At 71.9% G+C, this 55,790-nt stretch carries 51 protein-coding genes, 1 tRNA gene and 2 pseudogenes (2 of these 54 cut by a window edge); 26 read left to right on the top strand and 28 right to left on the bottom strand.

The window, feature by feature from the left end; all coding sequences use genetic code 11:
* From AC0VY3_RS08650 to AC0VY3_RS08640, 3 genes are all read left to right on the top strand, one after another.
* Nucleotides 1-171 carry the 3' portion of a condensation domain-containing protein gene (locus AC0VY3_RS08650; RefSeq protein WP_475549337.1) on the top strand. Its footprint begins 1,644 nt before the window's first position, so the window shows 171 of its 1,815 coding nt (coding positions 1,645-1,815); its start codon lies beyond the left edge, outside the window; it ends in the stop codon at nt 169-171.
* Nucleotides 161-1,435, top strand: a complete 1,275-nt coding sequence (locus tag AC0VY3_RS08645) for an MFS transporter (protein WP_103508315.1) — start codon at nt 161-163, stop codon at nt 1,433-1,435. Before AC0VY3_RS08650 ends, AC0VY3_RS08645 begins: the two co-directional genes overlap by 11 nt.
* Before the next feature lie 247 nt (nt 1,436-1,682).
* On the top strand, nt 1,683-1,940 hold the full coding sequence (locus AC0VY3_RS08640; RefSeq protein WP_475549336.1) for a hypothetical protein: 258 nt from the start codon (nt 1,683-1,685) through the stop codon (nt 1,938-1,940).
* A gap of 82 nt (nt 1,941-2,022) precedes the next feature.
* Here AC0VY3_RS08640 and AC0VY3_RS08635 read toward each other — a convergent pair whose 3' ends face one another.
* Nucleotides 2,023-2,256: a ferredoxin gene (locus tag AC0VY3_RS08635; protein ID WP_103508313.1), complete on the bottom strand. Its 234-nt coding sequence runs from the start codon at nt 2,254-2,256 to the stop codon at nt 2,023-2,025.
* Nucleotides 2,256-3,725, bottom strand: a complete 1,470-nt coding sequence (locus tag AC0VY3_RS08630; protein WP_475549335.1) for an aldehyde dehydrogenase — start codon at nt 3,723-3,725, stop codon at nt 2,256-2,258. The genes AC0VY3_RS08635 and AC0VY3_RS08630 overlap by 1 nt, the downstream gene beginning before the upstream one ends.
* 207 nt (nt 3,726-3,932) lie before the next feature.
* Between AC0VY3_RS08630 and AC0VY3_RS08625 the strand changes: the two genes are divergently transcribed.
* The 6 genes from AC0VY3_RS08625 to AC0VY3_RS08600 all read left to right on the top strand — a co-directional run bounded on the left by AC0VY3_RS08625 (nt 3,933) and on the right by AC0VY3_RS08600 (nt 11,140).
* Nucleotides 3,933-4,988 (top strand): MBL fold metallo-hydrolase, encoded by a 1,056-nt coding sequence (locus AC0VY3_RS08625; RefSeq protein WP_475549334.1) that lies wholly within the window; start codon nt 3,933-3,935, stop codon nt 4,986-4,988.
* 354 nt (nt 4,989-5,342) lie between these two features.
* Nucleotides 5,343-6,593, top strand: a complete 1,251-nt coding sequence (locus AC0VY3_RS08620; RefSeq protein WP_475549333.1) for a prenyltransferase/squalene oxidase repeat-containing protein — start codon at nt 5,343-5,345, stop codon at nt 6,591-6,593.
* Entirely contained in the window at nt 6,590-7,321 is a 732-nt protein-coding gene (locus AC0VY3_RS08615) for an SCO2322 family protein (protein ID WP_181010788.1), read from the top strand. Before AC0VY3_RS08620 ends, AC0VY3_RS08615 begins: the two co-directional genes overlap by 4 nt.
* The gene (locus AC0VY3_RS08610) at nt 7,318-8,487 is read left to right on the top strand and encodes an energy-coupling factor transporter transmembrane component T (RefSeq protein ID WP_475549332.1); all 1,170 of its coding nucleotides are present in this window, start codon (nt 7,318-7,320) and stop codon (nt 8,485-8,487) included. Before AC0VY3_RS08615 ends, AC0VY3_RS08610 begins: the two co-directional genes overlap by 4 nt.
* Nucleotides 8,484-10,307: an ABC transporter ATP-binding protein gene (locus AC0VY3_RS08605; protein WP_475549331.1), complete on the top strand. Its 1,824-nt coding sequence runs from the start codon at nt 8,484-8,486 to the stop codon at nt 10,305-10,307. The genes AC0VY3_RS08610 and AC0VY3_RS08605 overlap by 4 nt, the downstream gene beginning before the upstream one ends.
* A gap of 5 nt (nt 10,308-10,312) precedes the next feature.
* The gene (locus AC0VY3_RS08600) at nt 10,313-11,140 is read left to right on the top strand and encodes an ECF transporter S component (RefSeq protein WP_103511698.1); all 828 of its coding nucleotides are present in this window, start codon (nt 10,313-10,315) and stop codon (nt 11,138-11,140) included.
* A gap of 36 nt (nt 11,141-11,176) precedes the next feature.
* Here AC0VY3_RS08600 and AC0VY3_RS08595 read toward each other — a convergent pair whose 3' ends face one another.
* Entirely contained in the window at nt 11,177-12,355 is a 1,179-nt protein-coding gene (locus AC0VY3_RS08595; protein ID WP_103511656.1) for a steroid 3-ketoacyl-CoA thiolase, read from the bottom strand.
* A 329-nt stretch (nt 12,356-12,684) separates the two neighbouring features.
* On the opposite strand from AC0VY3_RS08595, the gene AC0VY3_RS08590 reads away from it, so the two are divergent.
* Nucleotides 12,685-13,938 carry a cytochrome P450 gene (locus AC0VY3_RS08590; RefSeq protein ID WP_475549330.1) on the top strand — a complete coding sequence of 418 codons (1,254 nt, stop codon included), beginning with the start codon at nt 12,685-12,687 and terminating at the stop codon, nt 13,936-13,938.
* A gap of 164 nt (nt 13,939-14,102) precedes the next feature.
* Here the strand turns inward: AC0VY3_RS08590 and AC0VY3_RS08585 are convergent, their stop codons facing one another.
* Complete coding sequence (locus AC0VY3_RS08585) at nt 14,103-16,211, bottom strand: bifunctional glycosyltransferase 87/phosphatase PAP2 family protein (RefSeq protein WP_475549329.1); 2,109 nt, start codon at nt 16,209-16,211, stop codon at nt 14,103-14,105.
* A gap of 146 nt (nt 16,212-16,357) precedes the next feature.
* On the bottom strand, nt 16,358-17,569 hold the full coding sequence (locus AC0VY3_RS08580; protein WP_475551653.1) for a serpin family protein: 1,212 nt from the start codon (nt 17,567-17,569) through the stop codon (nt 16,358-16,360).
* 46 nt (nt 17,570-17,615) lie between these two features.
* On the opposite strand from AC0VY3_RS08580, the gene AC0VY3_RS08575 reads away from it, so the two are divergent.
* A complete protein-coding gene (locus AC0VY3_RS08575; RefSeq protein ID WP_103511660.1) occupies nt 17,616-18,104 on the top strand; it encodes a GNAT family N-acetyltransferase in 489 nt (162 codons plus the stop codon).
* Between the two features lie 37 nt (nt 18,105-18,141).
* Here the strand turns inward: AC0VY3_RS08575 and AC0VY3_RS08570 are convergent, their stop codons facing one another.
* Nucleotides 18,142-20,265 (bottom strand): MDR family MFS transporter, encoded by a 2,124-nt coding sequence (locus AC0VY3_RS08570; protein ID WP_103511661.1) that lies wholly within the window; start codon nt 20,263-20,265, stop codon nt 18,142-18,144.
* Between the two features lie 191 nt (nt 20,266-20,456).
* On the opposite strand from AC0VY3_RS08570, the gene AC0VY3_RS08565 reads away from it, so the two are divergent.
* Complete coding sequence (locus AC0VY3_RS08565) at nt 20,457-21,554, top strand: peptidoglycan-binding domain-containing protein (protein ID WP_181011046.1); 1,098 nt, start codon at nt 20,457-20,459, stop codon at nt 21,552-21,554.
* A 242-nt stretch (nt 21,555-21,796) separates the two neighbouring features.
* Nucleotides 21,797-22,459, top strand: coding sequence for an HAD-IA family hydrolase (locus AC0VY3_RS08560; RefSeq protein ID WP_475549328.1), 663 nt, complete (start codon nt 21,797-21,799; stop codon nt 22,457-22,459).
* 42 nt (nt 22,460-22,501) lie between these two features.
* Here the strand turns inward: AC0VY3_RS08560 and AC0VY3_RS08555 are convergent.
* A pseudogene (locus AC0VY3_RS08555) lies at nt 22,502-23,238 on the bottom strand (ABC transporter permease).
* 437 nt (nt 23,239-23,675) lie between these two features.
* On the opposite strand from AC0VY3_RS08555, the gene AC0VY3_RS08550 reads away from it, so the two are divergent.
* The 3 genes from AC0VY3_RS08550 (at nt 23,676) to AC0VY3_RS08540 (ending at nt 26,772) form a co-directional block, all read left to right on the top strand.
* Entirely contained in the window at nt 23,676-24,320 is a 645-nt protein-coding gene (locus AC0VY3_RS08550) for an HNH endonuclease family protein (RefSeq protein WP_103511664.1), read from the top strand.
* 103 nt (nt 24,321-24,423) lie between these two features.
* The gene (locus AC0VY3_RS08545; protein ID WP_103511665.1) at nt 24,424-26,238 is read left to right on the top strand and encodes an alkaline phosphatase D family protein; all 1,815 of its coding nucleotides are present in this window, start codon (nt 24,424-24,426) and stop codon (nt 26,236-26,238) included.
* An 84-nt stretch (nt 26,239-26,322) separates the two neighbouring features.
* A complete protein-coding gene (locus AC0VY3_RS08540; RefSeq protein ID WP_103511666.1) occupies nt 26,323-26,772 on the top strand; it encodes a DoxX family protein in 450 nt (149 codons plus the stop codon).
* Nucleotides 26,773-26,965: 193 nt separating this feature from the next.
* Here AC0VY3_RS08540 and AC0VY3_RS08535 read toward each other — a convergent pair whose 3' ends face one another.
* Nucleotides 26,966-27,709 carry a superoxide dismutase family protein gene (locus AC0VY3_RS08535; protein ID WP_103511667.1) on the bottom strand — a complete coding sequence of 248 codons (744 nt, stop codon included), beginning with the start codon at nt 27,707-27,709 and terminating at the stop codon, nt 26,966-26,968.
* Between the two features lie 209 nt (nt 27,710-27,918).
* On the opposite strand from AC0VY3_RS08535, the gene AC0VY3_RS08530 reads away from it, so the two are divergent.
* The gene (locus AC0VY3_RS08530; RefSeq protein WP_103511668.1) at nt 27,919-28,716 is read left to right on the top strand and encodes a DedA family protein; all 798 of its coding nucleotides are present in this window, start codon (nt 27,919-27,921) and stop codon (nt 28,714-28,716) included.
* 28 nt (nt 28,717-28,744) lie between these two features.
* Here AC0VY3_RS08530 and AC0VY3_RS08525 read toward each other — a convergent pair whose 3' ends face one another.
* From AC0VY3_RS08525 to AC0VY3_RS08510, 4 genes are all read right to left on the bottom strand, one after another.
* Nucleotides 28,745-28,966: a DUF2277 domain-containing protein gene (locus AC0VY3_RS08525; RefSeq protein ID WP_103511669.1), complete on the bottom strand. Its 222-nt coding sequence runs from the start codon at nt 28,964-28,966 to the stop codon at nt 28,745-28,747.
* A 69-nt stretch (nt 28,967-29,035) separates the two neighbouring features.
* The gene (locus AC0VY3_RS08520; protein WP_103511670.1) at nt 29,036-29,491 is read right to left on the bottom strand and encodes a DUF7144 family membrane protein; all 456 of its coding nucleotides are present in this window, start codon (nt 29,489-29,491) and stop codon (nt 29,036-29,038) included.
* 133 nt (nt 29,492-29,624) lie between these two features.
* Nucleotides 29,625-29,969: a DUF8108 domain-containing protein gene (locus AC0VY3_RS08515; RefSeq protein ID WP_103511671.1), complete on the bottom strand. Its 345-nt coding sequence runs from the start codon at nt 29,967-29,969 to the stop codon at nt 29,625-29,627.
* Nucleotides 29,970-29,973: 4 nt separating this feature from the next.
* A complete protein-coding gene (locus AC0VY3_RS08510) occupies nt 29,974-30,192 on the bottom strand; it encodes a hypothetical protein (RefSeq protein ID WP_007459297.1) in 219 nt (72 codons plus the stop codon).
* 139 nt (nt 30,193-30,331) lie between these two features.
* Between AC0VY3_RS08510 and AC0VY3_RS08505 the strand changes: the two genes are divergently transcribed.
* Entirely contained in the window at nt 30,332-30,955 is a 624-nt protein-coding gene (locus AC0VY3_RS08505; RefSeq protein ID WP_103511673.1) for a histidine phosphatase family protein, read from the top strand.
* A gap of 45 nt (nt 30,956-31,000) precedes the next feature.
* Here AC0VY3_RS08505 and AC0VY3_RS08500 read toward each other — a convergent pair whose 3' ends face one another.
* The 4 genes and pseudogenes from AC0VY3_RS08500 to AC0VY3_RS08485 all read right to left on the bottom strand — a co-directional run bounded on the left by AC0VY3_RS08500 (nt 31,001) and on the right by AC0VY3_RS08485 (nt 33,386).
* Nucleotides 31,001-31,822, bottom strand: a complete 822-nt coding sequence (locus AC0VY3_RS08500) for an inositol monophosphatase family protein (protein WP_475549327.1) — start codon at nt 31,820-31,822, stop codon at nt 31,001-31,003.
* A pseudogene (locus AC0VY3_RS08495) lies at nt 31,819-32,470 on the bottom strand (GNAT family N-acetyltransferase). The gene AC0VY3_RS08500 and the pseudogene AC0VY3_RS08495 overlap by 4 nt, the downstream one beginning before the upstream one ends.
* A 52-nt stretch (nt 32,471-32,522) precedes the next feature.
* Complete coding sequence (locus AC0VY3_RS08490) at nt 32,523-33,302, bottom strand: nucleoside deaminase (RefSeq protein ID WP_475549326.1); 780 nt, start codon at nt 33,300-33,302, stop codon at nt 32,523-32,525.
* Nucleotides 33,303-33,311: 9 nt separating this feature from the next.
* A tRNA-Val gene (locus tag AC0VY3_RS08485) sits at nt 33,312-33,386 on the bottom strand.
* Between the two features lie 181 nt (nt 33,387-33,567).
* Here AC0VY3_RS08485 and AC0VY3_RS08480 point away from each other — a divergent pair.
* The 3 genes from AC0VY3_RS08480 (at nt 33,568) to AC0VY3_RS08470 (ending at nt 36,134) form a co-directional block, all read left to right on the top strand.
* Nucleotides 33,568-34,368: a DUF4097 family beta strand repeat-containing protein gene (locus tag AC0VY3_RS08480; RefSeq protein ID WP_103511675.1), complete on the top strand. Its 801-nt coding sequence runs from the start codon at nt 33,568-33,570 to the stop codon at nt 34,366-34,368.
* A 71-nt stretch (nt 34,369-34,439) separates the two neighbouring features.
* Nucleotides 34,440-35,864, top strand: a complete 1,425-nt coding sequence (locus tag AC0VY3_RS08475; protein ID WP_475549325.1) for a hypothetical protein — start codon at nt 34,440-34,442, stop codon at nt 35,862-35,864.
* Between the two features lie 57 nt (nt 35,865-35,921).
* Nucleotides 35,922-36,134, top strand: coding sequence for an FmdB family zinc ribbon protein (locus AC0VY3_RS08470; protein ID WP_137235271.1), 213 nt, complete (start codon nt 35,922-35,924; stop codon nt 36,132-36,134).
* Nucleotides 36,135-36,164: 30 nt separating this feature from the next.
* On the opposite strand, the gene AC0VY3_RS08465 is transcribed toward AC0VY3_RS08470, so the two are convergent.
* Genes AC0VY3_RS08465 through AC0VY3_RS08450 form a run of 4 tightly spaced genes read right to left on the bottom strand, consistent with a single transcriptional unit; the run spans nt 36,165 to nt 41,485 of the window.
* Nucleotides 36,165-36,824, bottom strand: a complete 660-nt coding sequence (locus tag AC0VY3_RS08465; protein WP_103511677.1) for an O-methyltransferase — start codon at nt 36,822-36,824, stop codon at nt 36,165-36,167.
* Nucleotides 36,825-36,865: 41 nt separating this feature from the next.
* Entirely contained in the window at nt 36,866-37,699 is an 834-nt protein-coding gene (locus tag AC0VY3_RS08460) for an HAD family hydrolase (protein ID WP_103511678.1), read from the bottom strand.
* Nucleotides 37,696-40,248 carry a phosphoribosyltransferase gene (locus AC0VY3_RS08455; protein WP_475549324.1) on the bottom strand — a complete coding sequence of 851 codons (2,553 nt, stop codon included), beginning with the start codon at nt 40,246-40,248 and terminating at the stop codon, nt 37,696-37,698. The genes AC0VY3_RS08460 and AC0VY3_RS08455 overlap by 4 nt, the downstream gene beginning before the upstream one ends.
* A gap of 10 nt (nt 40,249-40,258) precedes the next feature.
* Nucleotides 40,259-41,485 (bottom strand): HpcH/HpaI aldolase/citrate lyase family protein, encoded by a 1,227-nt coding sequence (locus tag AC0VY3_RS08450; RefSeq protein WP_475549323.1) that lies wholly within the window; start codon nt 41,483-41,485, stop codon nt 40,259-40,261.
* Nucleotides 41,486-41,697: 212 nt separating this feature from the next.
* Between AC0VY3_RS08450 and AC0VY3_RS08445 the strand changes: the two genes are divergently transcribed.
* Complete coding sequence (locus AC0VY3_RS08445) at nt 41,698-42,606, top strand: TerD family protein (protein WP_103511680.1); 909 nt, start codon at nt 41,698-41,700, stop codon at nt 42,604-42,606.
* A 31-nt stretch (nt 42,607-42,637) separates the two neighbouring features.
* Here AC0VY3_RS08445 and AC0VY3_RS08440 read toward each other — a convergent pair whose 3' ends face one another.
* The 6 genes from AC0VY3_RS08440 to AC0VY3_RS08415 form a co-directional block, all read right to left on the bottom strand.
* Nucleotides 42,638-43,372, bottom strand: coding sequence for a TerD family protein (locus AC0VY3_RS08440; RefSeq protein WP_103511681.1), 735 nt, complete (start codon nt 43,370-43,372; stop codon nt 42,638-42,640).
* 129 nt (nt 43,373-43,501) lie between these two features.
* A complete protein-coding gene (locus AC0VY3_RS08435; RefSeq protein ID WP_103511682.1) occupies nt 43,502-44,653 on the bottom strand; it encodes a DUF475 domain-containing protein in 1,152 nt (383 codons plus the stop codon).
* Nucleotides 44,654-44,721: 68 nt separating this feature from the next.
* Nucleotides 44,722-45,297, bottom strand: a complete 576-nt coding sequence (locus AC0VY3_RS08430; RefSeq protein ID WP_103511683.1) for a TerD family protein — start codon at nt 45,295-45,297, stop codon at nt 44,722-44,724.
* A 127-nt stretch (nt 45,298-45,424) separates the two neighbouring features.
* Entirely contained in the window at nt 45,425-46,000 is a 576-nt protein-coding gene (locus tag AC0VY3_RS08425) for a TerD family protein (RefSeq protein WP_030622260.1), read from the bottom strand.
* Between the two features lie 138 nt (nt 46,001-46,138).
* Nucleotides 46,139-46,597: a peroxiredoxin gene (locus tag AC0VY3_RS08420; RefSeq protein ID WP_475549322.1), complete on the bottom strand. Its 459-nt coding sequence runs from the start codon at nt 46,595-46,597 to the stop codon at nt 46,139-46,141.
* Nucleotides 46,598-46,747: 150 nt separating this feature from the next.
* Nucleotides 46,748-47,185 (bottom strand): DUF3052 domain-containing protein, encoded by a 438-nt coding sequence (locus tag AC0VY3_RS08415; RefSeq protein WP_030078202.1) that lies wholly within the window; start codon nt 47,183-47,185, stop codon nt 46,748-46,750.
* Nucleotides 47,186-47,691: 506 nt separating this feature from the next.
* Between AC0VY3_RS08415 and aceE the strand changes: the two genes are divergently transcribed.
* On the top strand, nt 47,692-50,424 hold the full coding sequence (gene aceE / locus AC0VY3_RS08410) for a pyruvate dehydrogenase (acetyl-transferring), homodimeric type (protein WP_103511685.1): 2,733 nt from the start codon (nt 47,692-47,694) through the stop codon (nt 50,422-50,424).
* A gap of 93 nt (nt 50,425-50,517) precedes the next feature.
* Here the strand turns inward: aceE and AC0VY3_RS08405 are convergent, their stop codons facing one another.
* Nucleotides 50,518-50,946, bottom strand: a complete 429-nt coding sequence (locus AC0VY3_RS08405) for a peptidase inhibitor family I36 protein (RefSeq protein ID WP_103511686.1) — start codon at nt 50,944-50,946, stop codon at nt 50,518-50,520.
* Nucleotides 50,947-51,186: 240 nt separating this feature from the next.
* Nucleotides 51,187-52,683 (bottom strand): MFS transporter, encoded by a 1,497-nt coding sequence (locus tag AC0VY3_RS08400; RefSeq protein ID WP_374935529.1) that lies wholly within the window; start codon nt 52,681-52,683, stop codon nt 51,187-51,189.
* Nucleotides 52,684-52,933: 250 nt separating this feature from the next.
* On the opposite strand from AC0VY3_RS08400, the gene AC0VY3_RS08395 reads away from it, so the two are divergent.
* The 3 genes from AC0VY3_RS08395 to AC0VY3_RS08385 all read left to right on the top strand — a co-directional run.
* Complete coding sequence (locus AC0VY3_RS08395; RefSeq protein WP_103511688.1) at nt 52,934-53,644, top strand: TetR/AcrR family transcriptional regulator; 711 nt, start codon at nt 52,934-52,936, stop codon at nt 53,642-53,644.
* Nucleotides 53,645-53,762: 118 nt separating this feature from the next.
* On the top strand, nt 53,763-54,971 hold the full coding sequence (locus AC0VY3_RS08390) for an alpha/beta hydrolase (protein ID WP_103511689.1): 1,209 nt from the start codon (nt 53,763-53,765) through the stop codon (nt 54,969-54,971).
* 86 nt (nt 54,972-55,057) lie between these two features.
* Nucleotides 55,058-55,790 carry the 5' portion of a DUF4429 domain-containing protein gene (locus tag AC0VY3_RS08385; protein WP_475549321.1) on the top strand. It continues 227 nt past the right edge of the window, so 733 of the gene's 960 nt are visible here — the first part of the coding sequence; its start codon is at nt 55,058-55,060; its stop codon lies off the right edge, out of view.

The following is a 55,790-nucleotide window of genomic DNA, read 5'->3' as shown; positions in this document are numbered from 1 at the left end:
CGGGCGCTGACCGCCCTCATCCCGGCCGCCGGTTCGGGGGTCCTGGCACCCCACCGCTACGTGCTCGTCGAGAACCCGCCCGCCGAGCCGGACCGGAGCGACGCCTGGCGTCGGCTGCAGATCATCGAGGAAGGGACCGGCAGGAGCCGGCAGGTGCGACATGAGCGTTGACGACACGACCCTCCAGAAGTCCGAACCGCTGCCCAGCCCCTGGCGGTCGGGCCGGTTCCGGCTGTTCTTCACGGCGCGCAGCGCGTCGCTGCTGGCCGACGGCATGCTGATGGTGTCCCTCACCACGGCGGTGCTGGGAGCGGGACACGGGGCGAGCGGCGTCGGGTACGCGCTGGCGGCGTGGATGACCCCGATCGTGCTGCTGGTGCTGTTCGGCGGGGTGCTGGCGGACCGGTTCACCCCCCAACTGATGATGATCTGCGCGGACCTGGCGCGCATGCTGGCGATGCTGACGCTGGCCGCTCTCCTCTTCTCCTCCGACAGCGTCCCGCTGTGGCAGATCATGGGTCTGATGGCGCTGAGCGGTGCCGCGACGGCGATGTTCCAGCCCGGTATGGCGAGCATGGTCCCGCGGGTCGCGGAGGACATCCAGAAGGCCAACGCGCTGCTGCGGATCTCCGAGGCCCTGAGCACGCTGCTGGGCCCGGGCCTGGCGGGCATCCTGGTGGCGTACTGGCAGGTCTCGGGCTCGTACCTGGTCATCGCGGCGGCGTACGCGCTCAGCGCCCTGGTCCTGCTCCCCCTGCGGAAGCTGCACACGGAACGCGACGAGGGCGACGCCCCGATGTGGCGCAGGCTGGCGACGGGCTGGCAGGAGTTCCGGTCGCGCCAGTGGCTGTGGGGCGTCATCGCGGTCTGGTCCGTCTACGGCCTGTTCGTGTTCGGCCCCGCGCTGCCGCTGGGTGCGACGCTGATGATCGAGCAGCACGGGGCGAACGGGTACGGCTGGATCGCCTCGGCGGACGGCGCGGGCACGATCATCGGCGGCCTGATCGGCATGCGGGTCCGCCCCCGCCGCCCCTTGGTCGCAGGCGCCCTGGCCATGCTCTGCTTCGCGCTCAACCCCTTGGCCCCGGCCCTGGAATGGTCCTTCGCGGCCACGGCGATCGCCCACGTCATCGCGGGCTACGGCTTCGCGTTCTGGGGCGTGATGTGGGCGACGAGCGTCCAGTCGCACATCCCGCTGACGGTCCTGAGCCGCGTCTCGGCGTACGACGTCGCAGGCTCCATCATGGTCATCCCCCTGGGCCGCGCCCTGGCGGGCCCGGCGGCGGACGCGTTCGGCGCGAACGAGGTGCTGATCTTCTCGTCGGTGATGTCGTTCGCCCTGCTGGCGGTCATGCTCAGCGTCCCGGCGATCCGCGCACTGCGCCGGGCCCCGGAGGACACGCTCCGAACGGCGGAGGCCGAACCGGCGGTCTGAGCTGCTGGCTGCACCGGGGCGGGCGCGGCGAGGCCCGGGAACGCCAGGTCGCGGCGCACGCGCTCGGCGAGGTTTCCTGAGCCTTCGCCGGCGATCCGGCGGAATAAGGAACTCGGCATGATCGGGCAGGCGTCGGCCGGCCGGGGATTCTCCGCTGGAGATCGATCCCGAAGGCGTCGTCTTCCTTTCCGACGACGGCCTGCTGCTGTCCGAACAGGTCTCGGGTTTCGATCTTTGGAGGTCCGGAATGACGTGGAAGAACGAAGAGGAAGTAGATGTCGTGATTACCGCTGTCGCGCCGGCCGGATCTCAAGTTTACGGCGTCGGCATCACGGGGTTTATCGACCAGGTCAAGCATCCTTCCTGGTGGTCGGGAGATGCAGCTCCCCCTCAGGTCGGTGACCAACTGCACGCAGTCGTACTCGATGAAACAAGGAATCCGCCTCGTCTCAGCGCACTCCAGAGGGACATCGAAGTCGCACGAGCACTGCGCGAACGGAAGTGATCTCGGATGTGTCGGGGCTCCCACCGCACCGGCGGACTGGCGCTGGCCTGATCCGAGTAGCCGCCCGTAGCAGCCGGACCCTTCACTCCTCCGGCGGAAACACCACCTCCCCCGACCCCGCCAGCGTCAGCGTGATCGCCTCCACCGGGCAGCCTTCCGCCGCCGCGAGGACGTGTTCGCCCGCGTCGCGGTTCTCCTCGGTCGGGTGGGACTGGCGGGCCGAGTCCAGGTGGAAGGCGTCGCCCGCGTGGTTGACGCACATGCCGGAGCCGATGCAGACGGAGCGGTCGACCTCCACGTGCCAGCGGTCGCCCATCACGCCTCCCGGTAGCCGGCGGGCAGGTGGATCATCTTGTGCTCGAAGAACTCGCCGTAGCCCTCGGGGCCGAACTCGCGGCCCAGGCCCGAGTTCTTGTAGCCGCCGAAGGGGCCGAGCATGTCGAGGCTGAAGGTGTTCACGCTGTACGTGCCCGTGCGGACGCGGCGGGCCACGTCGATGCCGCGTTCCGTGTCCGATGTCCAGACGCTGCCGCTGAGGCCGTACGGGGAGTCGTCGGCGATGCGGACGGCCTCGTCCTCGTCTCCGTACGGGATCAGGCAGATCACCGGGCCGAAGATCTCCTCGCGGGCGATGCGCATGGAGTTGTCGACCGAGCCGAAGAGTGTGGGTTCGACGTACCAGCCGCGTTCCTGGGAGGCGGGGCGGTTGCCGCCGGTGAGGATCTTGGCGCCTTCCTCCTGGCCCAACCGGATGTAGTCCAGGGAGCGTTGCTGTTGGCGTTGGGCCACCAAGGGGCCCAGTTCGGTGGCCGGGTCCAGGGGGTCGCCCACGCGGAGTGCGCCTGCCGCTGCCGCGAAGGCCTCCGCCATCTCGTCGTAGCGGCTGCGCGGGGCCAGGATGCGGGTCTGGGCCACGCACGCCTGGCCGTTGATCATCCAGGCGAACGGGACGATGCCCGCCACCGCCGCCTCCAGGTCCGCGTCCGGGAGGATGACCGCTGCCGACTTGCCGCCCAGCTCCAGGGTGACTCGGGTCAGGTTGCGCGACGCCACCTCCATCACCCGGCGGCCCGCCGCGACCGAGCCGGTGAAGGAGACCTTGTCCACGTCCCGGTGTGCCACCAGGTATTCGCTGACCTCCCTGTCGGCCGGGAGGATGGAGAGGACGCCGGGCGGCAGGCCCGCCTCTGCCGCTGTCTCCGCCAAGAGGTAAGCGTCCAGAGGGGTTTCCGGGGAGACCTTCAGGACCGCCGTGCAGCCGGCCAGGAGGGCAGGGGCCAGTTTCGCCGCTGCTGTGAACTGGGGGACGTTCCACGGGACGACCGCGGCGACCACGCCCACCGGTTCGCGGCGGACCAGGAGCGGGCCGAGGACTCCGTCGCGCCGCTCCTCGTACGGGAACGTGCGGGCCACCGTGATCGCCGAGTCCCAGACCATCATCGCGGCCAGCGCCTGCACCATGACGCTCGCGCTGTACGGGGTGCCGTTCTGGGCGCTGATGAGGCGGGCGAACTCCTCGTGGCGTACGGCGAAGGCGTCCTTGATCCGGGTGATCACCGCGATCCGCTCGTCCAGCGTCATGCGAGGCCAGGGGCCCTCGTCGAAGGCGTGGCGGGCGGCTGCGACCGCCCGGTCCACGTCGCCCTCGGAGGCGTGCGGCACGCGGCCGATGACCTGTTCGGTGTGCGGGGAGATCACCTCGATGACCTCGGTGGAGAGCGGATCGGTGAACTCCCCGCCGATGAACAGGTGTCCGTGTTCCACCAGCTCCGTACGTTCCGTCATGGCCGTCGCCTCCTGTGAACCCGTACATCCGTACACCCACGCACGCGCAACTGATTGCTCGTCAGAACTGATACCAGTTCCTGTTTCAGGAGTCCACGGTGCGGACCGCACCCGGGCGGCGAATATTTGGTAGACCTGGGCTACCACTGGAACGAGTTCTCGTTACAGTTGGCTCAGCGCACGCCGCCGAGCAGAGATGGGGAGCCCATGACGCAGGTGCCGCAGGTACCTCAGGTGACCGACCACGGCGGAGGCGTCCACAGCATCAAGGTCCCCATCCCGGACAACCCGCTGGGGCACACCCTCGTCCATCTCGTCGACACCGACCGGGGCCCGGTCCTCATCGACACCGGCTGGGACGATCCCGCCTCCTGGGACACCCTGGTCGCCGGGCTCGCCGCCCTCGGCACCGCCGTCACCGAGATCCACGGCGTCGTCATCACCCACCACCACCCCGACCACCACGGCCTCTCCGGCCAGGTCCGCGAGGCCTCCGGGGCCTGGATCGCGATGCACGAGGCCGACACCGCGATCGTCCGCCGCACCCGGGACTCCGAACCCGGCACCTGGCTCGACTACCTCACCCGCAAGCTCGCCGCCGTCGGCGCACCCGAGGAGCATCTCGCCCCGCTGCGCGCCGCCCGCAGCGGAGGGCGGCTGCGGACCCTGCCCGGGCTGCGTGCCGCCCTGCCCGACCGGGAGATCGTGCCCGGCGAGCTGCTCGACCTGGCCGGGCGGCGACTGCGCGCCGTCTGGACGCCCGGGCACACCCCGGGCCATGTCTGCCTCCATCTGGAGGAGCGGCATCCTGCCGGGCTCGCCGGGCACGGGCGGCTGTTCTCCGGCGACCATCTGCTGCCGGGAATCAGTCCGCACATCGGGCTGTACGAGGACCCGGACGACACCGCCGTCACCGACCCGCTCGGCGACTACCTCGCCTCACTGGAGCGGGTCGGCCGGCTCGGGGTGGCCGAGGTGCTGCCCGCGCACCAGCACGCGTTCACCGATGCGGGCGGGCGGGTGCGGGAGCTGCTGGACCATCACGAGGAGCGGCTGACCGGGCTCCTCGCCCTGCTCGCCGCGCCGCTCACCCCGTGGCAGCTGGCCGAGCGGATGGAGTGGAACCGGCCCTGGGCGCAGATCCCGCACGGTTCGCGGTCCATCGCCGTGTCGGAGGCCGAGTCCCATCTGCGGCGGCTGGTGAAGCTCGGCCGCGCGGAGGCCGTACCGGGCGGGCCCCCGGTGACGTACATCGCCGTCTGACACCCGGCACCCTCGGCGGCCCGCGCAGCCGGTGACGTACATCGCCGTCCGGGCCTCGCGCGGCCGGGCCCCGGTGACGTACATCGCCGTGCGAGCTCCCTGCCGCTCCCCTACGGACCGGTAGAGTGGGCAGGTCGTCATCATGCCCGTACAGGGGGAAGCCGGTGCGAATCCGGCGCTGTGCCCCAGCCGTGACCCGTCCGCCCGACGGCAGCCGGACCGCCCTCCGCGGAGCGTGACCGGCTCGGGCCACCGGAACCCCGGTGGCCGGCACCGTCGAGGCATACGGGGCCGGAGCCCGGTGCCCTCGTGCGCCCGGGGAGTCCGGCCCTCGCAGGAGAGGCCCAGCCAGCCATGACCGTACGCCGCAGCGCAGCCGCGCTCGCGACCACCGCCGTGCTTCTCGGCGCGGCCGCCCCCGTAGCGGTCGCCGCGCCGAGCCCTTCCCCGTCGGCGGAGCTGCCGGCCGGGCTCTACGGCACCGCGGACCCCACGTACGACGGGGTGTGGCGGCAGTCGCTGGCCTTCCTCGCGCAGAAGATCGAGTACGTCACGCCGTCGACGCAGGCGGTGGACTGGCTGGTGGGGCAGCAGTGCGACAGCGGGGCGTTCACCTCGTACCGCGATGCCTCCGATCCCTGTGACGCGTCCACGGTGATGGACACCAACGCCACCGCCGTCGCCGTCCAGGCGCTCGTCGAGGTGAACCTGCACCGGGACGCCGCGAACAACGGCGCCGACTGGCTGAAGTCCGTGCAGAACGAGGACGGCGGCTGGGGCTACAACCCCGGCAGCCCGAGCGACGCGAACTCCACCTCCATCGTGATCGGCGCGCTCGCCCGCACCGGCGTCCCGGTCGGCGAGCTCACCACCGCCGACGGCAGCACCCCGTACACCGCGCTCCAGACCCTGGCCATCCCCTGCGAGGACAAGGACGGCGGCGCGTTCGCCTACCAGCCGGGCAAGAAGGGCGAGCTCACCGCCAACCTGGACGCCACCGCGGCCTCCGTGCTCGGTCTGATGGGCAAGGGCATCGCCGCCGGCACGTCCAACGCGGTCAAGGACCCCTCCTGCACCACGGGCGACGACCTCAGCCCGGAGCAGACCGCCCAGAACGGCGCCTTCTTCCTCGCGGGCACGCTGAAGAAGCAGCCGTACCTGAAGCAGGCCCCGATGCCGGGCGCCGAGGACAGCACGCCGCAGCCCGACTACGGCAACACCGCGGACGCGGTCGTCGCGCTCGCCGCCTCCGGGCACAAGGACAAGGCCCAGGCCTCCGTCACCTGGCTGCAGAAGAACGCCACGGACTGGGCGAAGCAGGGCGGTCCGGCCGCCACCGCGCAGCTGATCCTCGCGGCGCACGCCACCGGCGCGGACGCCCGCAGCTTCGGCGGCGTCGACCTCGTCAAGCAGCTCAACTCGATGGGGCCCTCCCCCGCCGCCACCGCCCTCCCCTCGCCCACGCCGACCGGTCCGCAGCCCTCCAGCGGCACCGACAGCGACGACAGCGGGCTGAGCCTGGGGTGGCTGATCGGCATCGGTCTCGCCGCCGGCGCGGGCATCGGCTTCCTGCTCAGCATGCGCCGGAAGAAGCAGCAGCCGTGAGCCGTACGCCGGTCCCGGCGCGGCCGCTGAACCCTGTCGTCGCGCGGTTGCGCAATCCGCTCGTCGCACTGGTCGCCGCCCTGGTCGCCGCCTCGGCCGTGCTGCTCGGCGCGGGCAGCGCCGAGGCCGCCGGATACCGCTACTGGTCGTTCTGGCAGGGCAACGGCAAGAACTGGGAGTACGCCACCCAGGGGCCGTCGGTCCTGCGCCCGGACGACGGTACGGTCCAGGGCTTCCGGTTCGCCGTGAGCGAGGACTCGGGCGACGCCGACCAGCCGCGCCGCGCCCCCGACTTCGGGGCGATCTGCGCGGACACCCCGGCGGAGGACGGGAAGAAGCGGGTGGCGCTGGTGATCGATCCGGGTACGGCGGCGGACGCCCCGGACGGCGAGCAGCCGCCCGCCCCGCGCACGGCCTGCGCGCAGGTCGCGCCGGACGCCAGCAGTGCGGAGGCGCTCGCCGCGGTGGCGAAGCCGCTGCGGTACGACAGCAGCGCCATGCTCTGCGCGATCTCCGGCTATCCGAAGTCGGGCTGCGGCGAGCAGGTGTCCGGCGACACCGGCAGCGCGAAGCCGTCCGAGCCCGCGAAGACCGCGGAAGAAACGGGCAAGGACACGGGCGCGGGCGAGGACAGCGGTGGCGGTCCGTCCGTCGGGCTTCTCGTCGGCATCGGCGCCGTCCTGTTGCTGGGCATCGCCGCCGTGGTCCAGGCCCGCCGCCGCCGGTGACCGCCTCCCCGGCCCCGGCCCGGCTGCTGCGCCGCGCCCTGCACGCCCCCGCGGCGGACCGCGGCAACGCGCTGCCCGCCGGGGCGTGGTGGCTGTGGGCGCTGGGGCTCGCCACCGCCGCGTCCCGGACGACGAACCCGCTGCTGCTGGGGCTGCTGGTCGGGGTGGCGGGGTATGTGGTGGTGGCGCGGCGCACGGATGCTCCGTGGGCCCGCTCCTACGGCGCGTTCGTCAAGCTCGGGCTGTTCGTCGTGGCGCTGCGGCTCGTCTTCTCCGTCTTCCTCGGCTCGCCGATCCCCGGTTCGCACACCGTCTTCGTCCTTCCCGAACTGCCCCTGCCGGACTGGGCGCAGGGGGTGCGGATCGGTGGCCGGGTCACCGCCGAGCAGCTCGTCTTCTCCCTCTACGACGGGATGAAGCTGGCCACCCTGCTGATCTGTGTCGGCGCGGCGAACTCGCTGGCCAACCCGGCGCGGCTGCTGAAGTCGCTGCCCGGCGCACTGTACGAGGCGGGGGTCGCCGTCGTGGTCGCGATGACGTTCGCGCCGAACATGGTGGCCGACGTGGTCCGGCTGCGCACCGCGCGCCGGCTGCGGGGCCGGCCGACCGGTGGCGTCCGGGCCGTGGCGCAGATCGGGCTGCCGGTGCTGGAGGGCGCGCTGGAGCGGTCGGTGGCGGTGGCCGCGTCGATGGACGCGCGGGGTTACGGGCGTACCGCCCGGGTTCCGGCCGCTGTCCGGCACACCACGAACGTCCTGACCCTGGGCGGGCTGCTCGGGGTGTGCGCCGGCACGTACGGGCTGCTGGCCGCGCAGGGGGCGGTGTACGGGCTGCCGCTGCTGCTGGCCGGTCTGGTCACGGCGATGGCCGGGCTGCGGCTCGGCGGGCGGCGCTCGGTGCGCACCCGCTACCGGCCGGACCGGTGGGGTGTGCGGGCCTGGCTGGTGGCGTGCTCGGGTGTGGTGGTCGCGGCGGCGATGATCTGGGCGGGGGCGGTGGATCCGGACGCGCTGCACCCCGGGGTCGTGCCGCTGGCCGCGCCGGTGCTGCCGCTGTGGCCCGCCGCCGCGGTGCTGGTCGGGCTGGTGCCCGCGCTGGTCGCCCCCGTACCGCCGTCGACCCGGGCGCACGGACAACCGGCGCATCGCAGCAAGGAGCAGGCGTGATCAGGTTCGAGCGGGTCTCCGTGCGGTACGAGGGCACGGAGCGTCCCACGCTGTCGGGCGTCGACCTCACGGTGCCCGAGGGCGAGCTGGTCCTGCTCGTCGGCCCCTCCGGTGTCGGCAAGTCGACTTTGCTCGGTACGGTCTCCGGGCTCGTCCCGCACTTCACGGGCGGGCTGCTGTCGGGCCGGGTCACGGTGGGCGGTCGCGACACCCGTACGCACAAGCCGCGTGAACTGGCCGATCTGGTCGGGACCGTGGGCCAGGATCCGTTGGCGCACTTCGTCACGGACACGGTCGAGGACGAGCTCGCGTACGGCATGGAGTCGCTCGGTCTGGCCCCCGACGTGATGCGCCGCCGGGTGGAGGAGACGCTCGATCTGCTGGGCCTGGCCGAGCTGCGCGACCGGCCGATCGCGACCCTGTCGGGCGGCCAGCAGCAGCGGGTGGCGATCGGTTCGGTGCTCACCCCGCACCCGAAGGTGCTGGTGCTGGACGAGCCGACCTCCGCGCTGGACCCGGCGGCGGCCGAAGAGGTCCTCGCGGTGCTCCAGCGGCTGGTGCACGACCTGGGCACGACCGTGCTGATGGCCGAGCACCGGCTGGAGCGGGTGGTGCAGTACGCGGACCAGGTCGTCCTGCTGCCCGCCCCGGGCGCCGCCCCCGTGATGGGGCCGCCCGCCGGGATCATGAAGGTGTCGCCGGTCCGGCCGCCGGTGGCGGAGCTGGGGCTGCTGGCGGGCTGGGACCCGCTGCCCCTGTCGGTACGGGACGCCCGGCGCGCGGCGGGCGGGCTGCGGGAGCGGCTGGCGGGTTCGGTTCCGCCGGAGGCCGCCTCGGCCGCGGTGCCGGTGCGGACGGACGTTCCGCCAAGGTCGTTGGAGGTGCCCGTTCCGCCAGGAACGCCGGAGGTACCCGTTCCGCCGGGAACGCCGGAGGTACCCGTTCCGCCGGGAACGCCGGAGGTGCCCGCTCCGGTCGCGGTCGAGCGGCCGCGGGCCGGCCGGTTGGCCCGGCTCCTGGGACGGGGGCCCGCCGCCCCGGCCACCCCGACCGCCGCCGATCCGGTCACCCGGGTCGACGGGCTCGGGGTGCGGCGCGGCCGGGTCGAGGCGCTGCGGCGGGTGACGCTCACCGTGCACCCGGGCGAGACGGTGGCCCTGATGGGCCGTAACGGGGCCGGCAAGTCCACGCTGCTCGGCGCGCTCGTCGGCATGATCGAGCCCACCGCGGGCACCGTGCGCGTCGGCGGCCTGGCCCCGGCCCGGACGGACCCGCGGGCGATGGTGCGCCGGGTCGGCCTCGTACCGCAGGAGCCGCGCGATCTGCTGTACGCGGACACGGTGGCCGCCGAGTGCGCGGCAGCCGACCGGGACGCGGGCGCGGCGGAGGGTTCCTGCCGGGCACTGGTGTCGGAGCTGCTGCCGGGCGTCGGCGACGACACGCACCCCCGGGACCTCTCCGAGGGCCAGCGGCTGGCGCTCGCCCTGGCGCTGGTGCTGACGGGCCGGCCGCCGCTGTTGCTGCTGGACGAGCCGACGCGGGGCCTGGACTACGCGGCGAAGGCCCGGCTCGTCGGCGTACTGCGGGGGCTCGCGGCCGAGGGGCATGCGATCGTCCTGGCGACGCACGACGTGGAGCTGGCGGCGGAGCTGGCGCACCGGGTGGTGATCCTCGCCGACGGGGAGGTCGTCGCGGACGGCCCGACCGGGCGGGTGGTGGTCTCCTCCCCCGCCTTCGCCCCGCAGACGGCGAAGATCCTCGCCCCGCAGGAGTGGCTGACCGTGTCCCAGGTGCGCGGGGCGCTGGAGGCGGGAGCGTGAAGGAGATGACGGACGTCACCGAACGGGCTCCCCGGCCCGTGCGGCTCGGGCCGAAGTCCGTGGCCGTGCTGCTGCTGACCGGGGCCGTCGGGGTGGTCGCCTTCGGGTGGCCGCTGCTGGCGGACGCCGGGTCCGGGCTCGCGCACGCGCGGGACGCGCCCTGGCTGTTCGCCGCGCTGCTGCCGCTGCTGGTCGCGGTGGTGGTGGCGACGATCTCCGAGTCCGGGATGGACGCGAAGGCCGTCGCGATGCTCGGTGTGCTGGCGGCGGTCGGGGCGGCGCTGCGCCCGCTCGGGGCGGGCACGGCGGGCCTGGAGCCGATGTTCTTCCTGATGGTGCTGAGCGGTCGGGTGCTGGGCCCCGGGTTCGGGTTCGTCCTCGGCTCGGTGACCATGTTCGCCTCGGCGCTGCTGACCGGCGGGGTCGGGCCGTGGATGCCGTTCCAGATGCTGTCGATGGGCTGGTTCACCATGGGCGCGGGGCTGCTGCCGGGGCCGGACCGGCTGCGCGGGCGGGCCGAGTTGGCGATGCTGGCGGTGTACGGCTGCGTGGCGGCGTTCGCGTACGGCACGGTGATGAATCTGCAGGGCTGGACGCTGATCACCGGTCTGGGGTCGGGGATCTCGTTCGTCGCGGGCGACCCGCTGCACGAGAACCTGGTGCGGTTCCTCGCCTACTGCGCGGCGACCTCGCTGGGCTGGGACCTGGGGCGGGCGGTGCTGACCGTGGTCCTGACCCTCACGCTCGGTCCTACGCTGCTGAAGGCGCTGCGCCGGGCCACCCGCCGCGCCGCCTTCGACGCGCGCGCGGCGTTCGGGGAGCCCGGGGCGTGAGGCCCCCGGCGTCCCCGGACGGGGCCGCCGCCGGAGTCACAGCCGCTGGATGATCGTGCCCGTCGCCAGGGCTCCTCCCGCGCACATCGTGATCAGCGCGAACTCCTTGTCGCGGCGTTCCAGTTCGTGCAGGGCCGTGGTGATCAGCCGGGCGCCCGTCGCGCCGACGGGGTGGCCCAGCGCGATCGCGCCGCCGTTGACGTTGACCTTCTCCAGGCCGTCGAGGTCCGCCTCGAACTCCTGCGCCCAGCTCAGGACCACGGACGCGAACGCCTCGTTGATCTCGACGAGGTCGATGTCCCGCAGCGACATGCCGGCCTTGCCGAGCACCGCCCGGGTCGCGTCGATCGGGCCGTCGAGGTGGAAGTGCGGGTCGGACCCGACCAGGGCCTGGGCCACGATCCGGGCCCGGGGCTTGAGCTTGAGGGCCCGTGCCATGCGCTTGGACGACCACATGATGGCGCAGGCCCCGTCCGAGATCTGCGAGGAGTTCCCAGCGGTGTGGATCGCGCTCGGCATGACGGCCTTCAGCCCGGCGAGCGCCTCCATCGAGGTGTCGCGCAGCCCTTCGTCCCGGTCGACGAGCCGCCACATGCCCTGGCCCGCCGTCTGCTCCTCCTCGGTGGTCGGGACCTGGACGGCGTACGTCTCGCGCTTGAAGCGCTCCTCCGCCCAGGCCGCGGCCGCCCGCTGCTGGGAGAGCAGGCCGAGCGCGTCGACCCGCTCCCGGGTCAGACCGCGTTTGCGGGCGATGCGCTCGGCGGCCTCGAACTGGTTGGGCAGGTCGACGTTCCACTCGTCGGGCCAGGGCTTGCCGGGGCCGTGTTTGGAACCGCTGCCCAGCGGCACCCGGGACATCGCCTCGACGCCGCAGCTGATGCCCACGTCGATGACCCCGGCGGCGACCATGTTGGCGACCATGTGGGAGGCCTGCTGCGAGGAGCCGCACTGGCAGTCCACGGTGGTCGCGGCGGTCTCGTACGGCAGGCCGACCGTCAGCCAGGCGTTGCGGGCCGGGTTCATCGACTGTTCGCCGGCGTGGGTGACGGTGCCGCCGACGATCTGTTCGACGCAGTCGGCCTGGATTCCGGTGCGGCCGAGAAGTTCACGGTAGGTCTCACCCAGCAGATAGGCGGGGTGCAGATTGGCGAGTGCGCCTCCGCGCCTGCCGATGGGGGTGCGTACGGCTTCGACGATGACGGGTTCCGCGGCCATGAGCTCGTCCTCTCCTCGCGCTTCCGCAGGGGGCGTCCCGGCGCCCACGGAAGGAACTAGTACGCGTTCTAGTTCTGCAAGCAGTCTCGTGACGGCGGCCCGGCTGCGCAAGGGGCGTGCACGCACCGCACGCACGCCCTCCGGCGAGGCGGCGGGCCGGGCGGCGGCACCGGGGGCAACAGATCCGGCCATGGCTCTTGCCACTTGTAGAACTCGTTACTACCTTGCGGGCACCTCCTGATGGCCCGTCAGGCAGCCGGCGAGACAGGCGAACCGGTCGGGCGGGGCGTCGGACGGTTCGCGATCAGATCCGGAGTGGAGAGGTGCCCATGCGCTGCCCCCATCTGCCCGACGGGTTCGACTTCACCGACCCCGATCTCCTCCAGGCCCGCGTGCCGCACCCGGAGTTCGCCCTGATGCGGGAGACCTCGCCGGTCTGGTGGTGCACCCAGCCGCCCAACATCTCCGGGTTCGGCGACGCGGGCTACTGGGTCGTCACCCGCCACGCGGACGTCAAGTACGTTTCCACGCACCCCGAGTTGTTCTCCTCGAACACCAACACCGCCGTCATCCGCTTCAACGAGACGATCAGCCGCGACCAGATCGACGTCCAGAAGCTCATCATGCTGAACATGGACCCGCCCGAACACACCCGGGTCCGCCAGATCGTCCAGCGCGGCTTCACCCCGCGCGCGGTGCGCTCGCTGGAGGCGGCCCTGCGCTCCCGGGCCCGCTCCATCGTCGAGACGGCCCTCGCGTCGGCGGACGCGGACGGCTCCTTCGACTTCGTGACCAACATCGCGGTGGAGCTGCCGCTCCAGGCCATCGCCGAGCTCATCGGCGTACCGCAGGAGGACCGTTCCAAGATCTTCGACTGGTCCAACAAGATGGCCGCGTACGACGATCCGGAGTACGCGATCACCGAGGAGGTCGGCGCCGAGGCGGCGATGGAGATCGTGGCGTACTCGATGAACCTGGCGGCGGCCCGCAAGGAGTGCCCGGCCAAGGACATCGTGAGCCGGTTGGTCGCGGCGGAGGGCGAAGGGAACCTGTCCTCCGACGAGTTCGGGTTCTTCGTGATCCTGCTCGCGGTGGCCGGCAACGAGACCACCCGTAACGCGATCAGCCACGGCATGCACGCCTTCCTCACCCACCCCGAACAGTGGGAGCTCTACAAGCGGGAGCGCCCGAAGACGACGGCCGAGGAAATCGTGCGCTGGGCGACCCCGGTGGTCTCCTTCCAGCGGACCGCCACCCAGGATCTGGAGCTGAGCGGTCAGCGGATCAGGAAGGGCGAGCGGGTGGGGCTGTTCTACTCCTCGGCCAACAACGACCCGGAGGTGTTCGACGCCCCGGAGGCCTTCGACATCACCCGGGACCCCAACCCGCACCTCGGGTTCGGCGGCGGCGGTCCGCACTTCTGCCTGGGCAAGTCGCTGGCCGTGATGGAGATCGACCTGATCTTCAACGCCATCGCCGACGTACTGCCGGATCTGCGGCTGCTGGAGGACCCACGACGGCTGCGTTCGGCGTGGCTCAACGGGATCAAGCAGCTTCAGGTGACCACGGCGGCGGAATCCTGACACCGGTACGCCGGTACACCGGTACACCGATCCCGAGTGGCGGCACCGGCCGCGCGGGCGGACGATGGACGCGCGGCGATCCGTGCCGAAGGGGTGCCGGGACGACGGACGTCGTCCCGGCACCCCTTCGGCCTGCTCTCCCCGCTGTCCTGCTTTCCCGCTGTCTATTCGCCGCCTGCGGCCTTCCCGGCCGGCACGGGCTCCGGATCGGCCTCGGGTTCCGCGCGTTCCGCAGGTTCCGCGGGTGGCTGCTCCACGGCTTCCGCTTCCGCCGCCGCATCCCGCTCCCCGGCCACCAGCCTGCGCGGCCCCGACAGCAGATACGTCAGCCCGAAGCCCAGCGATACGACCAGGGCGCCGCCGGCCGCGTCGAGTACCCAGTGGTTGGCCGTGGCCACGATCGCGGCGATCGTGAAGAGCGGGTGCAGCAGGCCCAGCGCCTTCATCCACAGCTTCGGGGCCAGCATCACGATCACCACACCGCACCACAGCGACCAGCCGAAGTGCAGTGACGGCATCGCCGCGTACTGGTTGGTGACCGTGGTCAGCGTCCCGTAGTCGGGCTTCGCGAAGTCCTGCACCCCGTGGACGGTGTCGATGAAGCCGAGGCCGGGCATGAGCCGGGGCGGGGCCAGCGGGTAGAGCCAGAAGCCGACGAGCGCGAGCAGGGTGGCGAAGCCGATGGACGAGCGGACCCAGCGGTAGTCGGCGGGGCGGCGCACATACAGCACGCCGAGGATCGTCAGCGGGACGATGAAGTGGAACGTGGAGTAGTAGTAGTCGAAGAACTCACGCAGCCAGGTGATCTGGACGACCGTGTGGTTGACCCAGTGCTCGATGTCGATGTGCAGCCACTGCTCGATGGCGTGGATCTGCCGGCCGTGCTCCTCGGCGAGCGGGCGGCCCGCCCGGGCGGCGAGGCGGACCTGGGCGTAGGCGTCGTAGACGACCCGGATGAGCAGGAGTTCCAGCAGCAGGTTGGGGCGGGTGAGGACCCGGCGCCAGAACGGCAGGAGCGGCACGCGTCTCCAGCGCGCGGCGACCGGTTTCGCGTAGTCGGTGGGGACCGGGTGCTGCCAGTACGGCGAGGTGCGGGGCAGGAACGGGGCGAGGCAGGCCGCGCCGAGCGCCACGAGGAGCAGCACGTTGTCGCGTACGGGGAAGAGCGGTTCGAGGTTCGGCAGCAGCATCGTGCCCGGCAGGGTGACGACCAGCAACACCACGGACGGCCAGACCAGCCGGTCGGAGGCCCGCTTGCCGACCCTGCCGACGACCGCGAGGAGCACCCAGAGCAGTTGGTGCTGCCAGGCGGTCGGCGAGACGGCGACCACGACGCAGCCGGTCACGGCGACCGCGAGGAGCAGCTGCCCGTCCTGGGCGTACCGCACCGCGCGCCGCAGGCCGACGGCCACGACGGCGGCGGCGAGCACCAGGAAGAGGACGATCTCCAGCGGCCCTTCGAGGCCGAGCCGGAGCAGCGCACCGTGCAGCGACTGGTTGGCCAGGCTGTCCGGCCGCTCGCCCAGCCCCGCGCCCGCGAGATGGTGCACCCAGTACGTCCATGAGTCCTTCGGCCCCGCGAGCCACGCGACGGCCGTGGCGAGGGCGAAGGCCGCACCCGCGCTCACCGACGCCTGCCGCCTGCCGGTCAGCCAGAGCAGGGCGGCGAACAGGAGCAGCACCGGCTGGAAGGCGGCGGCCAGGCCCACGAGGACACCCGCCGCACGGTGCTCCCGGACGACGAAACAGGCCAGCAGCACCAGCAGGACGGGCAGGATGCTGGTCTGGCCCAGGTGCAGGGCATTGCGGACCGGCAACGACAGCATGAACAGGCTGATCGCGACGGGGGCCGCGAGCAGGGCCGTCCGGCGGCCCACCGGTGCGGGCAGGGCGCGGGCCGCGACGATGCCGAGGGCGACGACGAGCAGCAGCGACCCGAACGTCCACACGACGCCCAGGGTCTGCTGGGCCGAGGAGGTGAGCGGTTTCAGGACCAGTCCGGCGAAGGGCGTCCCGGTGAACCGGCCGCCGTCGTACAGCGAGCCCGTCAGCTGCAGGACCCCGTTCTCCCCGATCCAGGCCTCCAGGTCGAGCAGCCGTTCCCCCGGTGGCTGCCGGAGCACCACCGCCACCTGCCGTACCGCCAGCGCGGCCGCGACCAGCCAGAGCAGGGCACGGGTCAGCCCGGTCCTCGCTCCCGCGTCCGCCGCCGCGTCACCGCGCACACTGTGATCCGCATTCACCACGCTGCGCCGACCCTCCCACCGTTCCATGCACCGCCCCTTCGATTGGAGGCGATGCCGGATGAAGCCTCGCATTGCCCTACGAGGTAGACACAATCAACCCCCTCTTTGCCTGACTGTCATCCTGCTGCGGTCCGGAAGAAGTCGTTCGCGGGGATGAGAAGGCGCCGAAGGCCTCAGGCGTTCGGGTCGGCGGCGGGGGCGTCCGCCTGCCAGGCGGTGAACAGCGGTACGTCCTCGGATCCGGCGAGCACGACGACGCCGAACGGGCGGTCGAAGGCGATGTGGTGCACCCGCTGCGGCCGGGGGGCGGCGCCCGCCGGCGCCATGGCGACCACCGTCACGGCGGCGGTCTCCACCCCTTCCTCGGCGATCTTCAGCACGGCCTCCTGGACCACGTCGGAGATGGTGAGCGGTTCGGGCGAGAGGCCGGAGAAGTCCGCGTCGTCGGAGGTGGCCAGCCGGACACCGAGGGCGGGCAGCTGCCGGGTGACGGCCACCCGGGTGCGCAGCGCGAGCCTCGGCAGCCCGATGGTCACCCGGTCGGTGTCCAGCGGAGCGCCCGCGGCCCGGGGCGCCCAGCCCGCGGGCAGCACCCGGCCGGCCCCGGCACCCGGCTCCCCGAGGACGAGGCGGACCCGGGCCCCGGGGCGGCCGTCCGGTTCCGGTGCGCAGCGGAGCTCGACGACGTACGCTCCGCCGACCGTCCAGGCGTCGGACAGCGGCACGTACGCGAACATGGTCGGCACCGAGGCGACCGCCCGGGCCGCATCCGTGAACGGCAGGTCCTGGGTCCGCCAGGCTTCGAACGGCTTCTCCCAGCGGGCCTTCAGCGCCAGCACGTTGACCAGTGCGAGGAGGATCTCGTCGGTGATCTCCAGCGGCAGCCGGTCGATCAGCCCTCCGGTGGCCTCGCGCACCCAGGCGTCGACGGCCGCCGGGTCCATCGGGCCGAAGCGGACGTCCGGCAGCGCCTCCCGGTACGCGCGCAGCACGGGCACCCGGCTCCAGACCCGGGTGGCCACGCCCAGCGCCCCGGTCTCCACCAGCTCGCGGGCCACCGCCGTGACGACCGGCGCGGCCTCCCGGTCCGCGGTGCCGAGGAGGGCCCGCAGCTCGGCGGCGGTCGCGCCGCGCGCACCGGCGGCCACGGCGGCCAGGGCGAGCCACAGCCCGGCGGGCGAGCACACGAAGCCGGTGCCCGGCTCCGTACGGTTGCGGTCGCCGCGGCCCTCTCCTGTCGTGGCGGCGGCCATGCCGTCACGTATCCAGCGCTCGGCCAGGTGCTGAATCGCTCCGGTGGTGGATCCCGTGGATGCCGTGGATCCCGTGGATGCCGTGGATCCCGTGGATCCCGTGGCCACATCCGTCACTGCTGCCCCCTGCATATGAATGGTGTCGTCATTCGGCCGTGCGGCGGCAAGAATGCCCCGCATGACCTGGACCGTGACCGCCGAACGATACGACTCCCCCGACGCGAGCGCACTGCGCCGGGACTACTACGACGAGGTGGCGAGCCGCTACTGGCAGCGGCCCGCCACCGCCGAGGAGATCGCCGACGGACTCGCCGACGACGGCGCCGACCTGCTCGCACCGCCGACCGGGCAGTTCGTCGTCGGCCGGTACGGGAGCAAGGCCGCGAGCTGTGCCGGGGTGGTGCTGACGGAGGCGGCCGGGCCGGGTACGGCGGAGCTGACGCGGGTGTACGTGCGGCCGGCGTTCCGGGGCACGGGCGGCGGCGGGCTGCTGCTGGCCGCGGTGGAGGAGGCGGCGAGGTCGTACGGCGTACGGCTGCTGCGGCTGGACACCCGCAACGACCTGGTCGAGGCGCGCGGGCTGTACACGAAGCACGGGTACCGGGAGGTGCCGGCGTTCCACCGCCGCACCCCGTACGCGGAGCACTGGTTCGCCAAGGAGCTGTGACCCGGCCCGCCGTGATGCCGGACCGTGCCGCCGCGGGTCAGGCGGGCGGGTGCGGGCGGCCGTGGTCGTCCTGGTCGTCGAGGGCCCGGCGGTGGGCCTCGCGCTCGTCGCGGCGCAGGTGGGCCTCGTGGTCGCGGGGAGGTGTCGGGGAGTGGGGGCGCTCCCTGGTCGAGCCGCTGACCTCGGCGGTCAGTTCGCTGACGAGTTTGACCAGGTCGGTGGGGCGTTCGGGGCCCCACCAGTCGCCGAGGAGCTCGGCGAGGGAGTCCTCGCGGGCCTGGGAGAGGTGGACGACGGCCTCGGCGCCCGCGTCGGTGAGGATCATCTGCAGGCCCTCCCGGCGGGCCAGTCCGCGTTCCTCGACCTGCCGGGCCGCATCGGTGATCACATGCAGCGGTACGGGAGCGGTCTCGGCGAGCCGGGCGGGTTCGACGGTGCCGTGCCTCTTGATCCGCAGGAGCAGCCAGCTGGCCGCGGGCAGCAGGTCGTACCCGGCCCGCGCGGTGATCTTCTCGTAGATCTCGCGGCGGCCCTCCCGGGTGGCGAGCACCGACAGCGCGCGGGCGCACTCGTCGTACGAGGAGCGCTCGACGGGGTTGGAGGCGAGGGTCTGGCCGGCGTCGGGGGCGGTCACCGAGCCCCGGAGCTTGTCCTCGCGGAGGAACCAGGCGAGGACGAAGGCCAGGAGGACGACCGGGGCGGCGTACAGGAAGACGTCCGTGATGGAGGTCGAGTACGCGCCGAGGACGCCGGGCCGCAGGTCGGCGGGGAGCTGTCCGATGGCCCGGGGGTCGGCGGCCAGCCGCCCCGCGTCGACGCCCGGCGGCAGCGACTGTCCGGCGAGCGCGTCCGTGAGCTGGCCGGTCAGCCGGTTGGCGAAGATGGTCCCGAAGATGGCCACGCCGAACGCGGAGCCGATGGACCGGAAGAACGTGGCGCCGGAGGTGGCGACGCCGAGGTCCTGGTACGACACGGAGTTCTGGGCGACCAGGACGAGAACCTGCATCACCAGGCCGAGACCGGCGCCGAAGACGAAGAAGTAGGCGCTCATCAGCCAGGTGGAGCTGTTCTGGTCGAGGTTGTGCAGCAGCAGGAGGCCGACGGCGGTGAGGGCCGTGCCCGCGATCGGGAAGACCTTCCAGCGGCCGGTCCGGCTGACGATCTGGCCGGAGCCGGTAGAGGTGATCAGCAGGCCGAACACCATCGGCAGCATGTGCACGCCGGACATCGTCGGGGTGATGTCGTGGACCACCTGGAGGAAGGTCGGCAGGTAGGTCATCGCGCCGAACATGGCGAAGCCGATGACGAAGCTGATCACGGCGACGAGGCTGAAGGTGCGGATCCGGAACAGTTTCAGGGGCAGGACGGGTTCGACCGCGCGCCGCTCGACGGCGACGAACGCCACGAGCAGGACGACGGCGAGCCCCGCGAGCGCGATGATCTGCGGGGAGCTCCAGGCCCAGGTCGTACCGCCGAGGGAGGCGACGAGCACCAGGGCGGTGGCGACGGACGCGATGAGGAAGGTGCCGAGGTAGTCGATGATGTGCTTCTCGCGGCGGACCGGGATGTGCAGGACGGCCGCGATGACGACCAGCGCGACGACGCCGATCGGCAGGTTGATGTAGAACACCCAGCGCCAGCTGAGGTGCTCGGTGAAGAAGCCGCCGAGGAGCGGTCCGAGGACGCTCGTCACACCGAAGACCGCGCCGAAGAGTCCTTGGTACTTGCCGCGTTCACGCGGCGTGACGAGGTCGCCGACGATCGCCATCGACAGCACCATGAGCCCGCCGCCGCCGAGCCCCTGGAGTGCGCGGAATCCGATCAGCTGGGGCATGTTCTGGGCGATTCCGCAGAGCGCGGAGCCGATCAGGAAGATCACGATCGCGGTCTGGAAGAGCTTCTTGCGGCCGTACTGGTCGCCGAGCTTGCCCCACAGCGGGGTCGCCGCGGTGGCCGCCAGCAGATAGGCGGTCACCACCCAGGACAGGTGGTCGAGTCCGCCCAGCTCACTGACGATCGTCGGGAGCGCCGTGGAGACGATGGTCTGGTCGAGTGCCGCGAGCAGCATGCCGAGGAGCAGCGCCCCGATCGCCACCAGGACGCTCCGGTGGGACTGTCCCTCACCGGGGGCCGGGGGTGGCGGGCTCGGCTGCTGGGCCATGGGCGTCGTCTCCTCGATCCGCTGGACGCACGGATCCGGTCCGGTCCGATCCGCTACACCCCCATCCTGGACGTTTCGTTCTGTTATGGCCTGTTATGTACTGCCGAGGGCGGGCCGAGCCCCGGCAGCCCGTTGGGCTTCCCCGGGGCGGGCTGCATAATCGCAGGCAGCTCAAGGGGAGGGGACCCACGATGACCGGACACGCATGCCCGGAGTGCGGAAGACGGACGGCCGGGGAGCCCGGCACGGAGCACCGGGTGCCGTGCCGGTGCGGCGCGAGCGCGGATCCCGCGCCGCTCACGGGGGACGAACAGCGGGCCGCCCGTACGGCGGAGATCGCCGCGGCCGAGGACTTCGACCCGCTGCGCATCCGGCCGTACGTGACGCTGACGGACCTCGACGCGAGGGCGGGCGGGGGTGGACCTGACGGCCTCGCGGAGTCCGGGGGTTCCGCCGCTTCCGGCGTTCCGGGGGCGGCGGCGTCTGCGGGCGTCCCGGGTTCTCCGGGGGCCGCGGAGACCACGATGCCGCTGTTCCTGGGCGACGACGGCCCGGGCGTAGGCACGGGCACGGGCACGAGTGCGAGAGCGGCTGCCGGGCCGGGGAGCCGCAGACGTTCCGCGGGCGCGGAGCCGGTCTTCGCTCCCGACCCCGTGCAGCCGCGCCGCAGGCGACCCTTCGGAGCTCTCGCCGTGGGGGCGGCCGTGGCCGCGGTGGTCGGTACGGCGGCCTTCGCCGGCGGGCTGTTCGGCGGCGACGACAGCCGGGACGAGGCGCTGCCGGAGGCCACCACGAGCGTCCCGGACGCCGAGGACGAACCGGCCGCGTCGGTCGCCCCGTCGCCCTCCGCGTCGGCCGCTCCGTCCCGCACCCCGTCCACCTCGGCCACTGAGTCCGCCTCACCGTCCGCGTCCGCCTCGCCGACGAGGAGCCAGGAGCCCACCCCGACCGCCACCGCGTCCGCCTCGCCGACGGCGAGCGCATCGGCCACCCCGGACGGCGGTGGCGGCGCGTCCCCGGCCCCGCCGTCCGAGGCCCCGCCCGCCGAACTGGCCGGCCCCTCACTGCGGCCCGGCGACCGGGGCCCGGAGGTCGCCGAGCTGCAGAACCGGCTCATGGAGGTGTGGCTCTACTCGGGCCCGTCCGACGCGAACTACAACGACCGGGTGGAGAACGCCGTGGTGATCTACCAGTCGTACAAGGCGATCCAGGGCGACCCGGCGGGCGTGTACGGGCCGAACACCCGGCGCGCGCTGGAGGCGGAGACGAGTGGACGCGGACGCCGCTGAGCGCGGACGCCGGGCGGGGGGATTGGCGTTCCGGGTGCGGTTTTTGTATCGTGGTGGAACAAAGTAGCTCCCGCCCGCACTCCCTGACCGGCGGGCGGGGGTTGCTCTGGTACGGGACACGCATGCGGAACACCTCGTACCGCACACCCACGTACCGCACCGCCTTCACGGCCCGCGCACGCCCCGCCCCACGGCACGGCACCCGGGCCGTTCGTACACCTCCCCGCGTTCTGGAGCAGCCGATGCCGGCCACCGTCCTCACCGCACAAGCCCTCCTTCTCGACATGGACGGCACCCTCGTGAACTCCGACGCGGTGGTGGAGCGCTGCTGGCGGCAATGGGCGGTCGAGCACGGGCTGGACCCCGAGGCCGCGTTCAAGGTGGTGCACGGCCGGCAGGGGTACGCCACGATGGCCGTGCTGCTCCCGGACCGCCCGGTGGAGGAGAACCACGCGGACAACCGGCGGATGCTCGCCCAGGAGACCGCCGACGTCGAGGGCGTCGTGCCGATCGGCGGCGCGCCCGCGTTCATGGCCGCGATCGCCGGGCTGCCGCACGCACTGGTGACCTCCGCCGACGCCGCGCTCGCCACGGCCCGGATGGGTGCGGCCGCGCTGCCGATGCCCGCCGTCCGCGTCACCGCCGAGCAGGTCGGCGCCAGCAAGCCGGACCCCGAGGGCTTCCTCAAGGGCGCGGCGGAGCTGGGCTTCGACGCGGCGGACTGCATCGTGTTCGAGGACTCCGAGGCGGGCATCGCGGCGGGCCGTGCGGCGGGCATGCGCGTCGTGGGCGTCGGCCCGCGCGCGGCGGCCCTCGCCCCGGACGCGCATGTCGAGGACCTGACGCAGGTACGGGTGGAGGCGGCCGAGGACGGCTCGATCCGCCTGCACATCAACGAGGCCTGAGACTCACCCGGTCCGGGCCGGGCCGTTGCCCCGGCCCGGCATTCAGTCCCGGTGCAGCAGCCCGCATGCGACCAGTTCCAGGACCGTCGCGACGGCCACGACCTGGACCGCCATCAGCGCCACCAGGACGAACAGCTGCACGGCGCCCGCCTCCACGGGTGAGGCGCCGCCCAGCAGCATGCCCACGAACGCCCCCGGCAGCGTGACCAGCCCGACCGTCCGGGTCTGATTCGAGCCCGGGCAGCAACGCGTCCGACGCCGCCGGCCGCGCGATCTCCAGCCTGGCGTCCCGGTCGAGCAGCCCGAGGGCCATGCCCGCCTCCACCTCGCCGCGCCGGGCGGTGAGTTCGTCCAGGGCGCGCCGTCCGGCGAGCACGGTCGCGGTGAGCGCCCCGCCGATGAGGATGCCCGCCACCGGAATGAGCGCCGGGCCCCGGACCGGCACGAGCCCGGTGAGCAGCAGCGCCCCCACCACGGGAAGAAAACGCTCACCCCGATCGGCACGGCCGTCCAGCGCCAGGTGCGGTTGCCGGTGATCCGGCGTCCGGCGGTCCACACCGCCACGGCGAACATCAGCGCCACGAACCCGAGAAGCGGCGCCAGGGACCGGACCACCCAGCCGATGAGCAGGGAGACCGCGGCGAGTTGGGCCGCCGCCCGCACCCCGGCGACGAGAATCTCCGCGACCGGCCCAGCGAGGCCCACGCGGCGACGGCGGCGGCAAGGACCAGCAGGACGGCGAGGACGACGCCGAGCGTGAGGGAGACCGGAAGCAGCACGCGGCAACGACAGGGCGAGCCGCACCCACCCCGGCCCCGCCACCGCCCGGCCGCCCCGCGCGTCCCGGGCAGGTGGCCACGGACTCATCTCGCAAGGCCCGGGAGGCGTAACCGCGAACCCGCCCTGCGAGCTCCGGGCGCCCCGGATTCCCCGCACGCCCCGGGCACCCCGGCCTCCTCGCAAGCCCCGGGGGGGCGTACCCGCGGACCCGTACGCCCCCGCCCCTCGATCCAGCCCCCGACACCACCCGGACAAACCACCCGTGACGGATCCGCGCGCTCCCGCGATCCGTCACTCCCCTTGCACACCCCTTGATGTGACGTGCACATGTCGCCACTCTGTTACCTGACGCCCACCCCACAGAAACCTGGCGTCGCCACGATGGCCGGGCCTCACCACCGCCCGCCCACGCACCCCCCACGTCAAGGGAGTTCGCATGTCCGGTATCTACGCGCGTCGCCTCTCCGTCGTCGCGGCAACCGCCGCACTCGCCGCCTCGTCCGCCCTGCTCGCCGCCCCCAACGCCCAGGCCGCCATGCCCACCCCGGTCAGCGCGGCGACCGCACGCACCTACCTCGGCCAGCTCACCGTCGGCGCCGAGGGCTCGTCCAGCGGCTACAGCCGCGACAAGTTCCCGCACTGGATCACCCAGTCGGGGGCCTGCAACACCCGTGAGGTCGTCCTCAAGCGCGACGGCACCAACGTCCAGCAGAACTCCTCCTGCGCCGCGGTCAGCGGCAGCTGGTACTCGCCCTACGACGGCGCGACCTGGAGCGCCGCGTCCGACGTGGACATCGACCACATGGTCCCGCTCGCCGAGGCCTGGCGCTCCGGCGCGAGCAGCTGGACCACCGCCCAACGCCAGGCGTTCGCCAACGACCTGACCCGCCCCCAGCTCATCGCGGTCACCGACAACGTGAACCAGTCCAAGGGCGACAAGGACCCGGCCGAGTGGATGCCGCCGAGCTCCTCGTACAAGTGCACCTACGTCCGCGCCTGGGTCCACGTCAAGAAGCACTACAACCTGCGCGTGGACTCCGCCGAGAAGAGCGCCCTGCAGTCCGCCCTGAACGGCTGCTGACCCACCCGACGCCCCGGAACCCGTGCGCCCCGCCCCCTCGTTCTGTACGTTACGGAGCCGGTCCACGGAGCCCGTCCGTGACGGCGGCGCGAGGAGACATCACATGGCCGGACTGCGCCTGGGGCCACTGCTGCGGTACGTCGACTGGGAGACCGGGTCCACCGCGACCGTATGGGTCGAGGCGAGCCGTCCGTGCACCGTGGAGGTCCGGTGCGCGGACGGCGCCTCGGGGTCGTCGCCGACCTTCGCGGTGGCCGGGCACCACTACGCCCTGGTGGTGGTGACGGGTCTGACCCCCGGCTCCACCACGGCGTACGAGGTACTGATCGGCTCCCGGCGCGTCTGGCCGCCCGACGACGCCCGCCTCCCGCCGAGCACCATCACCACACCACCGGTGGCGACGGTGTCAACCATGGCTACGACTGCAGCCACAGCGTCGGCAGGCGGCACCGAGGGGGCCGGCGCCGAACCGCCCGGCGTGCGGATCTCGTTCGGGTCGTGCCGCTGGGCCGCCGCTCCCGGCGGCGGGCACGACCCCGTGGGGCCGGACGCCCTGGTCACGCTGGCCGCCCGGCTCGCGGCGGACCCGGCGGCCGAGCGGCCCGACGTGCTGCTGCTCCTGGGCGACCAGGTGTACGCGGACGAGACCTCGGCGGCGACCCGGCGCAGGCTCGCCGCCCGCCGGGATCTGCGCGAGCCGCCGGGCGCGGAGATCGCGGACTACGAGGAGTACACCTACCTCTACGACGAATCGTGGCGCGACCCGGAAGTGCGCTGGCTGCTCTCCACCGTGCCCAGCTGCATGATCTTCGACGATCACGATGTCATCGACGACTGGAACACCAGCGCCGCGTGGCAGCGGGACATGCGCGCCACACCCTGGTGGCACGAACGGATCGTCAGCGGACTGATGTCGTACTGGGTCCACCAGCATCTGGGCAATCTCTCCCCCGCCGAGCTGGCCGCCGACCCCGTGTACGCGGCGGTCAGGGCCTCACCCGACGGCACCGAGGCGCTGCGCCGCTTCGCCGCCGAGACCGACGCGGATCCCGCCCGGACCCGGTGGAGCTACCGGCGTGTTTTCGGCCGAGTACGGCTGGTGATGGTCGACACCCGCGCGGCCCGGGTCCTGGCCGAGGAACAGCGGGCGATGCTCGACGCCGAGGAGGCCGGCTGGCTGCGGGAAGCGGTCCTGGGCGACCCGACTTCGTACGATCATCTGCTCATCGGCAGCTCGTTGCCGTGGCTGCTGCCGCCGCTCGTCCATGACGCGGAGCGCTGGAACGCCGCCCTGTGCGCGGGCGTACGCGGGCGACGCTGGGCGCGGTTCGGCGAGAAGGTGCGCCGCGCGTCCGACCTGGAGCACTGGGCCGCCTTCCCGGAATCCTTCGACCGGTTCACGGAGTTGCTGCGGGAGGCGGGAAGCGGTCCGGACGCCCCGGCGACGGTATGCGTCCTCTCGGGCGATGTGCACCACGCCTACATCGCCGAACCCCGGTGGCCGGACACCGAGCCCCGCCGACCGGACACCGGGCCCGGCCCCGGAACCGACTCCACCGCCGACTCCGGGGCCGCCCCGGCCTCCCGCGTCCTCCAGCTGACCTGCTCCCCCGTGCACAACTCGATCCCGCGATCCATCCGGACGGGCTTCCGATTCGGCTGGAGCCGGGCGGGCCGGTGGCTCGGCCGGGCCCTGGCCCGCCACGGCCGCACGGGAGCGTCGCCGGTGACCTGGGGCAGGGCAGGTGGGCCGTGGTTCGGTAACCAGCTCATGACGCTTACGTTGCTTGGCCGGAAGTCTGCGCTGACATTGGTGCAGGCCACAGCAGACAGAGAAGGGGCCCAGCTAGAGACGGTTCTTGAGCGTTCACTCACCCCTCAGGGTGAGGCAGTTTCCAGCCACTCGACGGAATGTTGAAGTTGCAAGCACTGGTGAGGTTTCCCTAACCTGAGGCGCTCGGTCGGTTCACGTCCCCACCACAACCGAAGGAGCCCACCCCCCATGCTCATCCGCTTGAACCAGGCACAGCCCTACGCGCTCAGCCTCTTCCGCTTCGTCGTCGGCCTGCTCTTCGCCTTCCACGGCGCCGCCACGCTCTTCGGAGTGCTGGGCGGCAACCAGGCGGAGACCGGCGCCTGGCCCGTCTGGTACGCCGCCCTGATCCAGCTGGTCTGCGGTTCCCTGGTCGCCCTGGGCCTCGGCACCCGTGCCGCGGCCTTCCTCGCCTCGGGATCGATGGCGTACGCGTACTTCAAGGTGCACCAGCCCGAGGCGTTCCTGCCGATCCAGAACGGCGGTGAGGCACCGGCGATGTTCTGCTGGGCGTTCCTGCTGCTGGTCTTCACCGGCCCGGGAGCCGTCGCCCTGGACCGCTTCTTCGGATCGCGTGGCACCACGGCCACCGCCGAGGACCCGGCCCGGCGCGAGCAGGCCCCGGCCGTCCCGGCCTGACCGGCGGTCCGCCCACCCGCCCCTCTCCCGGAGTCCCGCGTTCCGCTCGCCGACCCGGCGCGCGGCGAGACTCCGGAGGAGCGGCGCGTAGGCGTGGGGGCGGTGCCCACCACCCCGGTGCGGGGTGGCGGGGCACCGCCCTGCGCCGCGTCCGCCCCGACACCACCTCGGCCCCTACGGTGCGGAGCCCCCGTCACACCTTCCCGGCGGGCCCGAACGGCACCGTGAAGCAGGCCGCCCGCTCCCCCGCACCGCCCTGCCGGTCGTGAATGATCACCGACCGCGCCCCGGCCTCCCGGAAGCCCCAGTCGTGCAGCGCCTCCGCCCGGCCGCCGCCGTCCTCGTCCGTCCGGAAGTCGAGCCACACCTCGTTGACCGGGTCCGCGGTCGCCGCCGGGCGGTGCTGGTAGTGAGGTCCGGCCGCCGCGGGATCGGCGCCGCAGGGCGAGGTGTGCACATGCATCCCGTACGCCCGGCCGGGCACGAGCCCCCGCAGCCGGGCCCCGACCCGGGTGCCGGAGGGGTCCGTGAACTGCGTGACCTCGATCCGCGCGCCCGCCGGCACCAGCCGGGTGTCGTACGTCAGCGCGTCGGACGGGACGAAGGAACCGGGCGGGGAGAACACCCCCGCGGCCCGCATCCACGAACTGCCGCCCGCCGTGGCGGCGTCATCGCTGCGGCTCGGGTCCCCGCCTCCGCCGGGTCCTCCACCGCCGCTCGGCCCCTGCGCCGGGATCCCCACCGCAGGGGCCCCGTGCGCACCGTGGCCGCCGGGCTCCACGTCGTCCGTCGCGTGGGCGACGCCGACGCCGCAGGCCAGCGTCAGCAGGGCCACCGTGCCCGCCAGCACACCCGGGACCCGCGGAACGTCCGTCCTCCGCCGCCCGGAATTCGGGTGCGACGTCCCGTGTCCCGTCCGTACCATCCATGCCGTCATGCGCTGCTCCTCGCTCGTACCGGCCCTCGTGCCGGTCGTTCATCCCTCCTAACGGGCGCATGGCCTCCAGGTGTACGTGACCTGCACAACATCACCCGCCCTGGACGAGGCCCCGGGAACCCTCACGCGTACGCTGTACAGCTGAACCTGCCGCCCCTGCCGCTCCCCTGCGACGTCGCGGCGTTGACACGATCGGGGAGTAGTAGACGGTGCTAGAGAGTGTGGCCGCGCTGACCAGCAGCCCATGGATCTACGCGGTGGTCGCCCTCTCCGTTCTCCTGGACGTCTTTCTGCCCCTGCTGCCCAGCGGCGTGCTCGTCATCACGGCCGCCACGGCGGCCGCGGCCGGCTCCACCACCGTCAGCGGCGCCGACGGGGGCACTGGAGGACAGGTCCCCTCGCTCGTCGTGCTGATCCTGTGCGCGGCCACCGCCTCGGTCCTCGGCGACCTCGTCGCATACCGGCTCGCCTGGCGCGGGGGCGACCGGCTGGACCGGGCCATCGCCCGCTCCCGGCGCCTCAGCACCGCGCAGGAACGTCTCGGCGCCGCCCTGAGCCGGGGCGGCGGCGCGCTGGTGATCATCGCCCGGTTCGCTCCGGCGGGCCGCTCCGTGGTCTCCCTCGGCGCGGGCGCCGCCCACCGCAGGAAGCGGGACTTCCTGCCCTGGTCCGCGCTTGCGGGCCTGGCCTGGGCGGGTTACAGCGTGGGGCTCGGCTACTTCGGCGGCCGGTGGCTGGGCTCGACGTGGTTCGGCACGGCCGTTTCGGTACTGGCCCTGTTCGTGGCGGGCGCGCTGGCCGCGTTCGTGGTGAAGCGCCCGGCGACGCGGGCGGCGACGACACCGGCCGGGATCCCGGCGGATGCGGTGGAGACGCCGGTGCCCGCGCAGGCGGACACAGAGATGGAGATCGGGACAGCAGCGGGGACCAGGGCGGGGAAGGGGGCACCGGCGGTCGGGCCCGGCGGCCCGGCACCGGTGGGGGCGCCCGCTCCGGCCGCCCCCTGAACCGAGGGCAGTCGCGCGGCGGCGGGACTCAGCCCTTGGCCCCGCCCCGTATCTCCAGGCCGTCGAGCAGCTTCGTCGTGGCTGCGGTGATCTCGTCGACGGCCCGGTCGAAGACCTCACGGTTGTGCGCGGCGGGCGCGCGGAACCCGGAGACCTTGCGTACGTACTGAAGGGCGGCGGCCCGCATGTCCTCCTCGGTGGCCTCTTCGGGGAGGGCGGGCGGGCGGAGCGTCTTGATGCTGCGGCACATGTCTCCAGTGTGGACCGCCCCACTGACAACGGACACCCGTCGCCGTCGCCGCCCGCCGTCCCGGCCGGTTCAGCTCCGTACCAGGTCGCTCGGGTTCGACCGGTCGGTGCACAGGGCCCAGATCACGAAGACGTCGATCGCGATGGTGACGATGGCCCAGACCGGGGTGTACGGGAGCCACATGAAGTTGGCGATGAGGTTCAGCGAGGCGAGGGCGACGCCCGCCGCCCGGGCCCAGGGCGCGCCCTTGAGGATGCCCCAGCCCACGAGGATGAGGATCACGCCGAGGACGAGGTGGATCCAGCCCCACGAGGTCACGCTGAACTTGAAGACGTAGTCGTTGATCCGCGTGTAGACGTCGTTCGAGGCGATCCCCGCGATGCCCTTCAGTACCCCGAGGATGCCGTCGACGAAGAGCAGGACACCGGCGAACACCGTTCCTCCGGCCGCCCACCCGCTGCCGGTGTATCCGCCCGGACGCGGGTCGGCGGGGCGCGAAGCGCCGGGTGTGCTGGGCTGTGACATGAGGGCTCCTTGGTCGGAACAGACGCCGGGCGCCTGCTGTCCTGAGCTGCCCTGGTGGTGCGGGCAGATCAGCTCCGACGTTCCTCGCGACCCTCGCACGAAGCCACCTGGACGCACCCGTTCGGGTGATGTGTCACGGCGCGCAGACCGTCACGATGCGACCTTGGGCATCGACGGTGAGGGCCACGCGCTCGACCCGGTTGACGAGGGCGACGCCGGCCCACACGATGCCCCACACCAGGCACGAGAAGACGGTGAGGAAGGCGTGCAGCACATGGTTCACCGGCTGCCCGCGCACCAGCACCACCTGGCTCCCGGAGCGCGACTCGACGCGCCAGCCGCTCGCGATGCGCCGGCTCACCACCCAGTCGAGGATCAGCGTGCGCTGCGCCGCGTCGGGGGGCTCGGCCCCGGCCACGTAATACCCGGGCGGCGGTTCGATCGAGGCGGTCTCGCGTACCGTACGACGACGCTTCACGGGATCACTCCCAGGTGTCGAGGTCGCCGCCGCGCCATTCGATCAGCCCGGGCCGGTCCAGCTCGACGACCTTGTCGGGCCCCGGGGCGAACCCCGCGGCCCGCAGCAGCGCGGCCACCTCGCCCCGCCCGTGCGCCAGGCCGACGATCTGGCCGTGCACGGTGACCCGCCGCCCTCCGGTCGCGGAAGGCGGATAGACGATCACGGGCGGGTGCTCGGCCATGCCTCCACGGTGCCTTGAGCACTGCCCCCGCGCATCCCGGGAGGCGGACCGCCCGCCCCGCGCCACGGAACCGCCCGAGCGGGGGACTACGTCCCTGCCGGCGTACCTACGATCATGAACCGCGACGGAGGACCCGCCCATGGCGACAACGGCTGCCCGCTACCTGTACGTGACCCGGCACGGCCAGGCCTCCGCCGACGAGACCACGCTGACGGACGCGGGCCGCCGTCAGGCCGCACTGCTCGGGGAGCGGCTCCGCGGGGCCCCGATCACGGCGATCCACCACGGCCCGCTGCCGCGCGCCGAGCAGACGGCGAAGCTGATGGGCGAACAGCTCCCGGGCGTTCCCCTGGTGCCCTCCGAACCGGCCGGCGACTACCTCCCGTACCTGCCGCTGCGGGAGGAGCTGCCGCCGGAGTCGGCCGACGAGACGCTCGCCCGGCTGGCCGGCTTCCCGGCGGCGGAGCGCGAGCTGGGTCCCGGGCTGGCCGAGGAGGCGCTCGCCCGGTTCACGGGAACGGTCGAGGGCGACGAGCCCCGCCATGAACTCCTCGTCACTCACAACTTCCTGGTCGGCTGGCTCGTCCGGGCCGCGCTGGACGCCCCGAAGTCACGCTGGCTGGGCGTCAACCACGCCAACGCGGCGCTGACCGTGATCCGCTACGCGCCCGGCCGCGCGCCGGCCCTCCTCCTGTTCAACGACACCGGGCACCTGCCCGCCGAACTGCGCTGGACCGGTTTCCCGCCCGAACTGCACATCTGAAAGAAGACAAGCGCGGGCGGCACGGCTCCGGACGGAGGCGGCGACTCAAGCACCGGGCCCTTGCCCGGGCCCGGGCCTCCCGACCATCGACATGAGCAGCTCGTGCGTCCCGGCGTCCGCGGCCACGACGAGGCCCCGGCCGCCCGGTCCGGCCGGGGCGCCGTCGATCCCGGTGACGACACAGCCGGCGGCCCGGCACAGGGCGATCCCGGCGGCGAAGTGGACGCTTCCGCTCAGGTCGCCGCCGTCGGTGACGTAGGCAGCCCGCTTACCGGCCGCGACCCAGGCCAGCGCGAGCGACGTGGAGACGACGCGCGGGCGGAAGTGCTCCACGAACCCGGGGTGGGCCAGCAGGTCCACCGCCCGGAATCCGGGCGCGCCCGGGAACGGCGGATCGAGGTTCACGTCGACCAGCCGGGTGTCCGCCGTGGGCGCCAACGGCTCGTCGCCCTCGGCCCCGGACCGGACCCAGGCGGTCTCTCCGTCGGTGAGGAAGACCTCGCCGCTGAACGGATCGGCCACGGCGGCCGGACCGTCGCGCAACGCCACGTTGACGGCGACCAGTTGGGAGCCGACAGCGTAGTTGAGCGTCCCGCACAAGGGGTCCACCAACCACTCCCGCCCCGCACCGACCGCGCCCCGCCGGCCCCCCTCCTCGCCGTGCACCGCGTCCTCGGGCCGGGCAGCGCGGAGGAGGTCGAGGATGGCCTCCTCGGCCGCCACGTCGACTTCGGTGGCGAAGTCCCCGGCGCCCTTGTCGATACGGGAGTGGAGCTTCCCGTACCGGGCACGCACGACCTCCGCCCCGGCCGACGCCGCGGCGGCGGCCGTCTCGGTGTCGGTCGGCTCGGCAGGTGATTCGATCATGAAGAGAAGGCTAGCGGGAGCCCACGTACGCCGTCCGGAAGACCGGCTAAGGCCGTAAGCTCCCCGCCACGACACACCCTCGCACCCCTTCCCTCACACCCCTCCCTCACGCGCCTTCCCGGGGGCACGAGGTGCCGCGCGGCGGTGGCGAGAGCCCGGCCGAGGCCCCGGTGCCGGGCGTCCTCCTCCAGCTCGACGGCGACCTCCCACCGGCCGGCCACCCCGCGCCCGAGGACCAGCACGCCCCCGTCGGCCTCCCACATCCGCACCCCGTCCCGCCGCCGACGGGCGCTGACCACGCGCGGGTGCACGGGATCGGTGACCTCCCGCAGCTCCAGCCCGGGCACCGGGCAGCGAGGACGCCACGGTCAGCAGGTCGATGGTGTCGGTGACCCGCCCGGTGCGTTCCAGGAGGGCCGGCAGAAAGCGGGGATGCATGGTCGCGGCCGGCGCATCGCAGTCCAGAGCGGCGAGCGTCGCATGGACCCACTCGGGGTCCTCGTCGGTGAACACGACCGAGTGCGCGGTGAAGGCGACCACCCCCGTGTCACGACCGCTCGGCGCGGCGACCACGGTCGTGCCCCCATCAGCCTCCGGAAACCGCCCGCACGCCGCGGCGTCCAGGATCTCCGTCGCCGCCTGCCCCATGAAGTGCCCCCTCGCCCTTGGCCGTTCGGCCCGGCCGCCGCGTGCCGCCGCTTCACCACACGGCACGGTGGAAGCGGAAACGCCTCATCCACCTGTACGCAGTCGGCGCGCGGCCGCTGCCTCGATGATCCCCGGCCATGCCTCCGAGAGCCACGCCCGCACCGACGGGAACGCCGGAAGCCCGGGAGGCGGACCGTCGTGCAGGTGAGCCGTCTCCGGCTCCAGCAGGCGATTGCGAGAGAGCGTGGACGGCTCCTCCCCACCTTCCTCCGCCGCCCCCGAGACGCTCTTCAGGAACATCGCGTCGGCCGCGGACCAGCCACACGCCCCCGGTCACGCACGTCCCCGAGGAGGAGCCCTCGTTCCCGGTGGCCAGGGCCCAGGGGTCGGGCGCCAGACAGCGCACCGTGCCGACCCCCGTGAACGCCGCGGCGGCCGAGCACATCGGGCAGGCTTCCTGGGTGCCCCAGAGCGCGGTGACGCCCAGGTCCCATTCCGTACGGGCCGAGCCCAGCGCGTTCAACTCGGCGTGGGCCAGCGGCGTACCCCGCAACGGACCGTTGCCGGGCCCGGTGTCGTAGGCCTGGTTCCGGCCCCCGGCCAGGACCGCCCCGGCCGCGTCGACCAGCACGGACCCCACCGCGAGACCACCGGCCTCCACCGCCTCGCAGGCAAGCCCCAGGCTGCGCCTCACCGCTTCGGAAGCGGCGTCCCAGGCCTGTCCGAGGTCCTCGTCGTCCCTCTCCTCACGCACCGGCTCGGGGTGGACCGCACGGCAGCGGGAAGAGACGACGAAGGCCCCCGACCATGATCGGTCGGGGGTCTTCGTCATGTTTCCCGCTGGTGGGCGCGGACGGTTTCGAACCGCCGACATCTGCTTTGTAAGAGCAGCGCTCTACCCCTGAGCTACGCACCCGTGGATGAGGCAACAGCGTACATGGAGCGGGGCCCCTGCTCATAAACCGTTCCGGGGGATAACCCCACCTCGAAGACGGTAGCCGTCCGGATCCCGCCGGAGGGCCCGGGTGCATACGGTTCGAGTGCACCGGCAGCGACGTCCGGTGGCACGTACCGCACGCACTGGGGGACCGATCATCGTGGACATCGTTTCGAGCGCACCGACCCGCACCCGTCCCGGGGCGCCCGGGCGGGCCCTCGCTCTCGGGGGCGGGGTCGCGTTGCTGGCACTGGCGCTCACCGGGTGCGGGGGTACGGATGTGGACGGCGCGCCCGTCGAGCGCAAGTCCTTCGCGCTGGCGGGGAAGGTGCTGACCATCGAGGCCGAGAACGGCACCGTGGACCTCGTGCCGGCCGATGTGGAGCAGGTCGAGGTGGAGCGGCAGGTCGACGGGTGGGCGGTGTTCGGCAGCGGGCCGGACTCCGTCTGGAAGATGGAGCAGGACACGCTCACGCTCCGGGTGAAGTGCGAGGGCATGCTCAACAACTGCGATTCCCGGCACCGGGTGAAGGTGCCGCGCGGGGTCGATGTGACGGCCGCGTCGGACAACGGCACGATCACCGCCACCGGCTTCGACCGGGCGCTGGACCTCTCCTCCGACAACGGGGAGATCAACGTCCGGGAGGCGAGCGGATCGCTGAGGCTGAAGAGCGACAACGGGCGGATCCGGGCGGACCGGATCTCCGGCTCCTCCGTGGTCGCCCGCGCCGACAACGGGGAGATCCGGCTGGGCTTCAGCTCGGTGCCCGATCTCGTGGACACCGAGAGCGACAACGGGGGCATCACCATCGACCTGCCGCCGGGCGGGCAGAAGTACGCGGTGGACGCCTCCGCCGACAACGGGGACGTCTCGGTCGGGGTGCCGCGCAGTGACGACAGCGCCCATGTGGTGAAGGCGCGCAGCGACAACGGCCAAGTCACGGTGCGAAGCGCGAACTAACCGACCCGTGTGTTCGTCCTTACCTGGTGGGAGAATGTACCGGGCAGGGCGAATCGGCACGGGAGAGGGATGTGACGGCGACACACGCGCGGCCGGAGGCAGGAGCGGGTGGAAGTTCCGCCGTCCAGAGTGGTCAGGGTGGGCAGAGCCTGCCGGAGCGGCGCTCCCCCGGTTCCGGGGCGCGGGATCTTCTGGCGTTGATGCTGCTGCCCGTGCCCCTCGTGCTCGCCGCGTTGCCCGCCGCCTTCGCCGGTGGCGGTACGCGCCGGTGGTTCGGCGGGCGCGGGGAGAACGAGCGGGTCGAGGCGCAGGCCGCGAAGGACGCCGCCGCCGAGGCCTTCTACGACCTGGACAGCGCCCAGCGTGATCTCAGGATCTCCATCGAGACCATCAACGCCGTGGACAGCTCCTCGCGCGGCCGCAAGGCCTCCGAGGACTTCGCCGCGCTCGGCCGGCGCATCGACGAGGTCAGTCACGCCTACATCACCGCCGTCGACAGCCATGATCTGGACCGGGACGATCTGGAGCCCGCCGTCGCCTCCCGGGCCCGCACCGAGCTGACCCGGGCCAAGGACGACCTCGTACGGGTCAAGGGCGAGCTGGACCGCTTCGCCCAGGGGCTGGGGCCGCTGCTGGGCAGCGCGGAGACGCAGCTCGCCCGGCTCGCCCCCGCCGTCGAGCGGGCCCGGCAGGCCCTCCTGGGCGCGAGCAACGCTCTCGACGCGGTACGGGCCGCGGGGCTGCGGGCCGACGAGCTCGCCGCCCGGCTCGCCGCGCTCGCCCCGGAGCTGACCAAGCTGAACCAGGGCGCGGGGAAGCACGGGGTCGCGGAGACGCTTCAGCGGGCCGATGTGGTGCTGCGTGACGCCGAGGCCGTACGGACCGAAGCCGAGCGGCTGCCCGAGCGGGCCGCCGAGATCGACCGGCGGCTGGTGTCGCTGCGGACCCGCGCCCAGGCGCTCACGACGCGGGCCGGTTCGGTGGAGCCGGTGCTCAGCGAGTTGCGGCGGCGTTTCTCGGCCGCCTGCTGGCAGGACCTCCAGCCCGTCCCGGAGCAGGCCGCCGTGAACGTACGGCAGGCCGAGGAGAAGCTCGCGGAGGCGGCGAAGGCGCGCGACGAGCAGCGCTGGGCGGACGCCACGTCCCGGCTGTCCACGGTCCGTGCCCTGCTCAACGCCACGGACGAGGCGGTGTCCGCCGCCGGGGACCGGTTGCAGCGGTTGAACGCCGTGGCGAAGGACCCGCAGCAGGAGATCGAGCGGACCCGGTTCGCGGTGCGGGACGCCCAGCGTCTCGCCATGGCCGGCCGGCACACGCCCGATCCCCGGCACGCGCGGCCGCTCGACGACTCCGTCGCCCGGCTGGAGCGGGCCATCGCCGGGCTGGAGGGACGCCACCCCGACTACTGGCACTTCCTGACCGAGACCGAGGCCGTGCGGCAGACCGCCGCCCGGGTCGTCTCCGACATCCGCGAGGAGCGCGGCGGCGGCACCTGAGCCGTCCCGGCACCGGGGGGCGTGGTCTCCGGCCCCCGATGGCTCTAGCCTGAGCCCATGCCTCGTTACGAATTCCGCTGCCGCACCTGCGGAGACACGTTCGAACTCAGCCGTCCCATGGCCCAGTCCTCGGACCCCGCCTCCTGCCCCGCCGGCCACGACGACACCGTCAAGCTGCTGTCCGCCGTGGCCGTGGGCGGTGCCGCCGGCTCCGCACCCGCGCCGTCCGGCGGGGGCGGGGGCTGCTGCGGGGGCGGGTGCTGCGGCTGAGCCGCCCCTCCCGGCCGACAGGCGTCGGGCCTACTTCTTGCGGGACAGCGTCAGGCCGTCCGCGACCGTCAGCAGGACGCTGTCCATCCGGGCGTCCGCGCTCACGTGGTCGTTGAACTTCTTGATCGCCGCCGCCGGGCCCGTCGCCTCCGGGTCCGTCACCCCGCCGTGGAAGAGCACGTTGTCCGTGGCGATGACCCCGCCCTGCCGCAGCCGGGGCACCAGCTCCTCCCAGTACGCGATGTAGCCGCCCTTGTCCGCGTCCAGGTAGGCGAAGTCGATGTGCGGCTCGGCGGGCATCGCGCGCAGGGTGTCCAGCGCCGGGGCGATGCGCAGGTCGATGCGGTCCGCGACGCCCGCCTTCGCCCAGGCCTCGCGCCCGTACGCCGTCCACTCCTCCGAGATGTCGCAGGCGATCAGCGTGCCGTCGGCGGGCAGCGCCCGGGCCATCGCCAGGGCGCTGAACCCGGTGAACGTGCCGACCTCCACCACATGCCGGGCGCCCACCAGCCGGACGAGGAAGGCCAGCAGCGGGGCCTGCTCCTCGGCCGACACCATGCCCGCGTGGTCGGGGAACTTCGCGTACGTGGTGTCCACCAGCTCCCGCTGGACCGGATCCAGCGGTGGATTGTGGGCCAGCATGTACGCGTACAGCTCGTCGGTGATCGTTGTTTCGTTGCCCTTGGTCATGACCCCAGCCTTCCCCACCCCGCGCCGTCGCGCAGCCGAAATCACGCAGCGGAAGCCGCCAGGAAACGCCGCAGGATCTCCTCCCCCGCCGCTCCGCCGCGCTCCTCCAGGGCCGTGACATGCGGGGCCCGCCAGCCCTCGTCGGCCAGTTCGCCGTGGCCCGGGCGCCAGCCCAGGTCGGCGGCGAGCAGCAGGTCGGCGTCGAGGAGGGAGTCTCCGGCGGCGAGCGTGTGCGTGGCGCCGGTGCGGCGGGCCACCTCGTGCATCGCGGCGCTCTTGGTGAGCGGCGCCGGGACCACGTAGATCTTGCGGCCCTGGAGCGAGACCGTCCAGCCGCGCGGTCGGGCCCACGCGGCCAGTTCCTTCACCCATTCCTCGGGCAGCAGGGCGCGTTCGACGACGAGGTAGGCGAAGAGGTCCTCGGCGACCCGTTCCTTGAGGAGCCAGGCCGGGTCGGCGGTGGTGGCGAGGTGGGCGCGGATCTCGGTGAGGGGCGCGCACTCCTCCGCGATCCGGGTCTCGACCCGCCGCCGCCAGTCGTGGTCGGAGGCGCCGTCGACCAGGATGTGGCCGCCGTTGGCGCAGATCGCGTACCGGGGTGCCGGGCCGGGCAGGTGGATGCGGTGGTACTGCTCACGGGTGCGGGTGGTGGTCGGCACGAAGACCGTGGCGGCCGCCACCTCGGTGAGAAGCGCGGCGGCCTTCTCCGTCATGTAGGAGAGCGGCTTGTGGCCGTACACCTCCACGCAGAGGAGCCGGGGGGCCTCCGCGTCCGGCATGGACAGGTCGAGCGAGGCCGCCGAGTAGATCAGCGTACGGTCGAGGTCGCTCGCCACCAGCGTGGTGGAGCCGTTCACAGCGGTCGGGGTGTTCATGCGCCCTGCACCGCCTTGCCGTCCGCGCCCGTCGCGCCGCGCGTGAACCGGGGGTGGATCAGACCGACACAGCTGTACGGGAGGTCGTCGACCTCCTCGACCGGGACGCCGCGCTGTTCGGCCAGCAGCCGGATGTGGGTCAGGTCCGCGCCCGCGCCGCGCTTCGCGAGGATCTTCCAGGGGACCCGGCGGAGCAGGACCCGGGTGGTCTCGCCGACGCCCGGCTTGACCAGGTTGACGTCGTGGATGCCGTACTCCTCGCTGATCCGCTCGACGGCCGCCCAGCCCTCCCAGGTCGGGGCGCGGTCGGCGGCGAGCAGTTCCTTGGCCGCGTCCTCGACCTGGCCCGCCACCTCGTCGAAGCGGGCGGCGATCGTGTCGAGGAAGAGACCCGAGACGTCGGAGTCCGCCAGTTCCCGGTAGAACTTTCCGCCGTGGAAGTCGTCGGGGCCGACCAGGTCGGCGCGGAGCACCGTACGGGAAATGAGGCCGGAGACCGTGGAGTTGAGGCAGGCCGAGGGGATGAGGAAGTCCTCGCGGGTGCCGTACGTCCGGACGCAGCCGCCCGGGTCGGCGAGCACCGAGATCTCCGGGTCGAAGCCGGCCGGTCCGCCCGATGTCTCGAACTCACTGATCGCCGAGGCCAGTTCGCGAGTGATCGCGCCCTTCCCGGTCCAGCCGTCGACGAACACCACGTCGGCCGGGTCGTGATGGGCGGCCAGCCAGCGCAGGGCGGTGGCGTCGATGCCCCGGCCCCGGACGATGGAGATGGCGTAGTGCGGCAGGTCCAGGCCGTGCCGGTGCCGGGCCCAGCGGCGCATCAGCACCCCGACCGGGGTTCCGGCGCGGGCGAGCGAGACGAGCACGGGGCGCGGGCCGCGTTCGGCGAGGACCGTCTCGGTGACGGTGCCCACCGCGCGGGCGATGCGGGCGGCGGAGGTCTCCAGTGCGGCGGTGAACAGGGCCTGGTACTCGGCGCTCGGCTGGTATTCCACCGGAAGCGACTCCGCGTAGTGCGCGCCGCCGCTCTGGATCGCCTCCTCGCGCTCCTCGGCGGGCGCTTCCAGCTCGGTGTCCGAGAGGTCCTGGAGCAGCCAGCCGACGTCCTCCGGCGCGTAACTGGAGAAGTCGGGGCCTCGGAGGGGCTCGGGCAGCACGGCGGACTCCTGCGAGTGGGGGACAGGTGTGGGGGTGTACGAGGGGACGACCGCGAGGAGCACCTGGCCGGTATGGGCCGCCAGGCGGGCCAACAGCCCTTCGGGGGCGTGCAGTTCGGGGGTGTCGGCGGTGGAGTCGACGACGGCGACCACGGCGTCGAAGCCGGCGCCCGCCACGTTGTACGCGTACCGGTCGCCGGGGCCGTCCGCCGGGTCGTCGTGGGCCGGGAAGACGAGGCGGGTGCGTATCGCGTAGCCCGGGTCGTCGACGGCCAGCACCGGCGAGCGGGTGGTGGTGGAGCAGCGGATCTCGGCGTCGGACCCGAGGGCCGCTTCGAGGGCCGTGCCCAGGCGCAGGGGCGCGTACATCAGCTCCTCGAAGCCGAGGACGAGGACCCGGCGGGGGCCCTGGACCCGGCCGCCCGCTTCGTCGCCGCCCAGCGCGGCCACGATCCGGTCCGCCATGGCCGGGAGCGCCGCTTCCAGGGCTGCCCGGTGGGCGGGGGTGAAGCCGTGGCGGCCGCCGTCGGGGACGCCCGCGGGCCAGTCGAGGTCGACGCGAGTGATGGGGGCGGCATGGCCATCGGCCTCGTGGGCCGGCTCCGTCTGCTCGGCCTGCTTCACTCGCTCCGCCTGTTCCGCCTCCTGTGCCGCGACCAGCGCCTGGCCGCGTTCCAGAACGCCGTCCGGCAGCGTGACCGTGCCCGTGGAGCGGGTCACCAGGTCGACGCGGGCGCGTATCTCGGTGGCGAAGGCGGTCAGCCGGTCCCGGTCGCCGGCCGAGCGCATGTCGACCAGGGCGACGATGACGTACCGCTCGCGCGGGTGCAGGGCGTGCAGCGCGCGGATGGTGTTCAGGACCGTGTTGCCGGTGGAGAACTCGTCGTCGACCAGGACCAGCGCGGAGGCGTCCGCCCCGGGCCCGCCACCCGCCAGCAGCTCACCGTCCTCCGGCAGCAGCAGGTGCGAGGTGGCGTGCGAGTGGGACTCCTCGAAGCCGCCCGCCTGCCGGGCGCCCGCCACCGGACGCCGGGTGGAGTGCAGGTACGGGGCGTCCCGCAGGCCGTCCGCGACGGCGTGGCCGAGGCCGGTGGCCGTCTCCGCGTACCCGAGGACCACCGCGCGGCGGGCCTCCTGCTCGCCGAGGAGCTCCCGTACGCGCTCACCGAGCCCGTATCCCGCCCCGTACACGACCGAGGGCCGCTGCGGCACATGCTTGCCCAGCACGTTGGAGACCAGCAGATGCGCCCGCTTGGGGTTGCGGCGCAGGGCGAGGCCCAGCAGTTCCTGGAGCTCCCCGTCGCCTTCGAGGGCGACTCCGAGCCGCTCGGCCACCCAGTTGCCCGACCACACCACGTTCACGGTCTCTTCTCTCGTCGCGCGCTCGCTCATCGATGCGCGCTCAGTTCGTCAGGCCGGCGGCCAGCAGGTCCACGAAGCCGACGTCTTCCCTCGCCACTCCGAAGACCTCGGCGCGCTGGAGCGTGCGCTCCGCCCAGGCCCGGTGGGGCTTCACTTCGTTCATCTTGTTCGTGTACGCCGAGCGCAGCACCCCGCCGCCCCCGCGCTCGGGGCTCAGGATGTCCTGGGCGTCGGTGTACTCCTCGTGGCTGACCACGGACAGGGCGTGGACCGGCGCCACGTGCGACGGGTGGATGCAGGTCTTGCCGAGCAGTCCGTTGGCGCGGTCGAGCTCGATCTCCCGGAGCAGTCCGTCGAGGTCGTGCTCGATGAGGGCCGTGCGCAGTTCCTCGGCCCGGCCCTCCAGGAAGGGGCTGCGGCGCAGCTGGGGCTTGAACATGCGCTCCTGGCGGCGGAAGTACTCCCAGACCGGGCCGGTGATCGTGAAGCCGGTGCCGTCGGCACGGCCGAGCACATTGACCACGTCGGCGATGACGGAGGCGACGATATGGACGTCGTACGCGGTCATGTCGGGTGCGCGGCGCAGTCCGTAGGCCGAGCAGAAGTCGGTGACGCCGAGGCGCAGGGCGAGCACCCGGTCCCGGTACTTGTCGACGCTGCGGGCGATGCCCTGGAGGATTTCGCCGCGCGTCTCCAGATGGAGCAGTTCCGGGGATTCGAGGACCGGCATGGCGAAGAGTCGCCGGCCGCACGCCGTTTCGGCCTCGGCGAGCGCTTCGAGGAACTGCCTTCCCCGTTCTTCGGTGAATTTGGGAAGTACAAAACCGGACAACATCCGGACCGAGTCGCCGAGGCGCCGCACCAGGTCGGTGATCTGGGCCGGTTCCCGTACGCGGATGAAGAGCAGCGGGACGTCGACTCCCGCCGCGTCCGGCGTGTTCCCGGCACCGGCCGGGCCCTTCGGGGTGGCCCCCGGTGCCGTGGTGCGGGCGGCCAGCGCGGTGAACTGCCTGATCAGGTTGGCTTCGGCGCCGGTCACCTCGGCGTCGTCGATCGAGTCCTCCAGGCACAGCACCATGGAGACCACGCCGCGTCCGGCCTGCTTCAGCACGTCGTCGGCGAGCGACGGGCGGGTGGCCGGGGAGTAGAGCGTGGCCCCCAGGGCGACGGAGAGCATCCGCGCCGGCGAGTCCGCGGTGAAGGTGCAGGGCTCCCGGAAGAACAGGCCCTCTCGGGCAGTGGGCGATATGTGCCCGAAGTGATGCATGATTTTCCCCCGAACTGCCTGACCGGCCGAACAACGTATGGCCGGTAATAGTACGTACGGACGAGTGTCAACAGTTCCCCATGTACATGAATTTCCGGTTACCCGCCCCTTGTCCGACCCCCTCGCGAGGTATCGTCACGCCCTGCCCGCGCCGCCGCCGGGCAGGGTCGTGCCGCCCCCCGCGTTGTCCGCACGGGCCCCCAGCAGGCAGGATGACGGTCATGACGCACACGATGCTGAAGGGCTCGAACGTCCCTGTCGATGCCGCGGCCGTCCGGGCCGTGCTGCGCTGGACCCCGGGCGCCGGGGTTCCCGACGTGGACGCCTCCGCCCTGCTCCTCGGTGCGTCCGGCCGGGTGCGGTCCGACGAGGACTTCGTCTTCTACAACCAGCCCCGGCACCCCTCCGGCCTGGTCCGGCGGCTGCCGAAGCGCAGCATCCCGGAAGGGCTGACGGACACGATCGAGGCGGACCTCGGGGCGCTCGACGCCTCGGTGGACCAGGTGGTCATCGCGGCCTCCTCCGACGGGGCCGCCTTCGAGCAGGTGCCGGACCTGCGGATACTGCTGTTCGACGCCGCGTTCGCCGATGGCGATCCGCTGGCGGTGTTCGATGTCCGGCCGGAGACCGGCGAAGAGACGGCGATCATCTGCGGTGAGCTCTACCGCCGCGGCGAGGGGTGGAAGTTCCGCGCGGTCGGCCAGGGCTATCCCACCGGCCTGATCGGCCTGGCCACCGCCTTCGGTATCTCGGTGGACGAGTCGGAGGCGGCGAACGGTGCGGAGCCGGCGAACGACGCCCAGGACCCGGCAGCCGCGGGGCCGCTCCCGGCCGCCGTGCCCCCGCCTCCGGCCGTGCCGCCGGGGCCCGCTGCCGCCCCCGTGACCGCCGGGCCCGACTCCCAGGCCACGGTCCAGCACCAGCAGCCCTCCTACGGCTATCCGCCGCCGGTCGCGCACCCCGCTGCCGCCGCCGCGCCCCAGCGGCCGGCGTACGGCTATCCGCAGCCGGCCGCCGCGCCGCCCGCGTACGGCTATCCGCAGCCCGCGGCAGCCGCCGCGCACGCGCCCGACCCCCATTTCGTGTTGCCTCCACAAGGTCCGCAGTTCGTCCGGTCCTGATCCGCCCGGCCCGCCGGCCACACCCCCGGGCTCAGGTCCGGGTCTTGTAGCCGCGCCCCCACTGCATGCCGTAGCCGTACAGCCGGTCCAGCTCCGACTGGAAGCCGTACACGAACTTCACCTCGCGGCGCACGATCAGCTCGTCCTTGACGTTCTCCACGGTGAACACCGCGCAGGAGCGGGCCTGCGGCGCGCGTTCGTCCAGCTCGATCTCGATGCGCGGGCCGTTGCCCGGGTAGAGCGTGATCTTGGCGTGGGTGCGGTCGAAGGCGGGCGTCCGGTCGTAGATGTAGACGAAGAACAACAGCCGCTTGATCTTGTCGCGCTGATCGAGGTTGACGTAGACCGTCTCGCCCGAGGGAGCGCCGAACCGGTCGTCGCCGCTGAGCCGGACGTAGGGCGGGCCGTTGAGGTCGCCGATGAGGCTGCCCAGGGGCTGCACGACGCCCTTGGTGCCGTCCGTCAGCTCGTACATGCAGCCGAGGTCCAGGTCGACGTTGACGACGCCCTGGGTGTGCGCCTGGACCACCTCGGGCTTGAAGAGCTGGAGGGGGCGCCGCAGCCGGCCGCTCTGGCGTGAGCGGCCCTCGATGTCCGAGGTCCGCATCCGCCAGGACAGATTGACCCGGAGGTTGCCCGACAGGGCCCCCTGCTTGCTGAGCGAGATCGTGGCGTTCCGCTTGGACAGCAGGATGGCGCTCGACGTCGAGTTGCCCGAGTCGAACTGCGCCGCGCGCCCCGGCCACAGGCCGTCGAAGAATCCCATACCAACCCCCACCTGTTCCGCGCCGCCCGGACATCACTGCGGGGCGGCCGCCGGGCCGGGTCCGGGAGTTCCGGAGAGCCGTCGCCGTGTGGGCCGCCCCGCAGAGAGCGTTCCTCAATCCTTACCGGGTCACACCCCGGAGGACACTTCTGCCTTGGTGTCCGATCCGCCGCCCCCGCCGGATTCCGCGGCGAGCGCGCGGTTGCGCTTGACCGAGGACCAGAAGGAGAGGGCGATCAGGATGACACCGACCGAGCCGGTGATCAGCTCGTTGATCTCGTACTGGATGGTGATCAGCAGGATGACGGAGAGCGCGCCGATCGCGTAGTGCGCCCCGTGCTCCAGGTAGACGTAGTCGTCGAGCGTGCCCTCGCGCACCAGGTAGACGGTGAGCGAACGGACGTACATGGCGCCGATGCCGAGGCCGAGGGCCATCAGCACGATCTCGTTGGTGATCGCGAAGGCGCCGATGACGCCGTCGAAGGAGAACGAGGCGTCCAGGACTTCCAGGTAGAGGAAGAGGAAGAACGCGGCCTTTCCGGCGAGGGCGACCCCGGTGACGGGCTTGCCCTTCTTCTTGGCCTCTTCCTCGGCCTCGTGCTCGCGCTCCTCCTCCTCTTCGAGCTTGTTCTCGAAGAAGCCGGAGAGCCCACCGACGATCAGGTAGGTGATCAGACCGGCGATGCCGGAGAGCATGACCGTCGACGCCTTGTCGGCGTGACCGCCACCGTGCTGGTGGGCGTTGGTCGCGAAGGTCATGGCGGTGATCAGCAGGATGATCAGCGCGACGCAGACCGACAGCATGTCGACCTTGCCGAGTTTGGCGAGCGGACGCTCGATCCAGCGCAGCCACTGGATGTCACGGTCCTCGTCGAAGATGAAGTCGAGGAAGATCATCAGCAGGAACATGCCACCGAAGGCGGCGATCGACGGATGGGCGTCCGTGACCAGTTCCTTGTACTTGTCCGGGTCGTTGAAGGACAGGTCGATGGCCTCGATCGGTCCGAGCTGGGCGCTCACGGCCACGATCACGACGGGGAACACCAGTCGCATACCGAAGACGGCGATGAGGATGCCGATGGTGAGGAAGATCTTCTGCCAGAAGGCATTCATCTTCTTCAGGATTCCGGCGTTGATCACCGCGTTGTCGAAGGACAGCGAGATCTCCAGGACGGACAGGATCGCGACGATGCCGAAAGCCTGCCACCCCCCGTAGAGGATCGCTGCGACCAGGCCGAGCGCGGTGACCGCGAACGACCAGCCGAAGGTTTTCAGAACCACTGGCTACCCCATCGTGTTATGTAAAAGGGTCTCCCCCGGTGTCGGGGCCCCCCGCGCCGTGCGCGGCGTTATGAAACGTTGACGCCGAAGTCTAGAGCGATGCCGCGCAGGCCCGACGCGTACCCCTGCCCGACTGCACGGAATTTCCACTCGCCGTTGTACCGGTAGAGCTCTCCGAAGATCATCGCGGTCTCCGTCGAGGCGTCCTCGCTGAGGTCGTAGCGGGCCAGTTCCTGACCGTCGGCCTGATTGACCACGCGAATGAAGGCATTGCTGACCTGGCCGAACGCCTGGCCCCGGTTGTCCGCGTCATGGATCGAGACCGGAAAGACGATCTTGTCGCAGTGGGCGGGAACCTGGTCGAGACGGACGATGACGGACTCGTCGTCGCCCTCGCCCTCCCCCGTGAGGTTGTCGCCGGTGTGCTCGACGGAGCCGTCCGGGCTCGTGAGGTTGTTGTAGAAGACGAACCACTCGTCACCGAGCACCCGGCCCGACTGGCACAGCAGTGCGCTGGCGTCGAGGTCGAAATCGGCTCCCGTGGTGGAGCGTGCGTCCCAGCCGAGCCCGACCAGCACCTGTGTGAGGTTGGGTGCGACCTTGGAGAGGGAGACATTGCCTCCCTTGGCCAGCGTGACGCCCATGTGTGTCCTCCCCGAGTCGTGTAAAACGCTGCCGGGCGCTTTCGACGCCCGAGGTCGGGCGTCGAAAGCGCCCGGTCAGGGGGTGTCCGGCCCGGTTCCGGGCCGGACACCCCCTGGGGCCAGAACGTCAGACGTTGACGCCGAAGTCCTGGGCGATGCCGCGCAGGCCGGAGGCGTACCCCTGGCCGATGGCACGGAACTTCCACTCGGCGCCGTTGCGGTACAGCTCGCCGAAGACCATGGCAGTCTCGGTCGAGGCGTCCTCGCTGAGGTCGTAGCGGGCCAGCTCGGTGTTGTCGGCCTGGTTGACCACGCGGATGTACGCGTTGCGGACCTGGCCGAAGCTCTGCTGGCGGGTCTCGGCCTCGTAGATCGAGACCGGGAAGACGATCTTGTCGACGTCGGCCGGCACACCGGCCAGGTTCACCTTGATGACCTCGTCGTCGCCCTCGCCCTCACCGGTGGTGTTGTCACCGGTGTGCTCGACGGAGCCGTCGGGGCTCTTCAGGTTGTTGAAGAAGACGAAATTGCCGTCGGTGGCGACCTTGCCCTCGGTGTTCGTCAGCAGCGCGCTGGCGTCGAGGTCGAAGTCACCGCCGGTGGTGGTGCGGGCGTCCCAGCCCAGACCGACGATGACCGCGGTCAGGTTGGGCGCGGCCTTGGTCAGCGAGACGTTGCCGCCCTTGCTGAGGCTGACTCCCACGAGTCCTCCAGTAGTTTTCTCAGGGGCCGGCAGACACCAGCGTCCCCGTCGTTCGTTGGCATCGGATCAACGATTGGATCCTAGTGACCGGTTCCCGGCCAAAACAGGCTTTTGACCGGGCGTCGCCAGGAGATCGTCTCAGAGCGCTTCGAGCGCCTTGACGTAGTCGTTCAGGTCCCGGGCGTCCGGGAGGCCGTTCACGACGCTCCAGCGGATCACACCCGTCTTGTCGATGACGAAGCTGCCGCGCACCGCGCAGCCCTTGTCCTCGTCGAAGACGCCGTACGCCCGCGAGGTCTCCCCGTGCGGCCAGAAGTCGGACAGCAGCGGGTACTCCAGGCCCTCCTGCTCGGCGAAGACGCGCAGGGTGTGGATGGAGTCGTTGGAGACGGCGAGGAGCTGAGCGCCCTCGTTCTCGAAGCGGGGCAGCTCGTCGCGGAGCGCGCACAGCTCGCCGGTGCAGACACCGGTGAAGGCGAACGGGTAGAACACCAGCACCACGTTCTTCTCACCGCGGAACTCCGACAGCCGCACGGTCCGGCCGTGGTTGTCCTTGAGCTGGAAGTCCGGGGCCTGACTGCCGACCTCGATCGTCATGGAACACGCATCCTTATCGCCGCTTCTCCGCGTCCCGGGCCGGGTCCGTCCGGGTGACACCCACCCTACGCAGGCCGGTCGCGGGCGTACGAAGGCCCTCACGGGCACGGTGTGCGCCCGCGAGGGCCTCGGGTGGTGCGGAGGAGTGGTTCAGCGCTTGCCCTTGGCCCCCTTGGGGGTGGCCAGACGGCTGCCCGTCCAGTCCTTGCCCGCGCTGATGCTCTTGGTCTGGGCGAGCCCGGCCGTCTGGGCGGCCTCATTGATGTCGCTCGGTTCGACGTATCCGTCACGGCCGGTCTTCGGCGTCATCAGCCAGACCATCCCGCCGTCCTCGATCAGACCAATGGCATCCACCAGCGCGTCCGTAAGGTCGCCGTCCTCGTCGCGGAACCAGAGCAGGACGACGTCGGCGACGTCGTCGTACTCCTCGTCGACGAGTTCCTGGCCGGTAGTGGCCTCAATGCCCTCACGGAGCTCCAGCTCGACGTCGTCGTCGTAGCCGATCTCCTGGACCACCTGTCCGGGCTCGAACCCCAGGCGTGCTGCCGGGTTGGTCCGCTCCTCCGCGTGGTCCGCGGTCGCGCTCACGGGTTGCCTCCTGATCATGTCTTCGGAAAATGCTGCAGCCACGCGCGTGCGCGGGGCGTTGGCCGTAGTCCACACGGGCTCGGCGAATCGCGCAAGTACCCAGCGTGCGAGACCGCCTATACGGTGACGTTCCCTGCCACGTCGCCGCAAGTTCCGGCATGTCTCCACGGCGGCTTCCCGGGGTCTCCCCCGCGTCGCTCCATCCGTTTACGTCCTTCCTCAGCTTATGCGGTTTCGATCCGCCAATCGGAGTCGAACAGCCTTTGGGAACGCTTGGACGCCTTGGGCGTAAGGTTGCGGTTTGCCCGTACCCAGCCGCGTACTGCCCATACTCGTGCCCCGCCGACGAGTTTTCGGAACCTCGGGGTTACCCCACGGTAGAGATGACGTTCGGGCCCTCGCGGTAGCACGATGGAGACGGCGCACACAGAGTTGGCAGAGTCGTACGGGGGTCCGTTCCCCGTGAACAGGCCCCGTAGAGCACCACCGAACAGCGAAGGAACAGTGTGGCTTCCGGATCCGATCGCAACCCGATCATCATTGGCGGCCTTCCGAGCCAGGTCCCGGATTTCGATCCTGAAGAGACCCGGGAATGGCTCGACTCCCTCGACGCCGCCGTCGACGAGCGCGGCCGTGAGCGGGCCCGCTATCTGATGCTCCGGCTCATCGAGCGCGCGCGGGAGAAGCGCGTCGCCGTGCCGGAGATGCGCAGCACGGACTACGTGAACACGATCGCCACGAAGGACGAGCCGTTCTTCCCGGGCGACGAGGAGATCGAACGCAAGGTCCTCAACGCGACCCGCTGGAACGCCGCCGTGATGGTCTCGCGGGCGCAGCGTCCCGGGATCGGCGTCGGCGGCCACATCGCCACGTTCGCGTCCTCCGCCTCGCTGTACGACGTGGGCTTCAACCACTTCTTCCGGGGCAAGGACCAGGGCGACGGCGGTGACCAGATCTTCTTCCAGGGGCACGCGTCCCCGGGGATCTACGCCCGCGCGTTCCTGCTGGACCGGCTGAGCGAGGCGCAGCTGGACGCGTTCCGCCAGGAGAAGTCGAAGGCGCCGAACGGCCTTTCCAGCTATCCTCACCCGCGGCTCATGCCGGACTTCTGGGAGTTTCCGACCGTCTCGATGGGCCTCGGTCCGCTCGGCGCGATCTACCAGGCGCGGATGAACCGCTACATGGAGGCGCGCGGGATCGCCGACACCTCCAAGTCGCACGTCTGGGCCTATCTGGGCGACGGCGAGATGGACGAGCCGGAGTCGCTGGGCCAGCTGTCCATCGCGGCCCGTGAGGGCCTGGACAACCTGACCTTCGTGGTCAACTGCAACCTGCAGCGGCTGGATGGCCCGGTGCGCGGCAACGGCAAGATCATCCAGGAGCTGGAGTCGCAGTTCCGGGGTGCCGGCTGGAACGTCATCAAGCTGGTCTGGGACCGCTCCTGGGACCCGCTGCTGGCGCAGGACCGCACGGGCATCCTGGTCAACAAGCTGAACACCACACCGGACGGCCAGTTCCAGACGTACGCCACGGAGACCGGCGCGTACATCCGCGAGCACTTCTTCGGCGACGACCCGCGGCTGCGGGACATGGTCAAGGACATGACCGACCAGCAGATCCTGCACCTGGGCCGCGGCGGTCACGACCACCGCAAGGTCTACGCGGCCTATGCGGCGGCCAAGGCGCACAAGGGCCAGCCGACGGTGATCCTGGCGCAGACGGTCAAGGGCTGGACGCTGGGGCCGAACTTCGAGGGCCGCAACGCGACCCACCAGATGAAGAAGCTCACGGTCGAGGACCTCAAGCGCTTCCGGGACCGCCTGCACATCCCGATCACGGACAAGCAGCTGGACGAGGGCTACCCGCCCTACTACCACCCGGGCCGCGACTCGGAGGAGATCCAGTACATGCACGACCGCCGCCAGGGTCTGGGCGGTTACGTCCCGACCCGGGTGGTGCGCGCGAAGCCGCTGCCGCAGCCCGAGGACAAGACGTACGCGGCTGCGAAGAAGGGTTCGGGTTCACAGTCGATCGCCACCACCATGGCGTTCGTCCGCATCCTGAAGGACCTCATGCGGGACAAGGAGATCGGCAAGCGTTTCGTACTGATCGCGCCCGATGAGTACCGCACCTTCGGCATGGACGCGTTCTTCCCGAGTGCGAAGATCTACAACCCGCTGGGCCAGCAGTACGAGGCGGTCGACCGCGATCTGCTGCTCGCGTACAAGGAGTCGCCGACCGGGCAGATGCTGCACGACGGCATCTCCGAGGCGGGCTGCACGGCCTCGCTGATCGCGGCCGGTTCGGCGTACGCCACGCACGGCGAACCGCTGATCCCGGTGTACGTCTTCTACTCGATGTTCGGGTTCCAGCGCACCGGCGACCAGTTCTGGCAGATGGCCGACCAGCTCGCGCGCGGCTTCGTGCTGGGCGCCACGGCCGGTCGCACCACGCTGACCGGTGAGGGCCTCCAGCACGCGGACGGCCACTCGCAGCTGCTGGCCTCGACGAACCCGGGCTGTGTCGCCTACGACCCGGCGTACGGGTTCGAGATCGCGCACATCATGAAGGACGGGCTGCGCCGGATGTACGGCGAGGCGAACGAGGACGTCTTCTACTACCTCACCGTCTACAACGAGCCGATCCAGCACCCGGCCGAGCCGGAGAACGTGGACGTCGAGGGCATCCTCAAGGGCATCCACCGCTTCTCCACCGGAGAGAAGGGCGAGATCCCGGCCCAGATCATGGCGTCCGGCGTGGCGGTCCCCTGGGCCCTGGAGGCGCAGAAGATCCTCGCGGACGAGTGGAACGTCAAGGCGGACGTCTGGTCGGCGACCTCCTGGAACGAGCTGCGCCGCGAGGCGGTGGATGTGGAGCGCTACAACCTCCTGCACCCGGAGGAGGAGCAGCGCGTCCCGTACGTGACCAGGAAGCTGGACGGGGCCCAGGGCCCGTTCGTTGCGGTCTCGGACTGGATGCGTTCGGTGCCGGACCAGATCGCGCGCTGGGTGCCGGGCGCGTACCAGTCGCTGGGCGCGGACGGCTTCGGCTTCGCGGACACCCGGGGTGCGGCCCGCCGGTTCTTCCACATCGACGCGCAGTCGATCGTGCTGGCGGTCCTCACCGAGCTGGCCAAGGAGGGCAGGATCGACCGGTCGGCCCTGAAGACGGCGGTCGACCGCTACGAGCTCCTGGACGTGGCCGCGGCCGATCCGGGCGCGGCGGGCGGCGACGCGTAGGCAGGAAGTTTCGACCCGGAGGGGCGGTGGCGCGGAAGCGTCGCCGCCCCTCCGGCGTGTCCGGGCAGCTCCCGCCCCTCGGCGTGTCCGGGCTCAGTTCTCCCAGATCTTGAAGGCGCGCACCTGGTACGGGGACCGGGGCGTCCAGGTGCCGCCGCCGGGGTACGTCTCGAACTCGCCCGTCTCCGCGCACTCGGCGGACTGGTAGGTGGTGACGGGCCGCCCGGTGCGGTTGGCGAGCGACTGGGCGTCGCCGCCCTTCGGCAGCGGTACGCAGCTCTCGATGTCGGTGTCGGAGAGCTCGAAGGTGTGGCGGGCGCCGGTGAAGTCGGGCTTCTTCCAGAGGCAGAGCCGGCCCGCCTCACAGGTCCCGAGCGTGACGCCCGAGGCCCCCGGGGAGCGCTCCGGAGCCGCCGCGGCCCGGTCGTGGGCCAGGGCCTGGGGAACGAGTGCGGTGACAGCCAGAACTGCCGCGAGAACGGTCGTACGCGTAACCGTCATTCGTGTCGTGGTCGTACGCATGGTGGATCAACCCCCGTGGTCGGTCGGTGACGTGCTTCGCCGATCACTCTGCGTCACCATGCGCGGTGTGCGGAAGACGGGCCGGGGGTTGCCACCCTGATAGGCGACAGCCCCGCCGAAAGGATTCGGCGGGGCTGTGACCTGCGCTGTGTTGACGATCCGCGCCATTGACGACCGGTGCCATTGACGACCGGTGCCGTCGACGACCGGTGCCGTCGACAGTCCGTGTCGCTCCGGGCGTCAGATGTGGCCGACTCCGGCACCCGCCTCGGCGTTCGCGCCGCGCTTGGTGAGCGTGGCGACGAAGGCGGCGATCACCGCGACGACGCCGGCGACCGTGAAGGCCAGGCCCATGCCCGACATGAAGGTGTCGTGGATGACCCCGCCGATGCGGTCGACGATGTCCGGCGTCATGCCGGGAGCCTTGGCGAGCGCCTCGGTCGGGACCATGCCGAACTCGGCGGCCTGCTCCAGCTTCGGGTCGGGGTCGCCGGGCAGGCCCGCGCCCGCCCAGTTGTCCGCGAACTCCGCGCTGACCTTGGAGGACATGACCGCGCCGAGGACGGCGGTGCCGAGCGCGCCGCCGACCTGCATGGCGGCCTGCTGGAGACCGCCGGCCACGCCGGACAGCTCCATGGGGGCGTTGCCGACGATGACCTCGGTGGCGCCGACCATGACCGGGGCGAGCCCGCAGCCGAGCAGGGCGAACCAGAGGGACATGGCGAAGGTGCCGGTGGACTCGCTGAGCGTGGTCATGCCGAACATCGCGGTGGCCGTGCAGACCATGCCGCCGACCAGCGGGACGCGCGGGCCGAACTTGGTGATCAGCAGGCCGGCGACCGGCGAGGAGACGATCATCATCGCGGTGAGCGGCAGCAGATGCAGACCGCTGTCGACCGGGCTGAGGCCGTGGACGCCCTGGAGGAAGAAGGTCACGAAGAAGAGGCCGCCCATGAAGGCGAAGGCCATCAGCATCATGAGGACGACACCGGCCGTCAACGGCACGGAACGGAACATCCCCAGCGGAACGAGCGGCTCCTTGACCCGGGTCTCCCAGAGGCCGAAGGCCAGGAAGAGCAGAACCGCGAGGCCCAGCCACGCCCAGGTCCGGCCGTCGCCCCAGCCCCAGGACTCACCGGCCTTGATGATGCCCCAGATGAGGGCGAACATCGCGCCCGAGAGCAGCCCGATGCCGAGGAGGTCGAAGGAGCGCGGCGCGTTGGCGGCGCGGTGGTCCTTGAGGATCACCAGGCCGAAGGCGAGCGCGGCGATGCCGACGGGCACGTTGATGAAGAAGACCGACTGCCAGCTGACGTGCTCGACGAGCAGACCGCCGACGATCGGACCGCCCGCGGTGGACGCCCCGATGACCATGCCCCAGATGCCGATCGCCATGTTCAGCTTCTCGGCGGGGAAGGTGGCGCGCAGCAGACCGAGTGCGGCCGGCATCAGCAGGGCGCCGAAGAGGCCCTGGAGCACGCGGAAGAGGATGACCAGCGAGATCTCGCTGGAGAGACCGATCGCACCGGAGGCGAGGGCGAAGCCCGCGATGCCGATGAGGAAGGTCTGACGGTGGCCGAAGCGGTCGCCCAGCTTGCCCGCGGTGATCAGGGCGACGGCGAGGGCGAGCAGATAGCCGTTGGTGATCCACTGGACGTCGGCGAGCGAGGCGCCGAGGTCCTTCTGGATCGCGGGGTTCGCGATGGCGACGATGGTGCCGTCGAGGGCGACCATCATCACGCCGATGGCGACGGCGAAGAGGGTCAGCCAGGGGTGGCCGCGAAGCCCCTTGACCGGGGCGGGTACTGCGTTGTCTTCGGGCTCCCGCGGCGCCTTCTCGACGGTGGTCTGACTAGTCATACGGGGAGACTAGTGACAGCCGCTGACAGTTGACAAACCAATTCACAAGTCAGTAACTGTCACGTGGCTCACACGTAGCGCACAGGTATGCTGAGCTGGACAAACACGGGAAAAGAGGGACCGGTACGTGACCGACGGGCAGACAGTCGAGCCCCGAGCCGGACTGCGTGAACGCAAGAAACAGCGCACCCGCGACGCCTTGTTGCGCGCCGCCCTCGAACTGTTCACCACCCAGGGGTACGAACGCACCACCGTCGACGAGATCGTCGACGCCGTGGAGGTCTCCCAGCGCACCTTCTTCCGCTACTTCGCGAGCAAGGAGGACACCACCTTCGCCGTGCAGGAGATGGTCGAGTCCCGTTTCATCGAGGAACTGCGTCGACGCCCCGCGGACGAGGCGCCCTTCGAGGCCATGCGCCGGGCGGTGCTGTGCGCCTGGAACAGCATCGGCGAGGCGATCGAGGAGGTCATCACCGTCGACCTCCATATGCGGACCTATCAGATGATCGAGTCGACCCCGCCGCTGCTCGCCGCCCACATGCGGCGCGGCATCGCCCTGGAGAACCAGATCGCCCGGCTGATCGCGGAGCGTGAGGGGCTGGACGTGGAGCGGGATCCCCGGCCGCGGGTGGCCGTCGCCGCGTTCTCCGGGGTGATGCGGGTGACCGGCCAGCTGTGGGGCCAGGGGCGCGACCCGAGCGTGGAGGCGCTGCGCGATCTGACCGAGGAGTATCTCGACCAGCTCGTACCGGCCCTCGCCCGGGACTGGCGTCAGCAGACGTCGGGGCACGAAACGCCGGGCTCGCGTCAGGCATCTCAGGGCTCGCGTCAGCAATAGCGCACCTCCGGGACCACGGTGACCCTCCGTGAGAAATCCGGAGTGAATCCTTTGCGGACGGGTGATGTACGTCACCCGAATCACGGTGGCCGACGCGCGTCTCCTAGGGTGTGGCGCAGTGACTTCTTTCGACACCTCTCCCACGTTGACCGTATGGCGCGCGCTGCTCGCCGTCGCGGTCGTGTTCGTGATGCTGGCGACGACGGGCTGGAGCGCCGTCCGGGATCAGCATCCCGACGGGCCGCGCGAGCTCGCGCTCGCCGCCTGGGCGCGGGACCGGATAGCAGGCCGTTCGCTGCCGGACGCCGACGCCCCCGCCTATCGGCTGGCCCACTTCTTCGCCACCCTCACCTCGGGGCAGCAGACGGCGCTCGCGGGCAAGTACCCGTCGGTGGTGGGAAATCTGAACGGCGTACCGGTCACGCTGCGCTACCGGGCCAACCGGGTCGCCCTCGGACAGGCCGTGGCCGTGGAGCAGGTGCGGGCGCACGACGAGAAGCTCTCGCCGGACGGGCGCGACGAGGCACAGGCCCGGCTCGACCGGTTCCGGTCGCTGCTCAAGGCCGGGCGCCAGATCCTGGCCTTCGATCCGTCCGGGAAGGGCCGGGCTGCCGAGGTGTTCGGCAACCTCGACCGGGCCGCCCGGGTCTCCGTCGTCGTCCCCGGCGTCGACACCCATCTGCTGACCCTGGAACGCAGCAAGCGCCAGTACGCGGCCCCCGTCGGCATGGCCAAGTCCCTGTACGGCGCGGAGCGCTCGGCCTCCCCGGGCACCCGTACGGCCGTCATCGCCTGGGCCGACTACACCGCCCCGGCCGGTCTCGGCATGGACGCGGCGCTGGGCGGGCTGGCGGCGAACGGCGCGATCCGGCTGAACGCGATGGTCCGTGCGCTGCCCGGCGCCTCGAAGGTCTCGCTGTTCTGCCACAGCTACGGCTCGGTGGTCTGCGGGGTGGCCGCGCACTCGGCTCCCGACCGGGTGGCCGACATCGCGGTCGCGGGCAGCCCGGGCATGCGGGCCGCCAACGCCCGGCAGCTGGAGACCGGCGCCCGGATCTGGGCGACCCGGGACGGCGACGACTGGATCGGGGACGTACCGCATCTCGAATTCGGCGGGATCGGTCACGGGGCCGATCCGGTCGACCCGGCCTTCGGCGCGCGGATCGTCTCGGCGGCCGGGGCAGCCGGGCACAGCGGCTACTTCGAACCGGGCACCGAGAGCCTGGACAACTTCGCCGCGATCGGCGTCGGGGCGTACGGGTCGGTCAGCTGTGCGCGTGCCGACAGTGCATGCCACAGCGGTATTTCCGGTGCGCGGGACGGCTGACGCGCGTAGAGGAGCGTGTCGGGCGGATTAATCGGGACTTACTCCGAGGGGGGACGCGGGCGACTGTGCCGCATACGATGAGGCACATGGGTGATGTGCTGGCTGGAATTCATGCCACCTGGGAGTTCGACACCGACTCCGTGCTCATCCGCTTCGAACGGGGCATCCGCACACCGAAGCTCTTCCAGAGCCTCCGGGAACGCCGCATCCCGTATGCGGCGCTGTCGTCGGTGACGCTGACCCCGGGCAAGCGGAGCACGGTGGTCCTGCGTGCCGTGCCGCGACCGGGTGCCGATCCTCTGGTGGAGGCTGCCGCCGGGCAGCTCAAAGAGGGGTGCGACCCCTATCGCCTGGTGCTTCCGGCGGAGCGGGAAGTGCTCGCCGAGTACTACGCGGACGAGCTGCGGGCCTTGCTGGACCCGGCGTCCGACGAGCCCGCCGACCGCTTCCTGGTCGCGGCCCCCGAGGCCCCGATGAACTTCAAGGCGTACGACGGCCGGGCCAGCTTCGACGGCGAGCGGATCTCCTTCCGCTGGTCCTGGACCGGGGCCTCCAGCGCCAAGTGGAAGGCCGGCGACCAGACCTTCCGCGTGAGCGAACTGGCCGGAATCGTATGGCGCTCGCCCGAGGCGCTGGACGGCTACCTGCGGCTGCTGCCCCGAGCGGCCGCCCCGGTCGACCACCGCACCGGCGGCAGCCTGGGCGATCTGCACGGTCCCGGTGGCTCCGTGGACGGCGGTACGCCGGACGGGGTGCCCGCCGGGTCCCCGACCGCCGGCCCGGACCAGGATCCGGCCGCCGTGCTGTTCGGCCTGGGCT

It is taken from the genome of Streptomyces sp. iso_384 (assembly GCF_056172905.1).
This window is presented reverse-complemented; position numbering and strand designations above follow the sequence as displayed.

What these genes read in the sequence shown, in the direction of transcription:
- AC0VY3_RS08500 (WP_475549327.1), bottom strand. Translation starts at nt 31,822, where the DNA reads ATGATCGAATCACCTGCCGAGCCGACCGACACCGAGACGGCCGCCGCC.
- AC0VY3_RS08625 (WP_475549334.1), top strand. Translation starts at nt 3,933, where the DNA reads ATGACGCAGGTGCCGCAGGTACCTCAGGTGACCGACCACGGCGGAGGC.
- AC0VY3_RS08635 (WP_103508313.1), bottom strand. Translation starts at nt 2,256, where the DNA reads ATGGGCGACCGCTGGCACGTGGAGGTCGACCGCTCCGTCTGCATCGGC.
- AC0VY3_RS08640 (WP_475549336.1), top strand. Translation starts at nt 1,683, where the DNA reads ATGACGTGGAAGAACGAAGAGGAAGTAGATGTCGTGATTACCGCTGTC.
- AC0VY3_RS08490 (WP_475549326.1), bottom strand. Translation starts at nt 33,302, where the DNA reads ATGACGAAGACCCCCGACCGATCATGGTCGGGGGCCTTCGTCGTCTCT.
- AC0VY3_RS08420 (WP_475549322.1), bottom strand. Translation starts at nt 46,597, where the DNA reads ATGACGATCGAGGTCGGCAGTCAGGCCCCGGACTTCCAGCTCAAGGAC.
- AC0VY3_RS08440 (WP_103511681.1), bottom strand. Translation starts at nt 43,372, where the DNA reads ATGGGATTCTTCGACGGCCTGTGGCCGGGGCGCGCGGCGCAGTTCGAC.
- AC0VY3_RS08580 (WP_475551653.1), bottom strand. Translation starts at nt 17,569, where the DNA reads ATGCAGGGGGCAGCAGTGACGGATGTGGCCACGGGATCCACGGGATCC.
- AC0VY3_RS08620 (WP_475549333.1), top strand. Translation starts at nt 5,343, where the DNA reads ATGACCGTACGCCGCAGCGCAGCCGCGCTCGCGACCACCGCCGTGCTT.
- AC0VY3_RS08520 (WP_103511670.1), bottom strand. Translation starts at nt 29,491, where the DNA reads ATGTCACAGCCCAGCACACCCGGCGCTTCGCGCCCCGCCGACCCGCGT.
- AC0VY3_RS08430 (WP_103511683.1), bottom strand. Translation starts at nt 45,297, where the DNA reads ATGGGCGTCACGCTGGCCAAGGGAGGCAATGTCTCCCTCTCCAAGGTC.
- AC0VY3_RS08585 (WP_475549329.1), bottom strand. Translation starts at nt 16,211, where the DNA reads ATGGAACGGTGGGAGGGTCGGCGCAGCGTGGTGAATGCGGATCACAGT.
- AC0VY3_RS08560 (WP_475549328.1), top strand. Translation starts at nt 21,797, where the DNA reads ATGCCGGCCACCGTCCTCACCGCACAAGCCCTCCTTCTCGACATGGAC.
- AC0VY3_RS08460 (WP_103511678.1), bottom strand. Translation starts at nt 37,699, where the DNA reads ATGAACACCCCGACCGCTGTGAACGGCTCCACCACGCTGGTGGCGAGC.
- AC0VY3_RS08600 (WP_103511698.1), top strand. Translation starts at nt 10,313, where the DNA reads ATGACGGACGTCACCGAACGGGCTCCCCGGCCCGTGCGGCTCGGGCCG.
- AC0VY3_RS08505 (WP_103511673.1), top strand. Translation starts at nt 30,332, where the DNA reads ATGGCGACAACGGCTGCCCGCTACCTGTACGTGACCCGGCACGGCCAG.
- AC0VY3_RS08470 (WP_137235271.1), top strand. Translation starts at nt 35,922, where the DNA reads ATGCCTCGTTACGAATTCCGCTGCCGCACCTGCGGAGACACGTTCGAA.
- AC0VY3_RS08570 (WP_103511661.1), bottom strand. Translation starts at nt 20,265, where the DNA reads ATGGCCCAGCAGCCGAGCCCGCCACCCCCGGCCCCCGGTGAGGGACAG.
- AC0VY3_RS08540 (WP_103511666.1), top strand. Translation starts at nt 26,323, where the DNA reads ATGCTCATCCGCTTGAACCAGGCACAGCCCTACGCGCTCAGCCTCTTC.
- AC0VY3_RS08405 (WP_103511686.1), bottom strand. Translation starts at nt 50,946, where the DNA reads ATGCGTACGACCACGACACGAATGACGGTTACGCGTACGACCGTTCTC.
- AC0VY3_RS08645 (WP_103508315.1), top strand. Translation starts at nt 161, where the DNA reads ATGAGCGTTGACGACACGACCCTCCAGAAGTCCGAACCGCTGCCCAGC.
- AC0VY3_RS08550 (WP_103511664.1), top strand. Translation starts at nt 23,676, where the DNA reads ATGTCCGGTATCTACGCGCGTCGCCTCTCCGTCGTCGCGGCAACCGCC.
- AC0VY3_RS08525 (WP_103511669.1), bottom strand. Translation starts at nt 28,966, where the DNA reads ATGTGCCGCAGCATCAAGACGCTCCGCCCGCCCGCCCTCCCCGAAGAG.
- AC0VY3_RS08455 (WP_475549324.1), bottom strand. Translation starts at nt 40,248, where the DNA reads ATGAGCGAGCGCGCGACGAGAGAAGAGACCGTGAACGTGGTGTGGTCG.
- AC0VY3_RS08465 (WP_103511677.1), bottom strand. Translation starts at nt 36,824, where the DNA reads ATGACCAAGGGCAACGAAACAACGATCACCGACGAGCTGTACGCGTAC.
- AC0VY3_RS08575 (WP_103511660.1), top strand. Translation starts at nt 17,616, where the DNA reads ATGACCTGGACCGTGACCGCCGAACGATACGACTCCCCCGACGCGAGC.
- AC0VY3_RS08450 (WP_475549323.1), bottom strand. Translation starts at nt 41,485, where the DNA reads ATGCATCACTTCGGGCACATATCGCCCACTGCCCGAGAGGGCCTGTTC.
- AC0VY3_RS08630 (WP_475549335.1), bottom strand. Translation starts at nt 3,725, where the DNA reads ATGACGGAACGTACGGAGCTGGTGGAACACGGACACCTGTTCATCGGC.
- AC0VY3_RS08595 (WP_103511656.1), bottom strand. Translation starts at nt 12,355, where the DNA reads ATGGCCGCGGAACCCGTCATCGTCGAAGCCGTACGCACCCCCATCGGC.
- AC0VY3_RS08590 (WP_475549330.1), top strand. Translation starts at nt 12,685, where the DNA reads ATGCGCTGCCCCCATCTGCCCGACGGGTTCGACTTCACCGACCCCGAT.
- AC0VY3_RS08445 (WP_103511680.1), top strand. Translation starts at nt 41,698, where the DNA reads ATGACGGTCATGACGCACACGATGCTGAAGGGCTCGAACGTCCCTGTC.
- AC0VY3_RS08535 (WP_103511667.1), bottom strand. Translation starts at nt 27,709, where the DNA reads ATGACGGCATGGATGGTACGGACGGGACACGGGACGTCGCACCCGAAT.
- AC0VY3_RS08565 (WP_181011046.1), top strand. Translation starts at nt 20,457, where the DNA reads ATGACCGGACACGCATGCCCGGAGTGCGGAAGACGGACGGCCGGGGAG.
- AC0VY3_RS08510 (WP_007459297.1), bottom strand. Translation starts at nt 30,192, where the DNA reads ATGGCCGAGCACCCGCCCGTGATCGTCTATCCGCCTTCCGCGACCGGA.
- AC0VY3_RS08400 (WP_374935529.1), bottom strand. Translation starts at nt 52,683, where the DNA reads ATGATGGTCGCCCTCGACGGCACCATCGTCGCCATCGCGAACCCCGCG.
- AC0VY3_RS08545 (WP_103511665.1), top strand. Translation starts at nt 24,424, where the DNA reads ATGGCCGGACTGCGCCTGGGGCCACTGCTGCGGTACGTCGACTGGGAG.